Below are 48,001 nucleotides of genomic sequence, written 5' to 3'. Positions count from 1 at the left end.
ATCCCGTCATCCTCCACCATTCATTTTGGAATGGGCCGGTGTAGCTCAATTGGTAGAGCAACTGAATCGTAATCAGTAGGTTGGGGGTTCAAGTCCTCTTGCCGGCACCACGATTTTATGATACAATATAAAAGTTGCTGAAAAAAGACAGATAGCTTTCGAAAAAGTCTTCAGTTTTCATTGCAGTATTGGAGCCATTAGCTCAGTTGGTAGAGCATCTGACTTTTAATCAGAGGGTCGAAGGTTCGAGTCCTTCATGGCTCACCATTTTCATGCGGATGTGGCGGAATTGGCAGACGCGCTAGAATCAGGCTCTAGTGTCTTTTAAAGACGTGGGGGTTCAAGTCCCTTCATCCGCATTGCCAATCTATTTTGCGGAAGTAGTTCAGTGGTAGAACACCACCTTGCCAAGGTGGGGGTCGCGGGTTCGAATCCCGTCTTCCGCTTGATCATCTATGCGCCCGTAGCTCAATTGGATAGAGCGTTTGACTACGGATCAAAAGGTTAGGGGTTCGACTCCTCTCGGGCGCGCCATTATATAACGGGAAGTAGCTCAGCTTGGTAGAGCACATGGTTTGGGACCATGGGGTCGCAGGTTCGAATCCTGTCTTCCCGACCATTATTTGGGGCCTTAGCTCAGCTGGGAGAGCGCCTGCTTTGCACGCAGGAGGTCAGCGGTTCGATCCCGCTAGGCTCCACTTTGTTATCTTTAATATTCACCATGGCGGTGTAGCTCAGCTGGCTAGAGCGTACGGTTCATACCCGTGAGGTCGGGGGTTCGATTCCCTCCGCCGCTATTAAAGGACCTTTAGCTCAGTTGGTTAGAGCAGACGGCTCATAACCGTCCGGTCGTAGGTTCGAGTCCTACAAGGTCCACCATTGTTACGGAGGAATACCCAAGTCTGGCTGAAGGGATCGGTCTTGAAAACCGACAGGGGTGTCAAAGCCCGCGGGGGTTCGAATCCCTCTTCCTCCGCCATATATCTATTATTGTTTTGATCATCGCGGGGTGGAGCAGTTCGGTAGCTCGTCGGGCTCATAACCCGAAGGTCGCAGGTTCAAATCCTGCCCCCGCAACCAAATTTAAATTCATTGCCAAAATGGTCCGGTAGTTCAGTTGGTTAGAATGCCTGCCTGTCACGCAGGAGGTCGCGGGTTCGAGTCCCGTCCGGACCGCCATTTAATAAAGGCTCGGTAGCTCAGTTGGTAGAGCAACGGACTGAAAATCCGTGTGTCGGCGGTTCGATTCCGTCCCGAGCCACCATTTTACAATTTTATATATTGCGGCGGTTGTGGCGAAGTGGTTAACGCACCAGATTGTGGCTCTGGCATTCGTGGGTTCGATTCCCATCAACCGCCCCATGCGAAATGCGGGTGTAGTTTAGTGGTAAAACCTCAGCCTTCCAAGCTGATGTCGTGGGTTCGATTCCCATCACCCGCTCCATTTGCATATCATGGGCCTGTAGCTCAGCTGGTTAGAGCGCACGCCTGATAAGCGTGAGGTCGATGGTTCGAGTCCATTCAGGCCCACCATGATATTCCGCAGTAGCTCAGTGGTAGAGCTATCGGCTGTTAACCGATCGGTCGCAGGTTCGAATCCTGCCTGCGGAGCCATGGAGAAGTACTCAAGTGGCTGAAGAGGCGCCCCTGCTAAGGGTGTAGGTCGCGTAAGCGGCGCGAGGGTTCAAATCCCTCCTTCTCCGCCATTGTTTCAATAAGGCCCGTTGGTCAAGTGGTTAAGACACCGCCCTTTCACGGCGGTAACACGGGTTCGAATCCCGTACGGGTCATCATGTTAAACTCTGCATCATTATGATGCGGAGTTTTTTTATGCCTGTATGACTTCAGTCAATGTTCAAAAAGGATATTGTTGAACTTTGTCAATAAAAAGAAGCGCTTTCATGAAAGGGATCAAGCCATATTATGCGAATAAAAGAGTAATCTTTAAATATAGTGGCAGAAAGGATGAAATCAATGGCTGGTGTGAGTGCCTCGGATATTAAAGCGCATCTCTTTCATGACGGTCGGCTTTATGAATGCTACAGATTTTTCGGCGCTCATCAAATGGAACAGGACGGCCGCCAAGGTTTTCGCTTCTGTGTTTGGGCCCCTCATGCGAAGGAAGTTCGAATCGCCGGAACGTTTAACGGCTGGTCCGGTGCCCGGCATCAAATGGAGCGTCATCAGGAAGGCATATGGGAACTGTTTATCCCCGGCATAGGAGAAGGGGAGCTGTATAAATATGAAATGATCACAGCCGCAAATGAAACAAAATTGAAGGCCGATCCCTATGCTTTTTTTTCTGAAGTCAGGCCGAAAACGGCATCGATCACTTATCAATTGGCCGGATACCCATGGGGCGACCGAAAGTGGCAAAAGAAAAAGAAACAAAAAAACGTATATGAAAAACCGATTTCCATCTACGAGCTTCATGTCGGTTCGTGGAAAAAGAAAGCGGATGGGCGTTTTTTCACATACCGGGAACTGAGCGAAACAGTCATTCCTTACGTTAAAGAACACGGATTCACACATATCGAGCTGATGCCGTTGACAGAGCACCCGTTTGACCGTTCATGGGGCTATCAGACAACGGGGTACTACAGTCCGACGAGCAGATATGGCGAACCGCATGACTTGATGTATTTTATCGATCAGTGCCATCAGCATGAGATCGGCGTTATTATGGATTGGGTTCCCGGCCATTTCTGCAAAGATGACCACGGCTTGTATTTGTTTGACGGTATGCCGCTGTATGAATATTCACATGAGCATGACAGGGAAAATTGGGAATGGGGGACCGCCAATTTTGACCTCGGAAAACGAGAAGTTCGCAGTTTTTTAATCTCGAATGCGTTGTATTGGATCGAGATGTATCATATAGATGGATTTCGAGTCGATGCAGTTGCAAACCTCCTGTATTGGCCAAACCGTCCTCAGCCTGAAGCGAACGGCTTTGCCGTCGAATTTATTCAAACTTTAAATGAACAGGTTTTTGCAAAAGATCCCCACTTTTTAATGATTGCTGAGGACTCCACAGACTGGCCGCTTGTGACGCATCCGACCTATGCAGGCGGTCTCGGGTTTAATTATAAGTGGAATATGGGTTGGATGAACGATGTATTAACCTATATGGAAGCTTCCCCAGAACAAAGAAAACACCTGCATCATCTTGTTTCATTCTCCTTAATGTATGCCTACTCAGAAAATTACATCCTGCCGTTCTCCCATGATGAAGTGGTATACGGCAAAAAGTCTCTGCTTCATAAGATGCCCGGCGATTACTGGCAGAAATTCGCCCAGTACCGCCTGCTGATCAGTTATTTTACGCTGCACCCGGGAAAAAAACTTCTCTTTATGGGCGGTGAGTTTGCTCAATTTGATGAATGGAAAGACGAAGAAGAGCTCGATTGGTTCTTGGACGATTTTGACATGCACTGCAAGGCCCGGATGTTTACAAAGGAGGCTCTTCACCTCTACAAAAAAAGCCGTATTCTGTATGAAAATGATCATCGGCAGCAAGGATTCGAGTGGATTGACGTCAACAATGCGGAACAGTCGATTGTATCGTTTATCCGCTATGGAAAACAGCCCGGTGAAGCGTTGATTATCGTCTGCAATTTTACGCCTTCCGTTTATCACGAATATCAGGTCGGCGTCCCTTTTCAAACCGAATATATCGAAGTGCTTAACAGCGATGATGTAAAATACGGAGGTTCACACCAAATCAACCCGAAACGCCTTCAAGCAAAAGCAGGCGTTCTGCACGGCAAACCATACAGCATCAGCATGACAGTCCCTCCGCTGGGAGCTGCGGTTTTCAGAGCAGTCAAAAAGAGAGGAGCGAAAAAGGGATGAAAGAACAATGTGTGGCTATGCTTTTGGCTGGCGGCAAGGGAAGCAGGCTGAATGCCTTAACGAAAAACCTCGCAAAACCGGCCGTTCCATTTGGCGGCAAGTACAGAATCATCGATTTTGCCCTCAGCAACTGCGCCAACTCGGGAATTCATCATGTCGGTGTGCTGACTCAATACCAACCGCTTTTATTAAACTCATATATCGGCATCGGCGAGCCATGGGATCTTGACCGCAATGACGGCGGGGTCTCCATTTTGTCCCCTTATGCAGAAGCGTCAGAAGTGAAGTGGTACAAAGGAACGGCAAGCGCGATTTATGAAAACCGCCATTTTTTAAAAGAGCTTCAGCCTGAACATGTACTCATCCTATCAGGAGATCATATCTACAAAATGGATTACGGAAAAATGCTCGAATACCACGTGGAGAAACAGGCTGACGCCACCATTGCCGTCATCGAAGTGAGCTGGGCAGAAGCCGGCCGTTTCGGTATTCTTCATACGAATGACAAGATGGAGATTACAAGCTTCGAGGAAAAGCCGAAGTACCCGAAGAGCAACTTGGCATCGATGGGTGTCTACGTTTTCAAATGGAGCGTGCTTGAAGAGGCGCTTGAACGCGATGAAAAAAAATCCGGCTCAAGCCACGATTTCGGTAAAGATATCATACCGGCTCTTCTCGAGGAAAAAAAGAAGCTGAACGCTTATCCGTTTAAAGGGTACTGGAAGGATGTCGGTACGGTCAGAAGTTTATGGGAAGCTAATATGGATCTGCTTGGAGATCATCCTCCACTTGACCTGTTCGAACGGAACTGGCGGATTTATTCCGTCGCTCCGAACCTACCGCCGCAGTTTGTTGCCGAGCAGGCGGACATCAAAGAATCGCTCATTAGCGAAGGGTGCGCCGTATATGGGGCTGTCACCCGTTCGGTTATCTTTCAACGCGTTGCAATCGGCAGACATTCCGCGATCAAACGTTCAGTCGTGATGCATGACGTTTCAATTGGAGAGCATGTTGAGATCGAAAATGCTATTGTATCGGCAGGAATACGAATTCCGGACGGATTTCACGCGAAGGCGGAAGATGGCGAAATCCTGCTGATCACAGAGGAATATGTCAAAAAACATAAGGTTGTTTAAACAACACGGAGAGGCGGATGGTGCCAATGAATAAACAAATGCTGGGGATTATTGATGCAGCTGTCAACCAGCACTCTCTTCAGGATTTAACGGCCGGACGTTCGATCGGAGCCGTTCCGTTTGCAGGAAGGTACCGGCTGATCGATTTTGCGTTGTCAGGCATGGTTCATGCAGGCATTCGGAGTGTCGCTGTATTTTCCAAGTCTCCGTACCGTTCCTTGATGGATCATTTAGGATCGGGAAAAGAGTGGGATTTAAACAGGAAAAGGGACGGTCTTTTCTTTCTTCCGTCTTCGATTCCCCATGATGAGCATGTCGGGCTTGGTTCGTTTCGGCAATTTGCCGAGCATCTCGATTATTTTCAAAGAAGTACTCAGCCATATGCTGCTGTGGCAAACAGCTATACGGTCTGTCACATTCCTTTTCAAGAAGTGCTCAACCAGCACCTTGAATCTGGGTGTGATCTGACTGAAGTTTGTCAAGAAGGAAAACCTTTAGGTTTGTATGTCACGAAAAAAAGTCTGTTGAGGGAGATGGTTGAAGGGCATTGCGCCGGAGGAGCGCAATCTTTTGAGGAAGTCTGCCGGAAAGAGCGTGGTTCGCTATCCGTCAACAGCTATGAGCATTCGGGGTATACCGCCGTGATCGACTCTCCTGAAAGCTACCTTTTTCATAGTTTGAACCTCATCCAGCCTGTGTTTCGGGAGCAAGTCTTTCATATGAGCCAGCCTGTCTACACAAAAATAAAAAACGATCCGCCAGTAAAATACGCTAAAAACAGCAGGGTAAAGCAATCGATTATCGCTAACGGCTGCGTCATCGAAGGCGAGGTTGAAAATTCGGTCTTGTTCAGAGGAGTTCACGTAGGAAAAGGAACGACCATTAAAAACAGCGTGATTATGCAAAAAACAAGGATTGGAGAAAACTGCCGACTGGAGCACGTCATCTGCGACAAGGATGTCAAAGTCGGCCATCATATCGAAATGTCCGGCACTATGAGCCTCCCTTTCATCATAAAAAAAGGAGCCGTACAAGGAGCGCTGATGAACTCTTGAAAGTCTTATTCGCTGTCTCTGAATGTGTGCCGTTTGTTAAATCAGGCGGGCTCGCCGATGTCGCAGGTGCGCTCCCGAAAGAACTCGCCCTTTTAGGAATAGAAACGGCTGTCATGATGCCGAAATACAGCTTGATTGCGGAAGATTTCAGAAGAAGGATGGTTAAAACGGCTGAATGCGAAGTTCGCGTCGGGTGGCGCAGGCAGTTTTGCGGCATTGAACACCTTGAACATGACGGAATTTCTTATTATTTTCTAGATCATGAGTATTATTTTAACCGGGATTCCCTCTACGGCCATTATGATGATGGAGAACGGTTTGCTTTTTTCTCGCGGGCCGTTTTGGAAGCATTATACGCGCTGAATTTTGATGCTGATGTCATCCATACCCATGATTGGCACGCAGGGATGATCAATTATTTATTAAAAGAGGAATATCAAAAAAAACCGTTCTATCAGCGCATGAAAAGCGTATTCACCATTCATAACCTTCAATTTCAGGGGATTTTTCCGAAGGAAGCGGTCCATGACTTGCTCGGCCTTGACATTTCCCACTTCACAACGGAAAAGCTCGAGTTTTATGGACACATCAATTATATGAAAGGCGGCATTATTGCCGCTGACCGGGTGACAACGGTCAGTCCGACGTACAGCAATGAAATTTTGACTCCATACTACGGCGAGCGGCTTGAAGGGGTGCTGGCAGACAAGAAGGATGTGCTGACCGGCATTTTAAACGGGATTGATGATGAGCTGTACGACCCTTTAAATGATCCTCACATCGATTATCATTACGATGCCGTCAACCGTGACGGAAAACGGAAAAATAAAGCTGTGATCCAGAAGACATTCGGTCTGCCGGTGAATGAAGACATTCCGCTCATCAGCATGGTGACAAGGCTGACGAAGCAAAAAGGCATCGATTTGATCAAGCGGGTATTGCACGAACTGTTTCAAGAAGAAGACATGCAGCTGCTCGTTTTAGGAACCGGAGAAGCGGAATATGAAAATTATTTTCGCTATATGGAGCAGGCTTTTCCGGAGCGGTGCAAGGCGTATATCGGTTTTCATGAACCGCTCAGCCACAAGATTTATGCCGGCAGCGATCTTTTCCTGATGCCTTCAAAATTCGAGCCGTGCGGTCTTGGGCAGCTGATTGCCCTTAGATACGGAGCGGTTCCGGTTGTCAGGGAAACAGGCGGGCTTCACGATACAGTGACCGCTTACCAGGAAACAAACGGTGAAGGCAACGGTTTTACGTTCGCCCATTTTAACGCCCATGATATGAAGTATACGATTAAAAGAGCACTGTCTATATATCACCGGAAAGAAGAATGGGGCAGCATCGTTCAAAAAGCCATGACACATGATATCAGCTGGGCTTTGTCAGCCCGTCAGTATCAGCAGTTATACAGCCGGGAGATAAAGGGGGAAGCGCCATGTTCTCGTGTAAAGAAAGCTTTAAACAATGCTTTTTGAAGCGTCTTGAACGGTTGTGCGGAAAAAGCTTTCGGGACTCTTCTACGCTTGACCAGTATCAGACGCTCGGCATCATGGTCAGGGAACATATCAGCGCAAACTGGATCAGGACCAATGAAAGGAGCCGCTCCAACCAAAATAAACAGACCTATTATTTATCGATTGAATTTCTTCTGGGCAGACTGCTCGGCCAAAACCTGCTCAACCTCGGCGTCCGTGAAGTTGTCCAAGAAGGTCTTTCCGAGCTTGGCATTTGTCTTGAAGACATCGAAGAGACCGAAATGGATGCAGGCCTTGGCAATGGCGGATTGGGCAGGCTCGCGGCGTGCTTTTTGGATTCACTGGCTTCGCTCGACCTTCCCGGGCATGGGATGGGGATTCGCTACAAGCATGGCTTTTTCGAACAAAAAATCGTTGACGGTCATCAAGTCGAACTGCCTGAACAATGGCTAAAACATGGGTACGTCTGGGAAATCCGCAACGCCGATCAGGCTGTTTATGTTCGTTTCGGCGGGCGGGTCAAGATGGCGCAGGAAGGAGGGCGCCTCCGCTTTTGGCAGGAAGAAGCGGAAGTGATGACAGCCGTGCCTTACGACATTCCGATCATCGGCTATGAGACCGAGACGGTCAATACCCTCCGGCTGTGGAATGCGGAGCCTTGCTCGCTCCATCATGAACCGAATATTTTGAAGTATAAGCGCGAGACAGAAGCTGTATCTGAATGCCTGTATCCGGATGACACGCATGACGAAGGCAAGATTCTCCGTTTGAAACAGCAATATTTTTTAGTATCGGCAAGCCTGCAAAGCATTGTGAAATGCTATAAGAAAAATCACCCGTCACTCCATGATTTTCATCAAAAAGTTGCGATCCATATCAATGACACCCACCCCGCTCTGGCTGTGCCGGAATTGATGAGAATTTTGCTTGATGAAGAAAAAATGACGTGGGATGAAGCGTGGCATGTTACCGTACATACGATTTCATATACGAATCATACGACGCTTGCCGAAGCGCTGGAAAAATGGAGGATCGATTTAATTCAACCGCTTCTGCCGAGAATTTTTATGATCATTGAGGAGATCAATGAGCGGTTTTGCGGCTGGCTGTGGGAAAAATACCCGGGTGAATGGGGAAGGATCGAAAAGCTAGCCGTCATCGCCCACGGCGAAGTGAAAATGGCCCATCTGGCGATCGTCGGAAGCTACAGTGTTAACGGCGTAGCCAACATTCATTCAACCATATTAAAAGAGCGGGAAATGAACGACTTTTATTCTGTATTCCCTTTTAAATTCAATAATAAAACGAATGGCATCTCACATAGAAGGTGGCTGTTAAAGGCAAATCCGCCGCTGGCGAACCTGATAACTGAAGCGATAGGAGACAGGTGGCTGAAAGAACCGGAAAGCCTCTTGGATCTTCGTCCGTTTGTGCACGATTCCGCGTTTCTTGAAGCATTTCAGCGCATCAAAAGGGAACGAAAGCAGCTTTTGGCAGACATGATGAAAGGCAGCATCGGATTCGCCATTAATCCTGACAGCATCTTCGATGTTCAAGTCAAGCGTCTCCACGCTTATAAGCGCCAGCTTTTAAATGTGCTCCATATCATGTACTTGTACAACAGGCTGAAGGAAGACAAAGGCTTTGCCATTTATCCGCAAACATTTATTTTCGGGGCAAAAGCATCGCCGACTTATCATTATGCCAAAAAGGTCATTAAGCTGATCCATTCAGTCGCAGATAAAATCAATCATGATCCGGATGTCAGACAATCGATCAATGTCATCTTTCTGGAAAATTACCGGGTATCAATCGCCGAGCGTATCTTTCCGGCGTCAGATGTCAGCGAGCAAATATCTGCGGCAAGCAAAGAAGCCTCCGGTACAGGAAACATGAAGTTCATGATCAATGGGGCTTTGACGATCGGCACGCATGACGGCGCCAATATTGAAATGCTTGAGAGGGTGGGGCACGAGTGTATTTACACGTTCGGTTTAAAGGCGGATGAAGTGCTGAACTACACTGAAAAAGGCGGCTATCTGTCAAGGGAATACTATCAGCATGATGCAAGGATCAGACAGACGGCCGATCAGCTGATCAATGGTTTTTTCGAAGGGGAAGCCGGCGAATTTGAGCCGATTTATGACTCGCTGATCGCTTATAATGATGAATACTTTGTTTTAAAAGATTTTGCTTCTTATATTGAAGCGCAGGAACGGATTCAAAAAGACTACTTGAATAAGCGTCTTTGGGCCGAAAAAGCCGTCACAAACATCGCGCATGCCGGATATTTTTCAAGTGACCGCACGATCAGGGAGTATGCGGAAGACATTTGGGAAATTGAGCCGTATCACCGCCGAATTTAAAAACGCTAAGCCCCTGACCCGCGGGGCTTAGTCTTCTTCAGTATAAGGATCCTTTTCATAAGCCGGGAGATCACCGAAAGAGGTCATGATGCCTTCTTCATCAAGAAGGTCTTCATATTTTTCGTGTTCTTTCGTCGGGTAGACGGTTACTTCTTTTCCGGTAATGTCTGTTGCGGCATAGTTTTCGTAATCTTCGACGTATCCGAGCGGCTCTTCATATTCCATGTACATCTGGCTGTATGAAAGCGGCGGAACGGCCAGATCCTGAGGTGTTTCAGAATTGCCGTAGCGTTCGACGTCCTGGTAAGCGTCTTCTGAATCGTATGCGACGTTTTCGTCGTCTTCGTCTTTTTCAAAATGTCCGAACGGGGGGTTCAGCACTTCTTCTTCAATCGGACGGTCTTTTGAAACGGAGACGGTTGACGAATGTTCGCTGCATGTCGTTGCGGTTGGCAGTACGGACAGCCTTTCATACGGGATATCCTTTCCGCATACCTCACAGCGGCCGTATGTTCCTTTTTCGATCAAAGCCAGAGCATGTTCGATATCGTGCAAATGCTCTCTTTCATGTTCAAAAAGAGCAAGATCTTTTTCGCGTTCGTACAGTTCTGTACCTTCATCTCCTGGATGGTTGTCATAAGCCGAAAGATCGCCCGTCGAGTTGAACGGATGCGTCACATCGATGCCAAAATGTCCGTTTTCTTTAAAGCGGCTGACGATCTGTTCTTTCCCGGCTTTCAGTTCATTTTCGAGTTTTATCAACTGTTCTTTTGTTAGCACATGCATCGCCTCGTTTCTTTAAAGTGCTCGCGTTTTTAGTATGAACGAATTCAAACAGAACTTTCTTGTAAATAAAAGCAAAAAAAAAAGAGCCATAAAGGCTCCTTTTTTAAAAAATATACTGAATGAGCAGGGCAATGGCGAGCAAAAGGCCGAAAAAGGTGTTCGTCTGCGCCGTTGATTTCATGGCGACCATCAGATCCGCCGGTTTTTCTTTTTCCTTGAACTCCTGGATGGCTTTAATCGGTTTCGGCAGGCTTAATAGAACAATACAGCTCCATAGAGAAACGATCTCAAAGCCGATGTATATACCGATCAATATATAGGAAACAGCAAAAACCCAGCTCAAAATCTGTACGGCATTTTTTCTTCCAGCCAAAATCGGCAGCGTCTTCCTTCCGTTTTCTTTATCTCCGACCATATCGCGGATATTATTGGAAAGATTGATGCCTCCGACTAAAATCGTAATCGGAAGGGAGATCAGAAAGACGTTCCAAGTCAGCCCGCCAGTCTGAATATAATATGAAATCAGAATGATGACCATTCCCATAAAAACGCCCGACATAATTTCACCGAACGGCGTATAGGAGATTGGAAACGGTCCGCCCGTATAAAGATAGCCGACGGCCATGCATACCAATCCGATCAACGCAAGCCACCAGCTTGAAGAAGCGCAGATGTACAGGCCGAGTAAAACGGCTGCTCCAAACAGTCCGTATGCCAGGTATAATACCGTCTTTGGCTTCATTCCATAGCGGACGATAGCACCGCCGATGCCGACCGAGTTTTCATTATCAAGTCCTCGTACAAAATCAAAATACTCATTGAATAAGTTCGTTCCGATTTGAATTAATATTGATGCGGCCAGCATAGCTAAAAACAGCCAGATATCAATTTTTCCCGATTCAAGGGACATTACGGTCCCGAGCGTTACAGGGACAAAGGCTGCTGTCAGTGTATGGGGTCTTGTTAACATCCACCATACGCGCCATTTTTCCGGCTTTATTTCAGAAACACTCCCTGAAAGTGATTGATGCTGCATATAGTATGACTCCTTTAGTTTTAATACGTACACGTCCATACTAAGTTTAGAAAAAGTTAAAAAAGGTGTCAATATAATGGGTGATATTGTTAGAAAAAAAGCGGCCGTCACGCATTTCGAAAATATTAAATGACCTTGTCTTTTTCAATCGGCCGATTACGTTTATAATAGGTAAGGGCGGTTGTTAATAAAGTGTCGTTTTGTTGACACATACCGTTCACAGGTGTATGGTTATAAAAGCATTTTACGGATTTTGGAGGAATGTATCATGGTGACAACAGTGCAGCGCACTTTCCTAAGGGAAGCGCCTGAAGCATTAAACATCGTCAAAAAAGTCAACCATGCTGTTTTAATAAGTTATTCCAGAAAAATTGAGAGCATAGATGCTCTTTCCTTTTTCATAAATGGGGAAGAACAATTTGCCGGGAAACGGTTCTTCTGGTCTGATCCCGACGGCGGACTGACGCTTGTCGGATTGGGAAAGGAAATTTCGGTTTCCACAGACCTGAAGGATGCCGGACGTTATCAGGCTGTACATGAAAAATGGGAGCGCTTAAAAGAGAAAACCTTTCACTTCCACGAAGATCAATGCACGAGTCAGGCAGCGGTTGGGCCATTGCTGTTTGGCGGTTTTTCATTTGATCCGCTGGAAGATCGCAAGCAGCATTGGAACGGCTACCAGGAAGGCGCTTTTTTTATTCCTACCGCTATGCTGACACAGGACGGAGAGGAAACGTTCATTACGGTCAATAGATGGAAGGCTCCTGAAGAGGATGTGCGCAAAGTACTTGAAGAAATAAAGGGCGCTGCTTCACAGCTGATCAAGGCGGACGCTTCCCGTTATCCCGAAAACGGTCATGCGCGATTTACCGCCAAGGAGGAGCTTGATGTTCCTGAATGGCTTGAAGCGGTCCGGCGGGCGACTGACGACATTAAAAACGGGAAGTACGATAAAGTTGTGCTCGCCAGAGAGATCCTTTTAACGTTCGACCAGCCAGTCGAACTTCACAGAGTATTATTCAATCTGATGTCTGAACAAAAAACGAGCTATATATTCGCTATTGAAGAAAACGGCAAAAGTTTTGTCGGCGCGTCACCTGAACGACTGGTCAAAAAAGACGGAGACAACGTGCTGTCGACCTGCCTTGCCGGTTCAATCAAGAGAGGCGAAAGTGAGCAGGAGGACCGGATGCTCGGTCTTGAGCTGTTAAACGATGAAAAAAACCTTATCGAACACGACATTGTCGTCAATATGATTCATCAGGCGCTATTGTCAAATTGCAGCAATATCAAAAAGCCGGCCAAGCCGGGACTGTACAAAACAAAAAATGTGCAGCATTTGTATACGCCGATTGTCGGCAAAATGAATGCGGAGTCCTCGCTTTTTGATTTAATCGAGAAGCTTCATCCAACTCCTGCACTTGGAGGAGCGCCTCAGCAAAAAGCGATTGAGGTCATCAGAGTGTTGGAGCCGATGTCAAGGGGCTGGTATGCGGCACCGGCGGGCTGGATCGACATGTCCGGCAATGGGGAATTTGCGGTGGCGATCAGGTCAGGACTTATCGATTCAAAAGAGGCCAGAATTTTTGCCGGCTGCGGGGTTGTGGCTGATTCCGATCCTCATATGGAATACGAAGAAACGCAAATTAAGATGAAGCCGATGCTGTCTGCACTTGGAGGCGATATCCGTTGACTGAAAATCCAATTACAAAATATATAGGGAATTTTATTGATGAGCTTTCTCTTGCAGGCGTGACAGAAGCGGTCATCTGCCCGGGATCAAGATCGACGCCCCTTGCGATTTTGGCCGCGAGTCATCCGGACATCAATGTTCATATTCATGTGGATGAAAGATCCGCTGCGTTTTTTGCAATGGGCATGGCAAAAGCTATGCGGAAGCCTATCGCATTGATCTGTACATCCGGAACAGCTGCGGCGAATTTCTACCCGGCTGTGATCGAAGCTCATTATTCAAGAATACCGCTTATCATCTTAACGGCTGATCGGCCGCATGAACTGAGAGAAGTAGGAGCACCTCAGGCGATTGATCAGCAATTCTTATTCGGAAACTTTGTTAAGTTTTTCACAGACTCGGCTTTGCCTGACAGTCATCCCGAAATGCTGGCGTACATCCGTTCTTTGGCAGCACGCGCAGCCGGAGAAGCCAAAAAAGCGCCGCGCGGACCCGTGCATATCAACTTTCCGCTGAGAGAGCCGCTCATGCCGAACCTTGAGGATGACCCGTTTCAAAGGTTGAGAAACGGCAGTCATGTGGCGGTTGAAAGCGGCCGCTTTCGTGCTGACCGGCATCAGCTTGAAGCGCTGAGCGCTCTGATCAAAGAGACGGAAAAAGGCATGATCGTCTGCGGAGAGCTGCAAGATGATAACGCCAAAGCACATATTGTATCTCTCTCTCAGGCAGCGGGGTATCCGATTTTGGCTGACCCGCTTTCAAACTTGAGAAACGGCAGCCATTCAAAAGAAACCATCATCGATGGATACGATTCATTATTGAAAGAAGAACAGCTGAAACGGGAGCTCATGCCTGAGCTAGTCATCCGCTTCGGCGCGATGCCGGTTTCAAAGCCGCTTTTTCAGCTGCTAAAGCAAAATCCGAGCATCAGGCAAATCGTTGTTGACCCAGATGGAGGGTGGCGCGATCCGACTCAGCTCAGTGCACATATGCTGCATTGCGCGGAAGAAGAGATTGCGGCTGCTGTGGCTTCCGCTGTCCATTCAGAAAAAAGATCAGACAGCTGGCTGGAGAAATGGCGGTTTGCCAACAGCCGCTTCCGAGCTCTTTTAAGAAATCTTGAAGCTGAGGATCTTACCTTTGAAGGAAATATCTACCGGAACCTGCAGCATTTGATTCCGGAAAACAGTTCCCTGTTTGTCGGTAACAGCATGCCGATCCGCGATGCGGATACATTTTTTGAAAATCAGGAGCGATCATTTCGGATTTTCGCCAATAGAGGGGCAAACGGGATTGACGGCGTTGTCTCGACTGCGCTGGGCATATATGCCGCAACGAAAGAACCGGTAACTCTTGTCATTGGCGATCTGTCTTTTTATCACGATTTAAACGGCCTTCTTGTCAGCAAAACGCTCGACATTCCGCTGACTGTCGTTCTCGTCAACAATGACGGCGGCGGCATTTTCTCATTTCTTCCCCAATCTGCTGAAGAAAGGTACTTCGAGCTCTTGTTCGGAACGCCGACGGGGCTCGAATTCGAGCATGCCGCCAAGCTGTATGGGGGACGCTATGTATGCCCTGAGTCATCCGCTCATTTTGCCGATGCGTATTTGTCCTCCGTCAACCGCCGCGGCTTGGATATCATTGAGGTGAAAACGAAGCGCGATGATCGTGTAGAGCAGCATCGCCGAATGCTTGATTCCGCAATGTATGAAATAAGAAAAGAGTGGCCGTTTTGAAATTAACACTGAAAGACGGCGTTTCCTATAAAATAGAAGACAATGGCCTGTCTGCGGAAAAAACGGCGGTGTTTTTGCATGGCTTTACAGGAAGTGCGGCAACATGGGACGGGATAGACGGCTATTTTCAGGGGCTGCGTCTGATCAAGCTGAACCTGCTCGGACACGGCGGAACAGACTCGCCGGCAGACAGCAGCCGCTACACAACAGAGAAGCAGGCAGCCGATCTGATCGAGATTTTTGATCAGTTAAATGTGAAACAGGCTTACCTCATCGGTTATTCAATGGGCGGCCGGCTTGCCTTATCAGTGGCGATGATTCATCCGGAGCGTGTGTCCGGTCTTGTGCTGGAAAGCAGTTCTCCGGGGCTTGATTCGCCGGAAGAAAGAAAAATGCGCAGGGAGCAGGACAGCCGGCTCAGCAGACGGATACTTGAAGAAGGAATCGAGTCTTTCGTAGATTATTGGGAAGGCATTCCGCTGTTTGCATCTCAGCTGTCAATGGACCCTTCGAAAAGAAAAAAAGTGCGTGAAGAACGTCTGAACAACAATCCGGTCGGGCTTCGAGGCAGCTTAATCGGAATGGGAACCGGATCACAGCCGTCCTGGTGGAACAGATTGAGCGGAATCGATGATCCGGTGCTTCTCATTGCGGGGAGCCTGGATCGGAAATTTATCGCGATCAATGAAAGCATGGCAAAGCGAATTCCAACCGCCCGCCTCGAGATTGTTGAACATACCGGTCATGCGGTTCATGTGGAAGAGCCCGATTTTTTTGGTAAAATAGTAAGTGAATTTATTTTAAAATAGGAGGTACACATCTATGACTGTAGAATGGAAAAGCGAACGTCAATACGAAGATGTATTATATGAAACATATAACGGCATCGCCAAAATCACGATCAATCGCCCTGAGGTACATAACGCATTTCGTCCAAAAACGGTTTCGGAACTGATCGATGCGTTTGCATATGCGCGGGATGATGCCAATATCGGTGTCATTATCCTTGCAGGGGCCGGCGATAAAGCGTTTTGTTCAGGAGGAGACCAGAAGGTAAGAGGACACGGCGGCTATGTTGGCGAAGACGAGATTCCACGTCTGAACGTTCTTGATCTTCAGCGGCTGATCCGCGTCATTCCGAAGCCTGTTGTTGCGATGGTGTCAGGCTATGCGATCGGCGGCGGCCATGTGCTCCACATCGTATGCGATTTGACGATTGCCGCAGACAACGCAATTTTCGGACAAACAGGGCCGAAAGTCGGCAGCTTTGATGCAGGCTACGGATCAGGCTATCTGGCGCGTATCGTGGGTCATAAAAAAGCGCGTGAAATCTGGTATCTGTGCCGTCAATACAACGCTCAGGAAGCTAAGGAAATGGGCCTTGTCAATACGGTTGTACCGCTTGAAAAGCTTGAAGAAGAAACGATTCAATGGTGTGAAGAAATGCTTGAGAAAAGCCCGACAGCACTCAGATTTCTTAAAGCGGCCTTTAATGCCGACACGGACGGGCTTGCAGGCATCCAGCAGTTTGCCGGAGATGCGACACTGCTTTATTACACAACAGATGAAGCGAAAGAAGGCCGCGATGCGTTTAAAGAAAAACGCCGTCCAGATTTCGGACAGTTCCCGCGTTTTCCTTAAAAGACGGAAGAGAGAAACAGCTTAGTGCGACTGAGCTGTTTCTTTTATCATTCAAGATATTTTTTGGAGATGATGATATGCTGATGGACCATCCGAATTGGCTTAAACAGCGAGCAGAGCTGACTCCTGACAGGATGGCTGTGATTCAGGGGGATCACAAGCTGACTTTTAATCAATTATTTCATGAAGCAAAAAAAACGGCCGGGCAGCTGAAGAGCTTTGGTCTGAGGAAAGGGGATACAGCGGCTGTACTTCTCACCAACCGGCTGGAGATGGTTATCGCCGTCCATGCCTGTTTTATTCTCGGAGTTCGCATCGTTTTGCTGAATACGAAGCTGTCAATGGCCGAACGAACATATCAAATTGAACACTCGGAAGCAAAGCTATTGCTTACAGAACAGCCTTTCCTGGAAGAGCATAGAGAGGGCAAGCCGGCCCGCGCTGTTGACATTGAAGACGTTCAAAACGCCGCCGGCCCTCCGGTTACGGAAATCGAGAGCATTCATTTGGACGATGCGGCCACAATTATGTATACGTCCGGAACGACAGGACGGCCGAAAGGGGTTATGCAGACATTTGCCAACCATTATTTCAGCGCGGTTTCATCCGCTTTGAATTTGGGGCTCCAAGAACACGATCGCTGGCTGATCGCCTTGCCGCTTTTCCACATCAGCGGCTTATCGGCTCTTTTTAAATCGGTCATTTACGGAATGACAGTTGTTTTACATCAAAGGTTTGACGCGGAAGAAGTTCTCTGTTCGATCAAAGACAATCAAGTAACGATTGCATCGGTCGTTCAGACGATGCTGTCAAGGCTTGCGGCAAAAGTCGACAGCTGCCCCGAATCATTAAGGTGCCTGTTACTGGGCGGAGGGCCTGCCCCGCTTTCTCTCCTTGAGGAATGCAAAAGAAAGAGGCTGCCTGTCGTACAGTCATACGGGATGACTGAAACGTGCTCACAGATTGCCACCCTCGCCCCAGAATACTCGATTGAAAAGCTCGGTTCAGCCGGCAAGCCGCTGTTTGCATCAAGCATTAAAATCGAAAAGAACGGCACGGAATGCCAACCCGGAGAACATGGAGAAATAACCGTAAAAGGGCCGACCGTTATGAAGGGCTACTTAAAAAATGAGGCGGCAGACAAAGCCTCATTCAATGACGGCTGGTTTAAAACCGGTGATATCGGGTATCTTGACGTTGACGGATTTTTATACGTGCTGGACAGGCGTTCAGACTTAATCATATCAGGGGGAGAAAACATCTATCCGGCTGAAGTCGAGGCCGTTCTTCTGTCACACCCCAAAGTTGCGGAAGCGGGGGTAAAAGGGGTCGATGACAAAACTTGGGGAAAGGTTCCCCACGCCTATCTTGTCGCCGCCAGCCCTGTTGATGAAGAGGAGCTGAGCGACTTTTGCAAAGAACGGCTTGCTTCCTATAAAGTGCCTAAAGCCTTTCATTTTGTCGGCAAGCTGCCGAGAAATGCTTCGAATAAACTGATGAGACATCAATTGTAGAAGGAGAGCGCCATGATTCAAATCAAACAGCTGACATTGTACCATCTCAGCATGCGGCTGAAAAAGCCTTTTAAATCAAGCTTGGAAACCTTTCAGGATCGCAAGTTTATCATCATAGAAGCTGCTGACCGGGAAGGGGTGACAGGCTGGGGGGAAGTATCCGCTTTTTCATCTCCGTGGTACACAGAAGAAACAACGGAGACATGTTACCACATGCTAAAAGATTTTTTGATTCCGGCTGTGCTGCGCGAATCATTCACACACCCTTCAGAAGTGCCCGAGAGCATTCGCGGATTCAAAGGCAACAGAATGGCAAAGGCCGGCCTTGAAGCCGCCTTTTGGGACATTTACGCCAGGAAAAAAGGGATCTCTTTAAGAGAGGCGCTGGGCGGAGTAAAAACAGAAGTTCCTGCCGGGGTCGTCGTCGGTCTTGCTCCATTGGATGATATGCTTGAGGAAATTGAACAATATGTAAAAGAAGGTTATCAAAGAATAAAAATCAAAATTCAGCCGGGGCAGGATATAGAGCTTTTAAAGGAAATACGCCGGCATTTTCCGAAGGTGCCGCTGATGGCGGATGCCAACTCTTCTTATGAATTAAAAGACATCAGCCGGATCAAAGAGCTTGACGCATTTAAATTAATGATGATCGAACAGCCTTTGGCGGATGATGATATCGTAGACCACCGCCATCTGCAAAAACATATCAAAACATCAATTTGTCTTGACGAAAGCATCCGTTCTGCTGATGATGCGCGAAAGGCAATCGAGCTTGGCAGCTGCAAAATTATCAATATTAAGCCGTCCCGAGTCGGCGGTTTGACAGAAGCTCTGAAAATCCATGACATCTGCAAAGAACATCAAATGCCTGTCTGGTGCGGCGGCATGTTTGAAACCGGTATTTCAAGAGCACACAATCTTGCGCTGAGTTCTCTTCCGCAGTTTTTGATTCCCGGGGATCTTTCTTCATCCTCAAGGTATTGGGAAGAGGATATCGTAAAACCGGAAATTCGCATCGAAGGCGGCTATATTCAGGTTCCAAGCCGACCGGGAATGGGCTTTGAAGTGGATACTCATGTTTTAAGAAAGAATTCATCTAAAATAGATGTTTTCAAACAGTAAAGGCTGTTTTAAACGCTGATTTCCAGATTTTCAAGCTTTGTTAAATGGACGGCCTCTCATGTATAGTAAAGCTGTACATTATTCCCTTCTCGTTTGGACCGGCTTTCAAGCCGGTTTTTTTAAAAATATGAAAAGAGCTGCCTTTATGACAGCCCTTTCCTTTAATCGCCCAAAAGCAAATCTTCGTGTACGATCTGTCCGATCAGCCGGTCCGCTTGATCCGGCAGCCCGTCCAGACATCCGTATTCATAATCCCATAAGTTCATGAAGGAGCAGGCGGCTTTTTGAAATGCGGTTTCGTCCGCCCCGTGGATTTCCTGATAAAAAGCCTGTAGCAGCGACTCTTTATTCATGACTGTCCCTCCTTCATTCATCCGCTTTAATGATGTTCAGGTTTAAATGTTTTACAATCCGTTTCTTTGCTATTAGAAGCTTTTTCACCTTCAGCATGGCTGACGACATAAATGGCGTCGGCTGTACACTTGTTTCCCTGGCCCCAATAGGTGCAGTTGCTGACTTCACACAGTATTTTTTGTTCCATATCATTTTGGCCCCCTTTAAAAGTTGTACACATTTAGCTTAACCTTATTCATGCTGTTTGATGTACCTCTTGTCCTTCATGAACAATTTCCAGAAATAATAAAAGCCGGGGAATAAAATAATAAAACCGACGATATAGGAGATGAACAGCGCCCTGAATGTCTCCGGCGCGGTGAAGCCTGATTGAATCGTGACATCAGGATAGACCATGTAAGGAAGGTGCGCTCTCCCGTAAACATAGCTCGCCGTAAAATACTGCAGCGTAATGGCGATGACGGCGAGGCGAGGCTTTCCCTGCCGGTCGCTGTTATGTCTGTTTGGCAGAAACAAAGCCGCAAATGCGACGAGAAACAGCAAAAACGATAAAATCAGCCACGGAAGCCCGTCCATCATTTTTGTATAAAGCCAGCGGGCTTCCGTCCTCATGGTCATCATGATGCTGAATGACATAAGCAAAGCGAGCGGGCCGGTGATTAAAGCGTTTCGGCGGTAGACCTGATACGCGTCTTTTTCTCCGGCTACATTTGAAAAATCAGCCAGCAGCAATGAAGACAGAAACAGCGTGCTGAAAATGGCAAAGCCCATAAAAGAATAGGCATGAGGGCTTAAAAACAAATTAATAAAATCCAATTGGTGGTTTCCGTCTACCTGATATACGAAGTTGCCGTGTGTCACGGGCAAGACAAGGATTAAAACAGCCGGAATGATAAAGCCGCTGATCCCTGAAACGTAAGTCAACGCCCTTTCATAATCTTTTGCAGCGTGCGAAAAGACCAAAAATCCGCTTCGAATCGCCAAAAGCAATAAAATAATGCTGCCGGGAAGCAAAAGCACCGTTCCCAGCACAAAAGTGCCGCCCGGGAAAAAGCTGAAAAGGGCCACGACGATTCCGACGATGAAAACATTGGTCACTTCCCAGGTCGGGGAAAGGTAGCGGTTTGCAATATTGGTTGCTTTCAGCTGTTTTTTATTCATATAGATCATCGACCAAAATCCCGCTCCAAAATCCATTGACGCCATCACAGCGTAGATAAATATAAATCCCCAGACGATCGAAATAGCCAGCAGGGCATCTGTTGTTCCATCCAGTTGCATCATATGACTTCCCTTCTGTTTTTTTGTGCATTCAGCTGCTTTTTAAATCTTCTTCGACAGGGTGGCGTTTAAAGTAATATTGCAATACGAACACCACCGCTGCTCCTAAAATGATGTAGACGATAAAGAACAAAAGAAACAATATGCCGATCGAGCCGGAGGATGTCACTACTTCGGACGTTTTCTGCATATGGTAAATGACCCAAGGCTGCCTTCCGGTGCAAGCGAACACCCAGCCCAATTCGATTGCAAGCAAAGCGAGCGGGCCGCCGGTTATAAACACGGCCAGCATCCAGCGGGGAAAGCGGTCTTTTTTCATGACTTTTCTCCAAATAAAACCGACAGCGGCATAAACAATCAAAAGGCTGCCGATAAAAACCATGCCGTTGAACAAAGTATGAATGAACAGAGGAGGCCACTCATCCCTTGGAAAGTCATTCAGTCCTTTTACAACGGTGTCAAAGCGGTTGTCGGCCAAAAAGCTTAAAGCCCAAGGAATCTCAATCGCCCATTTGACCGATTGCGTCTTTTCATCAGTAAATCCGCCGATCGCAAGTGGAGCGTGGGACTGAGTTTCAAAAAGCCCTTCTGCGCCCGCCAGTTTTTCAGGCTGGTAGCGGTGAAGAAGCTGTGCGGATTCGTGACCGCTCAGAGCCGTGACCAGAGAAAACGCTCCTCCGACAATCAGCCCGAGCAGCAGCGCTTTTCTATGAAGGGCGTAGACTTTTTCATCACCGCGGTTTCGGAGCATTTTGTAAGCGGCTATCGTCGCAATAATAAACGCGCCCGTCATAAAAGCGGAGACGACAACGTGTCCTGCTGTAGCCACAAAGCTTTTGTTGAAGAACGCCGTCCACGGCTGAACATCTGTAATTTCGCCGTTCACGATTTTGAAGCCTTCAGGCGTTCCCTGGAAAGCGTGCACATTTGTAATTAAGATGGCTGATGCGGCTGCTCCGATAACGATAAAAATGACAGCTGTAATTCTCATAAGAGGAGTCAGCCGATCGGCTGCGTAAACATAAATGGACATAAATAAAGCCTCAATAAAAAAAGCGTAGATTTCAATTTGAAATGGGAGGGACATGACTTTCCCGATCACTTCCATGAATCCCGGCCAAAGCAAGGCGAGCTGCGTTCCGGCAATGGTTCCGGTCGGTATGGCGACCCCGAGCAACACGGCCTGTGCCTTCGTCCATCTTTTTGCCATAATGGCGTAGTGGGGATCTTTCGTTCTTTGATAGATCAGCTCGGCCAGCAAAATCATTAAAGGAATTCCGACACCGAGCGAGGCGAAAATAATATGGAACCCCATCGTTGTTCCGAAAAGGCTTCTTGCAAAAATCAAGTCATTCATCCGGAAAACCACCTTTCATTTACACCATTTTGCTTTTTATTGTTTACCGCCTTTTTTAGATTATTCTTCCTGTGAGCGGTTAAAATGGATAAGGTGATCAAAACATGGCAAATGAACATTCATTTTTGACACAAACATATGAAAGGTATATAATAAAACGTAATTATTACGTTTTGTTAGGAGGAATGGCATATGAAACCAAATATTCATCCGAAAACTTATCAAGTGATCTTTCAGGATGTAAACAGCGGGTACCGTTTTTTAAGCCGCTCAACTAAAACTTCCGATGAGACGGCCGAGTGGGAAGACGGCAAGACGTATCCCGTTATAAAAGTTGAAGTAAGCTCAGACACCCATCCGTTTTATACCGGAAGACAGAAATTCAACGAAAGAGGCGGAAGGGTCGAACAGTTCAAGAAAAGATTTAATATGGATTAAATGAAAAAGACCGGATGTTTCCGGTCTTTTTTCGTCCATATAAAAAAAACAAGCGCATGAGGTCTCATGCGCTTGATCTTTGTTATTTGTTTGATAAAGCTTTTTTCAAGACGGTCAGGTTTTCTTTCATGATGGTAGTATAATCTTTGCCGCTTTCAATGTCTTCTTTTGTTACAGATTCAAGGTTTTTCATCGTCAGACTTTCGGCTCCGATTTCTTTTTTGATGATCTCGGAGATTTTGCTGCTGACATTGCTTTCAAAAATGACGTATTTAATATTATGTTCTTTCGCTGTTTTAACAATGTTTTCAAGCTGCTTTTGTGAAGGTTCCTCAGTAGGCGAAAGGCCGAGAACGCTTATTTGTTTAATGCCGTAGCGTTTTTCCCAGTAGCCGTAGGCGGCATGTGAGACGAGAATTTCTTTTTTATCAGCTTTGTCAACGGTTTGTTTAAAGTCTTTGTCAAGCTGCTCCAAATCTTTTTTTAGAGACTCATAGTTTTTCGTAAACGTTTTTTCGTGTTCCGGATCTAATTTTACGAGTTGGTCTTTAATGTTTTCGGCCATTTTTTCAGCAAGGACAGGATCAAGCCATACGTGCGGGTCATGATCTCCATGGTCGTGATGATGATCATGGCCTTCGGCTTCTCCGTGTTCATGTTCTTCTTCGTGAGCATGCTCATCGTGGTCACCATGTTCTTCTTCATGTGCATGGTCATCGTGTTCGCCTTCTTCTTCACGTGACAGAAGGTCAATGCCCTCTCCGGCTTTGACGATTTTGACGTTGCTGTTTTTTAATGTGTTTACAGCTTTGTCTGCGAATCCTTCTACACCGACTCCAGAGTATATAAAGGCATCCGAGTCGGAAATTTCCGCCATCGTTTTTGAGCTTGGCTCGTAAGTGTGCGCTTCAACGTTTGGCGGGTAAACACTTTTGACGTTCACATATTCTCCGCCGACCTTTTTGGCGAAGTCTTCAAGCGGATAAATGGTTGTATAGATATCCAGCGTGTCTTTATTTTCTTTTTGTTCACTGGAAGTGCCGTTGCTTGAACAACCGGCTGCTAATCCGGCAGCAAGAATGAATGCAGATGCTAATCCGAATGTTTTTTTCATGGTATTTCTCCTCTCAATGTAAAACTGTAATGGTTCCGATTTAATGGTCCTGTATCATTGTATCGTAATAATTACGATTTGAAAAGAGGAAATGATAGTTAAATATACTCAGGCAGTGAATCATGGAAGGCCGACCAGTCTGAATTCATTTCTTTATCTGTAAGAAGGGTCTGATCCAGGGAGCGGATCACGTCTTCCTGATTCATGTCAATGCCGATAAAAACGATTTCCGTTTTCCGGTCTCCGTATGTTTCATCCCAGTCCGTTTTTAAATGGGGATCCTCTTCAAACGCGAGCTTTTGTTCTTCCTCGGGAGACGCTGCAATCCAGGGGCCTGCGCTTTGGATCATCAGAGAAGAGCCTGCCTGGGACAGAAGGCCTGCTGTGTCATTTCGAGAAGCAAGCCAGAAGAAGCCTTTTGCTCTGATAATATGAGGCGGCCAGTTTTCAAGCCAGCGCTTCAGTCTTTCAGGATGGAAAGGCCTTTGTTTTTGATAGACGAAGGAAGAAATTCCGAATTCCTCTGTTTCAGGTGTGTGCTCTTCATTCAGTTCTTTGATCCACCCCGCTGATTGACTCGATTTTTCAAAATCGAACGATTTCGTATTCATGATGGCCGAAATCGGCACTTTTGCGAATGTCGAGGAAATGATTCTGCAGTCCGGATTCAGTTTTCTCAGAGACCAGAAAAGCTTTTCTTGCTCTTTTTTATTGAGTAAATCAGTTTTATTCAAAATGAGGACATCGGCAAATTCGATTTGCTCAATTAAAAGATCGGCCACTTCACGGCTGTCTGTTTCATCTGCCGCCTGTTTCCGTTCCAAAAGGCTTTCCCCCGAAGCGAAGTCCTCAAAAAAACGGCTGCCGTCGACGACGGTGACCATTGTATCAAGCCTGCAATATTTGCTTAAATCAATATCCAGCTCCTCATCTTTGTAAGTAAAGGTTTGGGCAACGGGAATCGGCTCGCTGATACCGGAAGATTCGATGAGAATATAATCGATTCCGCCGTTCTCCGCCAGCTTTTGGACTTCGATGAGCAGATCGTCTCTCAGCGTACAGCAAATGCAGCCGTTCTGCATTTCGACAAGCTTTTCATCCGTGCGGATAAGATCCCCTTTTTTCACGAGGGAGCCGTCGATATTAATTTCACTCATGTCATTGACGATCACGGCGATTTTCATGCCGTGCGCTTCATGCAGGACATGCTGCAGCAGCGTCGTTTTCCCGGACCCGAGATAGCCGCTTAAAACAGTGACAGGAATCAGGTTTTGCGTCATGTTTTCACTTCCTTTAAAACGTAATTATTTCGATTTGCACAATGGAAATCTTACTTGACTTATGAAAAAAATACAAGAAATATGTTATATTTAGATATAAAAAGCGTTTAGAAAGGAAATGAGCCATGAAACTTTTGGAGAACATTCTACAGTTCAATCAACAGTTTGTTGAGCGGCAGGACTATCAAAAATACCAAACAAGCAAGTTTCCCGATAAGAGAATGGTGATTCTGTCTTGCATGGACACAAGGCTTGTCGAGCTGCTTCCTCATGCCATGAATATGCGGAACGGGGACGTGAAGATCGTTAAGAGCGCGGGTGCACTCGTGGCTCATCCTTTCGGGAGTATTATGCGGAGCATTCTCGTTGCGGTATACGAACTGAACGCTGATGAAGTATGCGTGATCGGCCACCATGACTGCGGAATGAGCAAGCTGAGCTGCGACAGCTTTTTGGATAAAGTCGTTAAGCGAGGCATTCCAAAAGAACGGATTGAGACGCTTGAGTACTCCGGCGTCGATTTTGAACAATGGCTGAAAAGCTTTGATTCTGTAGAGGACAGCGTCAGGGATAGTGTAAGCGTGATTCGAAACCATCCGCTGATGCCGGAGGAAGTACCTGTTCACGGACTTGTCATCAATCCGGAAACAGGCAGACTGGATCTTATTGTCAACGGATATCCGGAAGAACGTTAATCCTTTTGCTTTTTTTCCGGAACGGGATCTATCCCGCCGGGATGGAACGGATGGCATTTCAGAATCCGCTTAATGGTGAGCCATCCGCCTTTAAATGCGCCGTGCTTTTCGATCGCTTCACGGCCGTAATTGGAGCATGTCGGATAAAAACGGCATGTCGGCGGAAGAGCCGGTGATATCCATTTTTGATAAAAGCGGATGAGCAGCAGGAATAAGGTTTTCATGTTTTTCGCACCTTTTTTATTTTGACCTTATTATAATATAAGCAAAAAACTCATAAAAAGGAAAAGCATTGACCTGAAAACTTATCGGTAAAGTATGATATAATACAAAAAGACCGATTAGAGGGGAGAGAGGAACCATGCCTTCAGTTGAAAGTTTTGAACTTGACCATAATGCAGTAAAAGCGCCTTACGTCAGACACTGCGGCGTCCATAAAGTGGGATCGGACGGCGTCGTCAACAAGTTTGATATCCGTTTTTGCCAGCCGAATAAGCAGGCGATGAAACCTGATACAATTCATACTTTGGAGCATCTTCTTGCATTTACGATCCGCACGTATGCGGAAAAATATGACCACTTTGATATTATCGACATTTCGCCGATGGGCTGCCAAACAGGCTATTACCTGGTGGTGAGCGGTGAACCGAAAGTGGAAGAAATCGTTGATTTGCTTGAGGATACGTTCAAAGAAGCCGTTGAAGTGACTGAAATTCCGGCGGCTAACGAAAAACAGTGCGGCCAGGCAAAGCTTCACGATCTAGAGGGCGCAAAGCGCATGATGCGTTTTTGGCTTTCGCAAAATAAAGAAGATCTGCTCAAAGTGTTTGGATAAAACGTTTGAAAAAAACCGGCTCAGAAAAGAGCCGGTTTTCATTTTTTGTTCACAAAGAAAATAATGCCATATATCCCTGAACTTTGCTACACTTTATATTGTAATACATATCATAGAAAAAGGGTGATAGGATGCGTTTGGGAAAATGGTTTATTCTCTTATGTTTAGCAGTCGGTCTTTCAGCCTGCAGCCAGGGGGACAAGCAGGCGGCATCGGATGAGGAGCCCAAAGTGCTGACGGCAAAACTGGCGGCTCCAGAAGCGGCGGCCAAAAATGAAAAGGCTGTCATAAAAGCGACCGTGAGCTATGGGGACGAGCCTGTTGCAGATGCCGATGATGTGGAGTTTGAATGCTGGAAGGCCGGGAGCAAGGAAGATAGCGAGCTAATCAAAGCGAAGAATGAAGGAAAAGGCGTATACAGCATTGAAAAAGCGTTTCCTGAAGATGGCCATTACAAAGTTCAAGTCCATGTCACGGCGAAAAAACAGCATACAATGCCGGTTGCAGACATTAAGGTAGGGAAAGCAACGGATGTGACTGAAGAAGATGAAAAAGAAGAAGCCCACCATCACTGATGAGGCTGTTCTTCTTCCCGCGACGGAAGGGGATCGACTTCATGCTTGTAGTCATAAGCTTTTGATGTTGTGACAAGCGATACGGCCAGAACGGCGCCTGTAATCAGAATTCCTACAATAATCCAAAAGAGGATCATCACTTACCTCCGAATAGCTTTTTCCAACAGTTTACCATATCAGGCAAAGAAAATCATGATAAAGAGTAAAAGAAATGTTTCCTGCACAAGCTAAACGGGTAAATCAAAAGTAAACGAAAAGGAGGACGACCTTATGTCTGAAAAATTGAAAGCAACCGTCAACAAACAAGTCGCAAACTGGACCGTTCTATATGTAAAGCTACATAATTATCATTGGTATGTGAAAGGGAAAGATTTCTTTACGCTGCATGAAAAATTTGAGGAACTTTACACAGAAGCTGCAGAGCATATCGATGATTTGGCTGAACGCCTTTTGGCTATACAGGGCTCCCCGGTCGGAACGATGAAGGAATGCCTGGAAATGTCCGCGATTAAAGAAGCGGACGGAAGCGAGTCTGCTGAACAAATGGTGCAAAATATTTATAATGACTTTTTAACGGTGGCTGAGGAGCTGAAAAGCGGAATGGAGCTTGCCGATGAAGTCAATGATGAAACGACGGGAGACATGCTGCTCGCGATTCATCAATCGATCGAAAAACACAACTGGATGCTGAAAGCCTACTTAGGGTAAGAATAGCTCGGGCAATGCCTGAGCTTTTTTTATTTTCGTTCTTTTTAAAGCCTTTTTTAAAAATTGTCAAACAATTCATCCAAGCCTTTCAAAGTCTTTTTTCATAGGATAAGCTATGAAAAGTCTTTTTTGAAAGGATGTTGAAGCATATGTTTAAGGACTTAAGCATCTTTTCGCTCTTTACAATCGGTTTATCAGCCATCGGATTTTTGTTTGGCCGAATCGAATATTTATTTATGATCTTAATAACGCTCATGGGAATTGAATTTGTCAGCAAAAGCTTGAACGAATGTGTGGAAGATCGCTTTACAATGAAGAGGCTGTTTACAAGGCTGGCGAAAAAATTGGTGACGCTCTTTCTTATATCCGTTGCCCACCTTTTTGATCAGATGCTGCAAACAGGCAGTTCGATCCGCGATTTTTCTATTATGTTTTATATTTTATATGAAGCGTTTCAAATCATAAGCACGGCTCATTCGTTAGGAATCCCCGTGCCGCAGATGTTATTGGATATTTTAAATACCATAAAGGAAAAACTCCGGGGAAAGCCGTAACATTTTAACATAACTGGTCATACTAACACGAAAAAGGATGATTGGCCTTGGAAAAAAGGACATACTATGTTTCGGTGCAAGATGGAATGATTTCACAGAGCTCAGACGCTTCCCCGTGGGAATTTCAAATTTCAGCGACAGATGATGACATCATTATATTAAGGGAATATTTTGATCAGCTGTATTCAGAAGACTGGATAAACTTTTTCAGAGCTCACGTGCCGGCAGTCGAATACCATTATGACAGTGCAAATGACAAAATGGACGAACTGCGCAAAGACATTTACTCGATGCTTTACCGTCTGGGCAATGAAGAAACCAAGTCGTTTATCAGTGAAAACGGCCTTGCCGAACTCAATTCAGCAGATTAAACGAAGCACCATCAAGCACGGAGTTACCCAGCCTTGCCGCCTTCTCACTCAGAAATGGACACTGAAGTTCCCGAGGGAACGATAAAATTACTGAGCTGAACTGGACAAAAACTCTACCGAAAGAACCAATATATGATATGATGAGTGGAAGAAGCAAGGAAACGGATAAGAGGGATTAGGATGTACGAATTTAAAGATTTTTACCGTAATACGGTTCAGCTTTCTTTTGAAAAGGAACCTTTTTCAAAAGAACCAAAGCATGTATGGGTGATCTGCCGTTACGAAGATCAATGGCTGTTGACAAATCATAAAGACAGGGGCCGTGAATTCCCAGGCGGCAAAGTCGAACCAAGCGAAAATGCTGAGGAAGCGGCTTTGCGGGAAGTAAAGGAAGAAACAGGCGCTGTCGTAAGAAAGCTGACCTATCTCGGACAATATAAAGTTCTTGGCAGAGAGAAAGTGATCGTCAAAAATATTTATTTTGCCGATATCGAAAAGATCGAAAAACAGCAGACATACTATGAGACAAATGGCCCTGTTTTGCTGAAGAGCCTCCCGAAAGATATCGCTAAAAACAGAAATTACAGTTTTATAATGAAAGATTCCGTCCTGACGATCAGTCTTGAAAAGCTGAAAAAGGTCGGCATCATCAAATAAAAAGCCCTGCATTTGCAGGGTTTTTTCATGTTATACTCTGCCTTTCATCCACTTTCTTTCCAACAGCTCGACACCCTGATACATCAATGTTGCAAAGACGGCGATGATCAGGAGGCTCAGCATGACGAGGTTGAAATTAAAGACTTGAAAGCCGTAGATGATCATATAGCCGAGGCCTTGAGCAGACACTAAAAATTCTCCTACGATGACGCCGACCCAGCTTAAGCCGACATTGACCTTCAGTGTAGATATGATTGTCGGAATGGAAGCGGGCAGAATGACTTCTTTGAAAATCTCGCGTTTCGTTGCACCGAATGTTTTCATGACTTTTAAATAGTTTTCATCGATTTCTTGAAAGGACGTGTAGACGACGATTGTCGTAATGATAACGCTGATGATGGCGCCCATTGCAATAATACTCGTCAAGCTGGGGCCGATCGCCACGATGAGAATGGGGCCTAGCGCCACTTTCGGCATCGCATTTAAGACGACAAGATACGGATCCAATATTTTGGAGAGCCTCGGGAACCACCATAGGAGGGCGGCCAGAAAAGTTCCAAGCAATGTTCCGGCCAGAAAGCCGAGGATGGTTTCAAATACGGTGACACCGATATGCCCCGGCAATGATCCGTCTCCCATCTTTTCGAGGAAAAGCGCCCAGACGGCTGAAGGAGAGCTGAAGATCAGCGGATCGATCCACGCCAGACGGCTTGCGGTTTCCCACAGTGAAAAGAAAACGATGAAAATCACGATTTGATAAAAGCGGACCCGCCTTTTTTCGGCTTGCTGCTCCTTTAAAAAATCCTCATGAAGGAAGTCAATTTTTGATTTCAGATGTTTGTTATTCAAGGTCATTGAGCTCCTTCCATATGTTCTGAAAGAGGGGCTGAAATTCCGGTTCCTGTCTCGCTTCAAACGGTGTCAGCTTCCTGATCGCTTCAGGAACGGCAAATGTTTTATGGATGGTGCCCGGCTGCTTTGAAAATAGCAATATCCGATCGCTCATCGCGATCGCTTCACCGATATCATGAGTCACGAGCACCGCTGTTTTTTGATACGTCTTTAACGTGTTGAACACCAAATCTTCGAGGTTTAGTTTTGTCTGATAGTCAAGGGCTGAAAAAGGTTCATCAAGCAGGAGGATATCGGGGTCGACAGCGAGTGTGCGGGCAAGCGCCGCCCTTTGTCTCATACCGCCTGAGAGCTCTTTTGGATACTTTTTTTCAACCTCGTAAAGCCCGAATTTTTTCAGCAGGCCGAGAGCGGTCTCCTTTGTTTCCGGTCCGAATTTTTTGGAAATATGCAAACCGATTAAGACGTTTTCCTCAATGGTTTTCCAGGGAAATAAATAATCCTGCTGGAGCATATAACCGATGTGCCGATCCTCTTCGTCAGGCGTGCGCCCTTCCACCAAGATGCGTCCTTCCGTGGGGGAAACGATGCCGGCGATGATCGATAAAAGTGTTGTTTTGCCGCATCCGCTTGGGCCGAGAAACGAAACAAATTCGCCCTTTTCGACTTCAATGCTGACGTTTTCCAGCGCTGCTGTTTTTTCCTTTAATGAAAAGTAAGTATGTGTGACATCCTGAACTTGCAAAAAAGACACTGCGGCCACCTCCTAGTGATTTTTTGTGACCTTTTCGGCGATCTTTGTATTGACCAGCTCTTGATGAGGGGTGCGCTTCGGCAGCTCGCCGGCTTCATCCATGATGGTTTGAAGCTGGTTCCATTCTTTTTCAGCCAAAACAGGCTCAAGGGCAAAAGACCGTTGTTGTTTATACCGTTCGATTGAAGATTCAATGATTGAAAGCTCGGTATCTTTAAAATAATCTTGAATGCTTTCGGCAGCTTCTTTTGCAGAGTGCGTCTCTACCCACTGCTGCGCTTTGTAAACCGCGCGGGTGAACTTTTCGACCGCTTCTTCGTTTTTTGTTAAGTAGCTTTGTTTAGCCATGAATGTCGTATATGGAATTCGGCCCGATTCTTTTCCGAAGGAGGCGACAATGCGGCCGATGCCTTCTCTTTCAAAAATGGAGGCCTGGGGTTCAAATAATTGAACATAATCGCCTGTACCAGATGCAAAGCTGTTTGCGATATTCGCGAAATCAATCGTTTGGATCAGGTCCACATCCTTTTTGGGATCAATGCCTTTCTGTTTCAGGACAAATTCGCCCGCCATCTGCGGCATTCCGCCTTTGCGCTGGCCAAGGAACGTTTTGTTTTTCAAATCATCCCAGCTGAAATGCCCCGCATCGTTCCTGGCGACGAGGAATGTTCCGTCCGTCTGGGTAAGCTGTGCAAAATTAATCACCGGATCGCTTGCGCCCTGGGCATTCACGTATATTGACGTTTCCGAGCCGACAAGCGCAATATCGGCACCGTTTGACAGAAGGGCAGTCATCGTTTTATCTCCACCCCATGTCGTTTTCAGTTCAACATCAAGGCCTTCTTCTTTAAACAAACCTTCAGACAAGGCGATATATAAAGGCGTATAGAAAACGGAACGGGTCACTTCCGCGAGACGGATCTTTTCGGGCTTTTGACCGCCGCATGAAGCGAGGATAAACAGCATCATAATGAAGGATAATATGGTAAAAAAGAAACGCTTCAAACCGATTTCCCTCCTTTGATTTCGGTTATTTTCGGCATAAAATAGTTTATGTTATATACTAAACAGGTGTGAGGGGCAGCTGCGGATTAAAAAAGAGGTGACGTGACGAATGTGGTTAGAAAAAAGAAGGTTTCCATCGCCGAACAAAAAGGTGCGTCTGTTTTCCGTCACATACCTTTCACAAGGACTCAAGGTTAAGGGGCTCTTGGCGGAACCGGCCGCTCCCGGACATTATGACGGATTTTTGTATTTGCGCGGCGGAATTAAAAACGTCGGGATGGTCAGACCGGGCCGAATCGTCCAGTTCGCTTCACAGGGCTTTGTCGTTCTTGCTCCGTTTTACAGAGGCAATCAAGGAGGAGAAGGCGATGAAGACTTTGCGGGTGATGACCGGGAAGATGCTTTTGCCGCTTTTCGTCTTCTGCAGAAGCATGACCTGGTAAAAGATGGACGCGTACACATTTTTGGCTTTTCCCGCGGCGGGATCATGGGTATCTTAACGGCAATCGAAATGAAAGAAGCTGCAGCTTCGTTTGTGTCTTGGGGCGGTGTCAGCGATATGGTTATGACCTATCGCGAACGCAAAGATTTGCGGCGGATGATGAAGCGGGTCATCGGCGGGACGCCTGAAAAGGTTCCTGAAGCGTACGAATGGAGGACGCCTTTTGACGAGCTGGAGAAGATCGAAGCGCCCGTGCTTTTGATCCACGGAGCAAACGATGAAAATGTCTCCATCGAGCATGCGCGGCGTCTAGAACGCGAACTTCTGCAAAGAAACAAGTCTGTGGATACGTGGTATTTCAGTCGATATACCCACTATTTTCCTCCGCGGGAAAATAGGCGGATTGTAAGAGAATTGTCTCAATGGATGAAAAGCCGGCCTTGGACAAGTTATGGTAAACTAAAAGAAAAGAGAAAAGGAGGGGGACTTTAGGTGGGAATGCCAGTTGAATTTAATACAATGATTGTGACAAAAGGAAAAGAAACACGGGTTGAGGAAAATGTGTTTACACTTGAAAAAGAAGGTTATCGGGTTTACCCTCTTCATGTGCCGCTTGAAGTCAGAAAGACTAAGCGGGGCGACATTACCGGCACCGCGCAGGCGGAGCGCCTTGAATGGTCAGACGGACGGACTCATTTAACATACAGGCTCGTATCATTAAATTCGACGAATTAAAAAAAGCCAAGGCGCGGATAGCGTCCTTGGCTTTTCTGTATTATGCAGGCACATCTTCCTCTTTTCCGATTCCTTTTTTGGAAGTCAGCCTGTGAATCAGCATGGTGAGAGCGCCGTCTCCTGTCACGTTCGTTGCTGTACCCAAGCTGTCCTGAGCAAGGTAAAGTGCGATCATCAATGATACGCTGGTTTCATTAAAGCCGAGCATCGACTGCAGCAGTCCGGCCGCGGCCATAACGGCACCCCCCGGGGCACCGGGCGCTGCGACCATTGTGACGCCAAGCATTAAAATGAACGGCATCATGATCGAAAAAGTCGGTGTTTGACCGTTTAGAATCATTACGCCCATTGCACAGCTCGTCAGTGTAATCGTGCTACCTGACAAATGAATATTGGCCAGGAGCGGAACGGCGAAGTCAGCCACTTTTTGGCTTGCTCCCGTTTTTCTGACTTGTCTCAACGTGACGGGAATCGTTGCCGCTGACGATTGTGTGCCGAGCGCAGTGAAGTATGCCGGCGCCACGATTTTCAACAGCGACAGCGGATTTCTGCCGTTTGCAGCGCCCGCAACGGAGTACTGAATCAAAAGTATGACGAGGTGAAGCACGATAATCATCACGAAAACTTTAGCAAATACGGATAAGATTGTCTGCACCTGACCGCCGAACGTCATATTGGTGAAAATACCGAAAATATGAACAGGCAGTAACGGAATAATAATATATGATATCAGCTTTTCAACGATCGTTTGAAATTCATCGAATGCGTTTTTTAATGTTTTTCCGGGCAGATAAGCAATTCCGATTCCCATGATGAAAGCAAAAATCAGTGCGCTCATCACGCTCATAAACGGCGTCATTTCAATGGTGAAAAATCCTGCTTGCAAAACTTCTTCCGGATTTTTAAATTCCTGCAGCTGATGGCCGGAAATGATCGCGGGGAGAAGATTTGATCCGACAAGGTACGCCAGGAGGCCGGCAAAAATGGTTGACGTGTAGGCGATACCTGCTGTAATGCCAAGGATTTTTCCGGCGCCGCGGCCGATTTGTCCGATGCCGGGAATAATAAAAGCGATAATAATAAAAGGAATGACGAATTTAATGAAGTTTCCAAAAATATCATTGAAAGTAGCGGCTGTTTTGACAAACCAAAGCGGAGCAAAGCTTCCGACGATAACACCAAGAACAATTGCCGTCATAATTCTCGGCAGTAATCCAAATTTCATAGATGTGTCCTCCTGATATATACAAATGTTTTTATCATATTATCATATGAAAGATTTCTTTTGTTAAAAATAAAAAAAGTCTGTATTTTCAAATAATAACAGCCGCGAATTGGAAGCGTTTTATCACAGGCCGTGCTTGATTGTCGTTTTAATCATTGTCCAGAAAATGGCATCGGCCGCTGACAGGCGAAGCGGATTTTTAATAAACTGCAGCAGCGCAGAATACCTGCGCTGCTGCAAGCGGGTTGAGTTATACGAGCGGTCCTCCGGCTTTTTCAATGTTTTCGGTATTAGAGAATTTTTTGAAATTCTTTTTGAATGCATTCGCCAAGTGGATCGCTTTTTCCTCGTATTCGTTTTCATCTGTCCAAGTTTTAGCCGGGTCAAGCACTTGATCAGGCACACCCGGAACATGGACCGGTGAATGAAGTCCGAAAATGCGGTCAGTCTTCATTTCGGCGTTATCCAGTTCTCCTTCTATCGCAGCCTGAACCATCGCTCTCGTATAAGCGAGGCTCATTCTTTCCCCTGTTCCGTATCCGCCGCCGGTCCAGCCTGTATTGACGAGAAAGACGCTGACGCCGTGTTCATCGATTTTTCTTCCGAGCATTTCAGCGTACACATGTGCAGGGAGCGGAAGGAACGGGGAACCGAAGCAGGTCGAGAATGTGGCTTCAGGAGCGGTGATCCCGCGTTCGGTGCCGGCGAGCTTGCTTGTATATCCGCTCAGGAAATGATACATGGCTTGTTCTTTCGTTAACTTGCTGATCGGAGGAAGCACGCCGAAAGCATCTGCCGTCAGAAATACAATGGTCTGCGGGTGTGCTGCGATGCTCGGCTTGACGATGTTGTCAATCGCATCAATCGGGTAAGCCGCTCTCGTGTTTTCCGTATAGAATGCGTCGGAATAGTCCGGCTCCCCGGTTTTGCCGTCAACCACGACATTTTCAAGAACGGAACCGAAGCGGATCGCATTGTAAATCTGCGGTTCTTTTTCTTTGCTTAAGTTAATGCACTTGGCGTAGCAGCCTCCTTCAATGTTGAAAACGCCTGTGCTGGACCAGCCGTGTTCGTCGTCACCGATCAGCTTCCGTTTCGGATCGGCGGAAAGCGTCGTTTTGCCTGTGCCTGACAATCCGAAGAAGAGAGCTGTTCCGCCTTCCTCGCCAATGTTTGCCGAACAGTGCATCGGTAAAATGTTTTGTTCAGGAAGAAGATAATTCATAATAGAAAAAATCGATTTTTTCATCTCGCCGGCATATTCGGTGCCTCCGATTAAAATCGTACGCTTTTCAAACGACACGATGATAAATGTTTCAGATCTGGTCCCGTCAATGAGCGGATCGGCTTTGAAATGCGGAGCGGAAAGAATCGTAAACGGCTGTTCTTCAGGTTTTTTATCATGTTCTTCAGGTCTGATGAACAACTGTCTTGCAAACAGGTTGTGCCAGGCGAACTCGTTGACAACTGTAATCGGAAGCCGGTATTTTTCGTCTGCTCCTGCAAACCCTTCAAATACATACAATTCATCGCGTTCCTTTAAATAGCTGAGCACTTTTGTGTACAGCCGGTCAAAGGCGGCTTCTGAAATCGGCTGGTTTACTGCGCCCCAATCGATTTTGTCCTTTGTGCTCGCTTCTTCCACAATGAATTTGTCTTTTGGCGAGCGGCCGGTGTATGTACCGGTTGTAGCCCGCACGGCTCCGGAAGATGTTAAGACTCCTTCTTTGCGTTCAAGGACTTTTTCAACCAAAAGGGGAACGGACAAGTTCAGCTGAACGTTTTCGCCCATTAATAACGTTTGTAAGTCAGTTGTTAAATCTACAGAATTCATAAAAAACCTTCCTTTGCGTGTTTTTTAATGTGTATAACATTAATGTAGAATTAGTATAACACATTTACTCTTATAGTCTATACCGTTTCTTCATTTTTCGTTCGGGTTTTTTCTCGAAAGACAAGTTTAAATTTATTGCGGCCGATATTGACATAACAAGCCATTTTAAGATAAGATATTTCATTGAGCGGATACTCTTATCCCGAGCTGGTGGAGGGACAGGCCCAATGAAACCCAGCAACCGGTTTCTCTTATTAATGGAAAAAAACAGTTTCTGAGACAACTACGGTGCTAACCTGATGCAAGGTGTTCAATACCTTGAGCGATAAGAGTGAAAGGCACGCAATACCAGACCCTTTCCTCAGCGAATAGGAAAAGGTTTTTTTATTGCATAAATCGAGATCCAAAAATTGCTAAAAAAACTGCCTTCAGGAGGAAGGTACTCGGCGTTTTTCACAGGACGTGAAAGGTTTTAGCCGAGTATCAAGCAGGAGGAAGGTACTGGGCGTTTTTCACAGGACGTGAAAGGTCTAGCCGGGCAGCCAGTCAGGAAAAATTCTATTAAGAGGAATTTTGACTTAGAATCTCGTCAAGAATAGCATATGGAAATTGTTTCAAAACGAGAGCGTATGAAGCCCGAGTATCGTCATATAATCAAGAGGGACGAGATCCGTATCATACTTAAGATCACGGCTGATCTTCATATACAGGAGGAAACATAAATGAGCAAAAACCGTCGGTTATTTACATCAGAGTCAGTTACGGAGGGACATCCGGACAAAATTTGCGACCAGATTTCGGATAGTATATTAGACGAAATTTTAAAGAAAGATCCGAATGCCCGCGTTGCCTGTGAAACATCTGTGACAACCGGATTGGTGCTGGTAAGCGGTGAAATCACGACGTCCACTTACGTCGATATTCCGAAAACAGTCCGCGAAACGATTAAAGAAATTGGCTACACACGTGCAAAATACGGTTTTGATGCCGAAACTTGCGCGGTCTTAACGTCTATAGATGAACAGTCGCCAGATATTGCAATGGGAGTCGACCAGGCGCTTGAAGCGCGTGAAGGAGCAATGAGCGACGCTGAAATTGAAGCGATCGGAGCCGGAGACCAAGGTTTAATGTTCGGTTTTGCCTGCAACGAAACAAAGGAACTTATGCCTCTGCCGATTTCGCTTGCTCATAAATTGTCTCGCCGTTTGACAGAAGTCCGCAAAGAGGAAATTCTGCCGTATCTTCGTCCGGACGGAAAGACACAGGTAACTGTTGAGTATGATGAGAACAACAAGCCGATTCGCATCGATACAATTGTCATTTCGACTCAGCATCACCCTGAGATTTCGCTTGAACAAATTCAGCGCAATCTGAAAGAGCACGTCATCAACCCGGTAGTGCCAAAAGAGCTGATCGATGAAAACACGAAGTACTTCATTAATCCTACGGGCCGTTTTGTTATCGGAGGACCGCAGGGGGATGCCGGTTTAACAGGACGCAAAATCATCGTTGACACCTATGGCGGATATGCCCGTCACGGCGGCGGAGCGTTTTCCGGTAAGGATGCGACAAAGGTTGATAGATCTGCAGCTTATGCTGCGAGATATGTAGCGAAAAATATCGTCGCCGCAGGCCTTGCTGATTCCTGTGAAGTGCAGCTTGCCTACGCGATCGGTGTCGCACAGCCGGTATCCATTTCAATCGATACATTCGGTACAGGCAAAGCCAGTGAAGAAACATTGATCGAAGTGGTTCGCAAAAACTTTGATCTAAGACCTGCCGGCATTATTAAAATGCTCGATCTTCGCCGTCCGATTTACAAACAAACGGCAGCTTACGGACATTTCGGCCGCCTCGACCTCGATCTGCCTTGGGAGCGCACAGACAAAGCAGATCAGCTGAAGAAAGATGCATTAGGAGAATAACAACCGCATAGCCGCTTTCATAAGCGGCTTTGTTTTTCGATGGCAAAAAGCGGGCGGATGTGAAACGTTTTTCTTTAAACACTTGTCTAATCAAGAAGCAGACTTTGATTTCTGCACGAAATTTAAAAAATCGGAGGCAATACTATGTGTGGATTTGTAGGGGTATTCAATCATCGCCCATCATCCGAGACAGCAGCCCAGGAAGAACTGATTAAACAAATGAATGAAATGATTGTACACCGCGGTCCGGACGATGATGGGTACTATCATGATGAGCATGTAGGCTTCGGATTTAGAAGGCTCAGCATCATCGATGTGGAAAACGGAGGACAGCCTCTGTCTTATGAAGATGATTCCTATTGGATTATTTTTAATGGAGAAATCTATAACTATATAGAACTGAAAGACGAACTTATTTCAAAAGGATACGAGTTCAAAACCGATTCAGATACGGAAGTTTTGCTTGCGACTTACCGCCACTACAAACAGGAAGCTGCTTCCAAGCTGCGCGGAATGTTTGCTTTTTTAATCTGGGATAAAAAAGAACAGCTCCTATACGGAGCGCGCGATCCGTTCGGCATTAAGCCGCTCTATTTTACGAAAACGGACGGCCATGTTTATTTTGCGTCAGAAAGAAAGAGCCTGATGGCTGTTGATGCCGATTTGGAATTGAATGAAAAAGCGCTTCAGCAGTATACGTCATTCCAATTTGTACCAGAGCCTGAGACGCTTGACAAAAAGGTGCAAAAAGTAGAACCGGGCCATCAGTTTACTGTCCGCCCGGGCGAGGATATTCAATTTAAAACATACTGGAAAGTTCAATTCAAGCCTGTTCAGACCGAAGAAGACAAGCTTGTTCAGGAAGTAAGAGACGCGATCTTTGATTCCGTAAAAGTCCATATGCGAAGCGATGTACCTGTAGGTTCCTTCCTTTCCGGAGGCATCGACTCTTCTTTTATCGTGTCGGTAGCAAAGCAATTTCATCCCAACTTAAAAACGTTCTCTGTCGGCTTTGAACATGAAGGCTTCAGCGAAGTTGATGTTGCGAAAGAAACCGCTGATAGGGTCGGCGTGGAGAACTTCAGCGCGATCATTTCCCCTGAAGAATATATGAACGAGCTTCCAAAGATCGTCTGGCATCTGGATGATCCGTTGGCAGACCCTGCTGCAATTCCTTTGTATTTTGTCGCGAAGGAAGCGAAGAAGCAAGTTACGGTTGTTTTGTCCGGAGAAGGAGCAGATGAGTTGTTCGGCGGTTACAATATTTACCGGGAGCCGCTTTCATTAAAGCCGTTTGAACGAATTCCGTCCCCGCTGAAAAAGATGCTTCTGCACGTAGCTTCAGCGATGCCGGAAGGAATGAAAGGGAAAAGCTTTTTAATGAGGGGCTGTACACCTCTTGAAGAGAGATATATCGGCAACGCAAAGATTTTTGAAGAAGGCATGAAATCAAAACTTCTTCGCCAGTATGACAGCAACCTCTCTTACTGTGACGTGACAAAGCCATATTTTGAAGAAAGCAAGTCCTACAGCGAAATTAACAAAATGCAGTATGTCGATATCCACACATGGATGCGCGGTGACATTTTGCTGAAAGCCGACAAAATGACGATGGCCAATTCACTGGAACTCCGCGTTCCGTTTTTGGACAAAGTCGTATTTGAAGCGGCTTCCAAAATTCCGGAAGAGCTGAAAACGAAAAACGGCACGACAAAATATCTGCTTAGAAAAGCGGCGGAAGGCATCGTTCCAGATCATGTCTTAAACCGCAAAAAGCTAGGGTTCCCTGTGCCGATCCGCCACTGGCTGAAAAACGAAATGCATGACTGGGCCGTGAACATCATTAAAGAGAGCGAGACAGACGCATATATCCATAAAGATTACGTGCTTCAGCTTCTTGAAGACCACTGCGCCAACAAAGCGGATAACAGCCGCAAAATCTGGACGGTTCTCATCTTTATGATCTGGCACAGCATTTTCGTTGAAAAGCGCTTTGTACCGGAAGAACTGAACCATCAGCCAAAAGAAGTCATTATCGTTTAAGTCAAAAAAGAAGGTTTTCGTTAATCGAAAACCTTCTTTTTTTATGCCGGTTTTTCAGCTGATAAATCTGCTAGCACACGTTCACATTCGGAGAAGAGATTGTCAAAAATCACTTCCCACGACTGGGTAAGGGCATAGCTTCTCGCATCGTATGACATCCGTTTTTTTAACGGCACATTGGAGAGGACGCGCAATATATTTTCGGTGAATGCATCCGGATTTCCAGGTTCGGAAAGAAAACCGTTTCTTCCGTTTTGTATAAAGTCTTTCAGGCCGCCGGAATCTGCCCCGATAACAGGCGTCCCGCAGGCGAGCGCTTCAAGCGCGGAATTTCCGAAGGTTTCCGTCGGAGAAGGAAAGACGAACAAATCTGAGCTTGCATAAATGCTTGCCAGCTCTTCTCCTTTGACATAGCCGGCAAAAGTCATATTGAGGGGAGCCCGCTTCTCAAGCTCTTTTTTTAACGGGCCGTCTCCCGCGATCAGCCAGTGGACGCCATCTTTCAAATTGGGGTGACTTGCGATCTTGAGCAGCGTCTCCAAATCTTTCTCAGGTGCAAGCCTTCCGACATAGCTGAGGATATAGGTTTCCTTTATGCCGTATCGCTTGCGGATGTGTTCGGTTTGATGCGCCGGACTGAACAGCGAGCAGTCCACGCCGCGCTTCCAGATGGAGAGGTTCCTGAATTGTTTGGCTTTGAGCTGCATAAACGTTTCGCGCGAAGGGACAAAAATTTTTCGAAAATCTTTATGAAACCAGTGCATATATTTCCATAATAGTTTGGAAAACATTTGAAGATCATAATATGAAAGGTACTGGTCAAAATCGGTATGGTAAGAGCCTACGACAGGGATGTTCCATTTCTTCGCAAGCTTGAGCCCTGCCAGGCCGATATTAAAAGGAGTCGCGATGTGAATGAGATCGGGATTGAATTCGCGGAGTTCTGATTTCATTTTGATGAGATTAGGAAGAGCGATTCTGCACTCGGGGTATAAGAAGAACGGCATGCTCGTAAAACGGCGGATGCGGCTCGAAAATTGTGTTTCATGCGTGCTTTCCGGCGCAAATACTTTATAGGACATCCCGTTTTTTTCAAGATAATCCGTATACCTTTTCAGCGTTCTGGCGCATCCGTTCACATCCGGTGTAAAAGTGTCCGTAAATATCGCAATTTTCATCGTTTCCCCTCCTGTTTGTGATGTGAAAAATCAGTGACGCTTTGGAAGAAACGGCCGGCTTAGAAAACCATCGCCGACAAAGTTCCGACTGATATCCCGAGGGCCGTCCCTGCCAGAACATCCGAAGGATAATGAAGACCGAGATAAATTCTGGAGAGTCCCACACTGATGCCTACCGGAATTAATAAAAGCGCGAGTATCGGAAAGAATATCATTAGCGGTGTAATGACGGAAAATGCCGCGGTCGTATGGCCGGATGGAAAAGAATGATCCTTGAGCGGATTTTGCAAAACCTGTGTTTCCTTTAGCGTTAAATACGGCCGCTTTCTTGGATACAGCTTTTTGATCAGCATGACTTGAAGGTGGCTGACCAAAAGTGCAATGGCGCTGGCGATCCCCGCTGTACGAACACTTCCGGATCCGAACAGCAAGAGAGACAGGCAAGCGGAAATCGTGCAGAATGCCCCTCCCAGATGTGTTGAGGAACGAAAGTAACGGTTTAGTGCTTTTTGGTGAAATAAGCTGTTCATACCGAGGAAGACCCGGCATTCAAAGTTGTAGATGCCGACCATCAGTTTATTCAAATGTCATAACCCCCTTTACATGAATGGCTGCTTCATGTTTATTGTAAAAAATGAATGTTTAGCAAATGATAAGTATTTGTAAAGATTTCGGAAAAGAAAAAAGCCGCAGACGCGTGCGGCCGAAAAGGTTATTGCTTAAATTATCGGTGGAAAAATGGTAAAGTTGTAGCAAAGCTAATCTTTTTTTTGCAAGGATTTGTAGTATTGTCCTTTTTCAATATATTCTTTGCGAATTCTTTCCATTTCCTGTTTATCCTTGTCGGTTAACGGGCGGATGACTTTAGCGGGCCTGCCGAATGCGAGGTGCCCGGCCGGGATCTTTTTGCCAGGCGGGACAAGACTGCCTGCCCCGATAAAAGCGCCTTCCCCGACTTCCGCTTCGTCAAGAATAACCGACCCCATTCCGATAAGGGCATGCTTTCGTATCACGGAGCTGTGCAGTGTAACCTGATGGCCTACCGTCACACCGTCTTCAATCACAAGAGGGCGCTCAGGGCTTTGGTGCAGGCAGGAAAGGTCTTGAATGTTCACGCCTTTTCCGATCCTGACCGGGGCGACATCGCCGCGGATAACCGAAGAGAACCAGATGCTTGATTGCTCTCCGATTGTTACATCTCCGGTGATGACCGCGTTGTCGGCGATAAACGCCGTTTCATGAATAACAGGTTCCGTTTTTTTATAAGGGTAGATCATTGGTTTCATCCTTTCATTTATAAAATTGTGTGAGGTGGTCAGCATGTGGTGCATGGAAGCGGAAAGACCTGTTGCTTCAATCGTCATCATTCACGGTGCATGTGAGCATCACGGGCGGTATAAATGGCTGTCCGAAATGTGGCGTTCATCCGGGTTTAATGTCGTCATGGGGGATTTGCCCGGACAGGGAACTTCGACAAGAGAAAGAGGACATATACGCTCGTTTCAAGAATATATTGATGAAGTGGACAAATGGGTCGCCAGGGCGAAAGCATTTGAACTGCCTGTATTTATGCTCGGGCACAGCATGGGCGGCCTGATCGCGATCGAGTGGTTTAAGCAGCAGCAAAGCGGCATTGCCGGTCTCATTTTATCATCCCCTTGTCTCGGGCTGCAATTAAAGCCGAACAAATTTTTGGACTGGATTTCCAAAGGGCTCAACGTTTTGGCTCCGTCCATGCGGTTTGAATCCGGGATCACGCCTGATAAAGCGACGAGAAACAAAGAAGTCATCGAAATGGACATCAACGATTCATTATATATCACAAAAGTTTCTGTCAGATGGTATCAAGAAATGTTAAAAGCGTTGAAAAGCGCGATGGAGCCGACGGACGCCTTTCTCAACATCCCGCTCTTTGTCATGCAGGCGGGCACAGACTGGCTTGTCGACAAAAAAATGGTCGTCAAGTGGTTTAACGAGCTTGCTTCTCACAATAAGACGTACAGGGAATGGGAGGGCTTATACCACGAAATTTTTAATGAGCCTGAGCGGGAAGACGTTTTTAAAGCGGCCACAGCGTTTGTGGAACAGTATATGACATAATGGAGGTGCATTCTTTGGCAGTACCGGAGCATCCTTTTGGATTAATGGCTAAAGTATACAGAGAAGTTTTTCCCCTTGTTCATCAGGAGTTGGACAAGTGGAAACGAAAAGCTGAAACGATTCAAAATCCCGAGCTGAAAACGCAGGCGAAAGCCAGCATCAGGGATAAAACCTTTCACTGTGAAGGCGGCGGCATTATGGCCCTCCTTTCAGGCGATAAAATCGAGCAGTCGATCCGGTTTATTACGGCGTATCAGACGATAAGCGACTATCTCGACAATCTATGCGACCGGAGCACCTCGCTTGACCCGGATGATTTTTCCATGCTTCATCAGTCAATGAAAGACGCGCTGACCGTCGGGGCTGAATTGAAGAACTATTACCGGTTCAGGGAAGACCAGGATGATCAAGGCTATTTGCACGACTTAGTGAAAACGTGCCAAGACGTGCTTGCGGAAATTGAGAACTATGATCTGATCAAGCAGCACCTGCTTGAGCTTTGCAGCTATTACTGCGATCTGCAAGTTCATAAACACGTTGTGGAGCATGAGCGTGTCCCCCGGCTCGAAGCGTGGTTTGAGAATTATAGATCGGCCTTGCCGAAAATGGAATGGTACGAGTTCTCAGCCTGTGCGGGTTCAACGCTCGGCATCTTCTGCCTCGTATCGTATTCCGTCCGTTCCGATTTTACTGAATCGATGGCCGGAAAGATCCGCGACAGCTATTTTCCGTACATACAGGGACTGCACATCCTGCTCGATTATTTAATTGACCAGGAGGAAGACTTAATCGGCGGAGATTTGAATTTCTGCACGTATTACCCATCACATTCAGATATGATGGAAAGGCTCGAATATTTCATCGAAATGGCGGATGAACATTTGCGCGGGATTCCGCACGAAAACTTTCACCGTTTGATCAACAGAGGTCTTCTGGGTGTTTATTTATCAGACGATAAGGTCGCGGGTCAAAAGGAAATCGGCCGGCTGGCGAAGCGCCTTATTAAAGCGAGCGGAAAAACTTCCTACTTCTTCTATATCAACGGAAGGGCCTACCGCAAAATTCAAAAAATGCCGTGGATGAAAAGCTCGTAAAGAAAAGCTCAAACCGTTCATCGGCTTGAGCTTTTGCTGTTTACAAGCTTTCCATCCGGTATTGTTTTTCAAGTACAAAACGCTTATTATACCGGAAGCTTTTTTCCCATTTTGAAACAACGATGCAGGCGACAGCATGACCCGGCACGTTCACGCCTGTTCGCGCCATGTCCATCACGCGGTCCACTCCCGCGATAATCGCGACTCCTTCAGCGGGAAGGCCGACTGCGTTGGCGGTAGCCAGAAGGACGACGAGCGAGCCAGATGGAACGGCGGCGATCCCTTTGCTTGTCATCACTAGCACGAGCATCATGAGCAATTGCTGTGAAATGCTCATGTCTATATTGAAAGCCTGCGCCAAAAAGATACAAGCGACAGATAAATATAGGCTGGAGCCGTCACAATTCAGCGATAAGCCTGAAGGAACCACAAAGGAAACGACCCGTTTTGGGCAGCCGTATTTCTCCATGCGGTCCATCAGCTGCGGCAAGACTGTTTCTGTGCTCGTAGTGGAGAACGCGATCAGAAACAAATCCCAAATCATTTTCAGGACTTCGAAGTATTTAATTTTAAAAATAAGACCGACAATCGGAAATAAAACAAAAAGAACGAGAAACAGTCCGAGAAAAACAGTGCCGACTAATTTTAACATAGGAAGCAGGAGTTCGATGCCGTATTGCCCGACGGATGCGGCCATAAGAGCAAGCACGCCGATAGGGGCTGTAACCATAACCATCTGCGTCAGTTTGAACATGATATTGGCAACAGACTCAAAAAATTTCATGACAGGCTCTGAGGCTTTGCCGATCCCGGCAGCTGCGACGCCGAACAATATCGCAAAGAAGATCACGGCAAGCAAATCATTTCTGGCCATGACGTCAACGATGTTGGTAGGAATAATATCGAGGATCATTTGTTTAAGATCGACCACTTTTTCCGTGTAGCCTGAGAGCTCGCCGATATCTTTTTTGGCCAAATGGGAGAGGTCAAGGCCGACGCCGGGCTTTAGCACATTAGCCAAAAGCAGCCCGAGTCCGAGCACGAACGTCGTAATCACTTCAAACCAAATAATCGTCTTGATGCCGAGACTGCCCATTTTTTTCATGCTTCCGCTTCCGGCCGCTCCGATGACGATTGTAGAAAAAACGATCGGAACGACGATCATTTTAATCAAGCGGATAAATCCGTCTCCGACGGGGCGCAGCGCCATTCCGAAATCAGGGAAAAAGTGTCCGATCACTGCTCCAATGGCGAGTGCGATCAAAATTTGATAAGCGATAAATTTTTTCAAAGCGAAATCCCTCCGTATTTTACATGAGTTTTCAATAATTTCGTGACAAAGAGTGAAACACCTTTTCTTTTTAGAAAATTGCGAAAAATTTCTTATATTTTATTTTGATATCGCTTACATTATGTTTGGATGAAAAAAATCCTCCTAATGGAGGATTTTCAAGATATCATTTTTGAGCCGCTATTTTCTTTTCAATCGCAATGATAAAAGGCGGATCGTTTCGCTGGTTTAAATATTGGTAACAGAGGGCGCGGGCAGTATCTTGGTCGAGTGATGTGCAAAATTCGAGCAGGGCGTCCTTTTCCCGCTTTCCTTCGGGATGGCCATGGTAGACGACCAGAACGATCAGCCCCTCATTTTTCAGGATTTTGAGAAGCTGCTTGATGCTGGCGATGGTTGAATCGCTTTTTGTCGTCACCGATTTGTCGCTTCCCGGAAGATACCCGAGGTTAAACACAGCTGCTGCCACCTTGCCTGAGATGTCGTCAGGAAGCGAAGTGATGAGCTCATCATGGCTTTTTTGAATCAATGTCACCCGGTCTTTGTACTCGTTTCCAAGTCTTTCGGCAGTATTCATAAGAGCTGTTTCTTGAATATCAAAGGCATAGACATGTCCGTTTTCACCGACAAGTTCTGCTAAAAAATACGTATCATGTCCGTTTCCCATTGTCGCATCAATGACGATGTCTCCTTCGCCTGCGGCTGTTTTCAGCAGTTCTTTCGCATACGGGAGGATCTTCTTGAGCTTCATGTGGCGATGCCTTCTTTCTCTTTGTTGAACCATTTCCCCTGATAGCTGCCGCGCCTTTCCAGTTCTCCATTGATGGCATTTAAGACTTCCCATTTATTGACGCTCCACATCGGTCCGACCATCAATTCGATCGGTCCGTCACCCGTAATCCGGTGAATGATCATTTCCGGCGGAAGAATTTCAAGCTGATCGCAAACAAGCTGGACATAATCATCTTGCGAAAGGAACGTTAATTTTCCTTTTTCATACTGCTTCACCATTGGCGTTCCCTTTAACAGGTGAAGCAGATGGATTTTAATCCCCTGCACATCCAAATCGGCGACCGCTTTTGCGGTTTCCATCATCATGCCGCGGTCTTCGAGAGGCAGCCCGTTAATGATGTGAGAGCAGACGCGGATACCGTGTTTCCTCAGCTTGTTCACGCCTTCTACATAGCAGTCGAAATCATGGGCACGGTTGATCAAATCAGCCGTCCGTTCATGAACGGTTTGAAGGCCGAGTTCCACCCAGAGGTATGTTCGTTCATTAAGCTCGGCAAGATATTCGACAACATCGTCAGGAAGACAGTCCGGCCGGGTTGCGATTGAAAGGCCGACTACGCCGTCGAGGCCGAGGACCGTTTCGTATTTTTCGCGAAGAACGCTGACAGGAGCGTGCGTATTCGTAAATGCTTGAAAGTACGCCATGTATTTGCCGTCTTTCCATTTTTCATGCATTCTGTCGCGGACTTCATTAAATTGGGTCAGCAGATCGTCGGCTCGGTTTCCCGCAAAGTCTCCGCTCCCTGCGGCGCTGCAAAATGTGCATCCGCCGTGTGCGACCGTGCCGTCGCGATTCGGGCAGTCAAAGCCTCCGTCAAGGGCGACTTTAAACACTTTATGACCGAAATGATTTCGTAAATGATAATTCCATGTATGATATCGTTTTTCACTGTTCGTATATGGAAAAGGGTTGTTTTGATGCAAACAAAAGGACCTCCTTTTAGTATTACGCATCCTAAAATTGTAGCAAATAAACACGATAAGAACAAACCGATTCCCAATTATTTTCTTCAATGATCACGGCTGTGATGGTCAAACTAATCACGATGGATTTTTCCATTAAGGAGGGGTTTTCTTTGGCTACAAGACAA

General features: G+C 46.4%; 47 protein-coding genes, 20 tRNA genes and 1 riboswitch (2 of these 68 running past the window's edge). Of the genes, 46 read left to right on the top strand and 21 right to left on the bottom strand.

Going from position 1 to position 48,001, the window contains the following annotated elements; genetic code table 11:
* The 25 genes from M1D59_RS16855 to M1D59_RS16735 all read left to right on the top strand — a co-directional run.
* Positions 1-19, top strand: a tRNA-Val gene (locus M1D59_RS16855) (it extends 57 nt beyond the left edge of the window).
* A gap of 15 nt (positions 20-34) precedes the next feature.
* Positions 35-110, top strand: a tRNA-Thr gene (locus tag M1D59_RS16850).
* An 81-nt stretch (positions 111-191) separates the two neighbouring features.
* Positions 192-267 (top strand) — tRNA-Lys (locus M1D59_RS16845).
* A gap of 7 nt (positions 268-274) precedes the next feature.
* Positions 275-359 (top strand) — tRNA-Leu (locus M1D59_RS16840).
* A 15-nt stretch (positions 360-374) separates the two neighbouring features.
* Positions 375-446: transfer RNA gene (locus tag M1D59_RS16835), tRNA-Gly, on the top strand.
* An 11-nt stretch (positions 447-457) separates the two neighbouring features.
* Positions 458-534 (top strand) — tRNA-Arg (locus M1D59_RS16830).
* 8 nt (positions 535-542) lie between these two features.
* A tRNA-Pro gene (locus M1D59_RS16825) sits at positions 543-619 on the top strand.
* 6 nt (positions 620-625) lie between these two features.
* Positions 626-698 (top strand) — tRNA-Ala (locus tag M1D59_RS16820).
* A gap of 25 nt (positions 699-723) precedes the next feature.
* Positions 724-797: transfer RNA gene (locus M1D59_RS16815), tRNA-Met, on the top strand.
* A 5-nt stretch (positions 798-802) separates the two neighbouring features.
* Positions 803-879: transfer RNA gene (locus M1D59_RS16810), tRNA-Ile, on the top strand.
* Between the two features lie 7 nt (positions 880-886).
* Positions 887-979 (top strand) — tRNA-Ser (locus tag M1D59_RS16805).
* A 24-nt stretch (positions 980-1,003) separates the two neighbouring features.
* A tRNA-Met gene (locus tag M1D59_RS16800) sits at positions 1,004-1,080 on the top strand.
* A 22-nt stretch (positions 1,081-1,102) separates the two neighbouring features.
* A tRNA-Asp gene (locus M1D59_RS16795) sits at positions 1,103-1,179 on the top strand.
* 9 nt (positions 1,180-1,188) lie between these two features.
* A tRNA-Phe gene (locus M1D59_RS16790) sits at positions 1,189-1,264 on the top strand.
* A 22-nt stretch (positions 1,265-1,286) separates the two neighbouring features.
* A tRNA-His gene (locus M1D59_RS16785) sits at positions 1,287-1,362 on the top strand.
* An 8-nt stretch (positions 1,363-1,370) separates the two neighbouring features.
* Positions 1,371-1,444, top strand: a tRNA-Gly gene (locus M1D59_RS16780).
* 12 nt (positions 1,445-1,456) lie between these two features.
* A tRNA-Ile gene (locus M1D59_RS16775) sits at positions 1,457-1,533 on the top strand.
* 6 nt (positions 1,534-1,539) lie between these two features.
* Positions 1,540-1,614: transfer RNA gene (locus tag M1D59_RS16770), tRNA-Asn, on the top strand.
* 1 nt (position 1,615) lies between these two features.
* Positions 1,616-1,706, top strand: a tRNA-Ser gene (locus M1D59_RS16765).
* A 12-nt stretch (positions 1,707-1,718) separates the two neighbouring features.
* A tRNA-Glu gene (locus tag M1D59_RS16760) sits at positions 1,719-1,790 on the top strand.
* A gap of 184 nt (positions 1,791-1,974) precedes the next feature.
* Entirely contained in the window at positions 1,975-3,855 is a 1,881-nt protein-coding gene (gene glgB, locus M1D59_RS16755) for a 1,4-alpha-glucan branching enzyme (RefSeq protein ID WP_145930100.1), read from the top strand.
* Positions 3,852-4,991 (top strand): glucose-1-phosphate adenylyltransferase, encoded by a 1,140-nt coding sequence (locus tag M1D59_RS16750; protein ID WP_216919712.1) that lies wholly within the window; start codon positions 3,852-3,854, stop codon positions 4,989-4,991. Before glgB ends, M1D59_RS16750 begins: the two co-directional genes overlap by 4 nt.
* 26 nt (positions 4,992-5,017) lie before the next feature.
* Positions 5,018-6,046 carry a GlgC family sugar phosphate nucleotidyltransferase gene (locus M1D59_RS16745; RefSeq protein ID WP_023855807.1) on the top strand — a complete coding sequence of 343 codons (1,029 nt, stop codon included), beginning with the start codon at positions 5,018-5,020 and terminating at the stop codon, positions 6,044-6,046.
* Entirely contained in the window at positions 6,043-7,524 is a 1,482-nt protein-coding gene (gene glgA / locus M1D59_RS16740; protein ID WP_224066687.1) for a glycogen synthase GlgA, read from the top strand. The genes M1D59_RS16745 and glgA overlap by 4 nt, the downstream gene beginning before the upstream one ends.
* Entirely contained in the window at positions 7,485-9,890 is a 2,406-nt protein-coding gene (locus M1D59_RS16735) for a glycogen/starch/alpha-glucan phosphorylase (protein WP_458117543.1), read from the top strand. The genes glgA and M1D59_RS16735 overlap by 40 nt, the downstream gene beginning before the upstream one ends.
* Before the next feature lie 27 nt (positions 9,891-9,917).
* Here the strand turns inward: M1D59_RS16735 and M1D59_RS16730 are convergent, their stop codons facing one another.
* Together M1D59_RS16730 and M1D59_RS16725 are read right to left on the bottom strand one after the other, a co-directional pair.
* Positions 9,918-10,670, bottom strand: a complete 753-nt coding sequence (locus M1D59_RS16730) for a TraR/DksA C4-type zinc finger protein (protein ID WP_458117542.1) — start codon at positions 10,668-10,670, stop codon at positions 9,918-9,920.
* Positions 10,671-10,779: 109 nt separating this feature from the next.
* Entirely contained in the window at positions 10,780-11,712 is a 933-nt protein-coding gene (locus M1D59_RS16725; protein WP_020452697.1) for a 1,4-dihydroxy-2-naphthoate polyprenyltransferase, read from the bottom strand.
* Between the two features lie 268 nt (positions 11,713-11,980).
* On the opposite strand from M1D59_RS16725, the gene M1D59_RS16720 reads away from it, so the two are divergent.
* From M1D59_RS16720 to menC, 6 genes are all read left to right on the top strand, one after another.
* The gene (locus tag M1D59_RS16720; protein ID WP_023855811.1) at positions 11,981-13,405 is read left to right on the top strand and encodes an isochorismate synthase; all 1,425 of its coding nucleotides are present in this window, start codon (positions 11,981-11,983) and stop codon (positions 13,403-13,405) included.
* A complete protein-coding gene (gene menD, locus M1D59_RS16715; protein WP_212791729.1) occupies positions 13,402-15,144 on the top strand; it encodes a 2-succinyl-5-enolpyruvyl-6-hydroxy-3-cyclohexene-1-carboxylic-acid synthase in 1,743 nt (580 codons plus the stop codon). Before M1D59_RS16720 ends, menD begins: the two co-directional genes overlap by 4 nt.
* Positions 15,132-15,953 carry a 2-succinyl-6-hydroxy-2,4-cyclohexadiene-1-carboxylate synthase gene (menH, locus tag M1D59_RS16710; protein WP_025810960.1) on the top strand — a complete coding sequence of 274 codons (822 nt, stop codon included), beginning with the start codon at positions 15,132-15,134 and terminating at the stop codon, positions 15,951-15,953. Before menD ends, menH begins: the two co-directional genes overlap by 13 nt.
* Positions 15,954-15,966: 13 nt before the next feature.
* Positions 15,967-16,785, top strand: a complete 819-nt coding sequence (gene menB, locus M1D59_RS16705; RefSeq protein ID WP_020452693.1) for a 1,4-dihydroxy-2-naphthoyl-CoA synthase — start codon at positions 15,967-15,969, stop codon at positions 16,783-16,785.
* Between the two features lie 77 nt (positions 16,786-16,862).
* Positions 16,863-18,299, top strand: coding sequence for an o-succinylbenzoate--CoA ligase (locus M1D59_RS16700; RefSeq protein WP_023855814.1), 1,437 nt, complete (start codon positions 16,863-16,865; stop codon positions 18,297-18,299).
* A 12-nt stretch (positions 18,300-18,311) separates the two neighbouring features.
* A complete protein-coding gene (gene menC, locus M1D59_RS16695) occupies positions 18,312-19,421 on the top strand; it encodes an o-succinylbenzoate synthase (RefSeq protein WP_458117541.1) in 1,110 nt (369 codons plus the stop codon).
* Positions 19,422-19,582: 161 nt separating this feature from the next.
* Here menC and M1D59_RS16690 read toward each other — a convergent pair whose 3' ends face one another.
* The 4 genes from M1D59_RS16690 to M1D59_RS16675 are packed head-to-tail and all read right to left on the bottom strand — an operon-like array spanning position 19,583 to position 22,413.
* Complete coding sequence (locus M1D59_RS16690) at positions 19,583-19,774, bottom strand: hypothetical protein (RefSeq protein ID WP_020452690.1); 192 nt, start codon at positions 19,772-19,774, stop codon at positions 19,583-19,585.
* A gap of 26 nt (positions 19,775-19,800) precedes the next feature.
* Positions 19,801-19,962: a DUF1540 domain-containing protein gene (locus M1D59_RS16685; protein ID WP_075212789.1), complete on the bottom strand. Its 162-nt coding sequence runs from the start codon at positions 19,960-19,962 to the stop codon at positions 19,801-19,803.
* A 44-nt stretch (positions 19,963-20,006) separates the two neighbouring features.
* Positions 20,007-21,050 (bottom strand): cytochrome d ubiquinol oxidase subunit II, encoded by a 1,044-nt coding sequence (locus M1D59_RS16680; RefSeq protein WP_025810962.1) that lies wholly within the window; start codon positions 21,048-21,050, stop codon positions 20,007-20,009.
* A 37-nt stretch (positions 21,051-21,087) separates the two neighbouring features.
* Entirely contained in the window at positions 21,088-22,413 is a 1,326-nt protein-coding gene (locus M1D59_RS16675; RefSeq protein ID WP_023855818.1) for a cytochrome ubiquinol oxidase subunit I, read from the bottom strand.
* 192 nt (positions 22,414-22,605) lie between these two features.
* Between M1D59_RS16675 and M1D59_RS16670 the strand changes: the two genes are divergently transcribed.
* Positions 22,606-22,851 (top strand): type B 50S ribosomal protein L31, encoded by a 246-nt coding sequence (locus M1D59_RS16670; RefSeq protein ID WP_003184624.1) that lies wholly within the window; start codon positions 22,606-22,608, stop codon positions 22,849-22,851.
* Positions 22,852-22,933: 82 nt separating this feature from the next.
* Here the strand turns inward: M1D59_RS16670 and M1D59_RS16665 are convergent, their stop codons facing one another.
* Together M1D59_RS16665 and M1D59_RS16660 are read right to left on the bottom strand one after the other, a co-directional pair.
* The gene (locus M1D59_RS16665) at positions 22,934-23,965 is read right to left on the bottom strand and encodes a metal ABC transporter substrate-binding protein (RefSeq protein WP_065643695.1); all 1,032 of its coding nucleotides are present in this window, start codon (positions 23,963-23,965) and stop codon (positions 22,934-22,936) included.
* Positions 23,966-24,063: 98 nt separating this feature from the next.
* Complete coding sequence (locus M1D59_RS16660) at positions 24,064-25,245, bottom strand: GTP-binding protein (RefSeq protein ID WP_026579027.1); 1,182 nt, start codon at positions 25,243-25,245, stop codon at positions 24,064-24,066.
* A gap of 125 nt (positions 25,246-25,370) precedes the next feature.
* Here M1D59_RS16660 and M1D59_RS16655 point away from each other — a divergent pair, with 125 nt between their 5' ends.
* Positions 25,371-25,940, top strand: a complete 570-nt coding sequence (locus tag M1D59_RS16655; RefSeq protein ID WP_020452684.1) for a beta-class carbonic anhydrase — start codon at positions 25,371-25,373, stop codon at positions 25,938-25,940.
* Here the strand turns inward: M1D59_RS16655 and yidD are convergent.
* On the bottom strand, positions 25,937-26,164 hold the full coding sequence (gene yidD, locus M1D59_RS16650) for a membrane protein insertion efficiency factor YidD (protein ID WP_075751863.1): 228 nt from the start codon (positions 26,162-26,164) through the stop codon (positions 25,937-25,939). The genes M1D59_RS16655 and yidD overlap by 4 nt on opposite strands.
* Positions 26,165-26,301: 137 nt before the next feature.
* On the opposite strand from yidD, the gene M1D59_RS16645 reads away from it, so the two are divergent.
* Both M1D59_RS16645 and M1D59_RS16640 read left to right on the top strand, forming a co-directional pair.
* Positions 26,302-26,775 carry an S-ribosylhomocysteine lyase gene (locus tag M1D59_RS16645; RefSeq protein ID WP_020452682.1) on the top strand — a complete coding sequence of 158 codons (474 nt, stop codon included), beginning with the start codon at positions 26,302-26,304 and terminating at the stop codon, positions 26,773-26,775.
* Positions 26,776-26,906: 131 nt separating this feature from the next.
* The gene (locus tag M1D59_RS16640; protein ID WP_026579028.1) at positions 26,907-27,350 is read left to right on the top strand and encodes a FixH family protein; all 444 of its coding nucleotides are present in this window, start codon (positions 26,907-26,909) and stop codon (positions 27,348-27,350) included.
* Here M1D59_RS16640 and ytzI read toward each other — a convergent pair.
* On the bottom strand, positions 27,344-27,487 hold the full coding sequence (ytzI, locus tag M1D59_RS16635; protein ID WP_020452680.1) for a YtzI protein: 144 nt from the start codon (positions 27,485-27,487) through the stop codon (positions 27,344-27,346). The genes M1D59_RS16640 and ytzI overlap by 7 nt on opposite strands.
* A 133-nt stretch (positions 27,488-27,620) precedes the next feature.
* Between ytzI and M1D59_RS16630 the strand changes: the two genes are divergently transcribed.
* The 4 genes from M1D59_RS16630 (at position 27,621) to ytkD (ending at position 29,640) form a co-directional block, all read left to right on the top strand.
* On the top strand, positions 27,621-28,058 hold the full coding sequence (locus tag M1D59_RS16630; protein WP_003184609.1) for a Dps family protein: 438 nt from the start codon (positions 27,621-27,623) through the stop codon (positions 28,056-28,058).
* A gap of 149 nt (positions 28,059-28,207) precedes the next feature.
* On the top strand, positions 28,208-28,612 hold the full coding sequence (locus M1D59_RS16625; protein ID WP_020452679.1) for a phage holin family protein: 405 nt from the start codon (positions 28,208-28,210) through the stop codon (positions 28,610-28,612).
* A gap of 47 nt (positions 28,613-28,659) precedes the next feature.
* Positions 28,660-28,983 (top strand): hypothetical protein, encoded by a 324-nt coding sequence (locus M1D59_RS16620; RefSeq protein WP_020452678.1) that lies wholly within the window; start codon positions 28,660-28,662, stop codon positions 28,981-28,983.
* A 180-nt stretch (positions 28,984-29,163) separates the two neighbouring features.
* Positions 29,164-29,640, top strand: a complete 477-nt coding sequence (gene ytkD, locus M1D59_RS16615; protein ID WP_458117540.1) for an RNA deprotection pyrophosphohydrolase — start codon at positions 29,164-29,166, stop codon at positions 29,638-29,640.
* 30 nt (positions 29,641-29,670) lie between these two features.
* On the opposite strand, the gene M1D59_RS16610 is transcribed toward ytkD, so the two are convergent.
* From M1D59_RS16610 to M1D59_RS16600, 3 genes are read right to left on the bottom strand one after another with little or no spacing between them, the layout of a single operon-like run.
* Complete coding sequence (locus M1D59_RS16610) at positions 29,671-30,495, bottom strand: ABC transporter permease (protein WP_031304951.1); 825 nt, start codon at positions 30,493-30,495, stop codon at positions 29,671-29,673.
* A complete protein-coding gene (locus M1D59_RS16605; RefSeq protein ID WP_020452675.1) occupies positions 30,482-31,246 on the bottom strand; it encodes an ABC transporter ATP-binding protein in 765 nt (254 codons plus the stop codon). The genes M1D59_RS16610 and M1D59_RS16605 overlap by 14 nt, the downstream gene beginning before the upstream one ends.
* A 12-nt stretch (positions 31,247-31,258) precedes the next feature.
* Positions 31,259-32,215, bottom strand: a complete 957-nt coding sequence (locus tag M1D59_RS16600) for an ABC transporter substrate-binding protein (protein WP_229029934.1) — start codon at positions 32,213-32,215, stop codon at positions 31,259-31,261.
* Positions 32,216-32,360: 145 nt separating this feature from the next.
* Between M1D59_RS16600 and M1D59_RS16595 the strand changes: the two genes are divergently transcribed.
* Positions 32,361-33,185, top strand: a complete 825-nt coding sequence (locus M1D59_RS16595; protein ID WP_020452673.1) for an alpha/beta hydrolase family protein — start codon at positions 32,361-32,363, stop codon at positions 33,183-33,185.
* Positions 33,186-33,428, top strand: coding sequence for a DUF2584 domain-containing protein (locus M1D59_RS16590; protein WP_009329422.1), 243 nt, complete (start codon positions 33,186-33,188; stop codon positions 33,426-33,428).
* A 40-nt stretch (positions 33,429-33,468) separates the two neighbouring features.
* Here the strand turns inward: M1D59_RS16590 and M1D59_RS16585 are convergent, their stop codons facing one another.
* Together M1D59_RS16585 and pckA are read right to left on the bottom strand one after the other, a co-directional pair.
* Positions 33,469-34,653, bottom strand: coding sequence for a dicarboxylate/amino acid:cation symporter (locus M1D59_RS16585; protein ID WP_020452671.1), 1,185 nt, complete (start codon positions 34,651-34,653; stop codon positions 33,469-33,471).
* A gap of 250 nt (positions 34,654-34,903) precedes the next feature.
* On the bottom strand, positions 34,904-36,487 hold the full coding sequence (pckA, locus tag M1D59_RS16580; RefSeq protein WP_025810968.1) for a phosphoenolpyruvate carboxykinase (ATP): 1,584 nt from the start codon (positions 36,485-36,487) through the stop codon (positions 34,904-34,906).
* Positions 36,488-36,681: 194 nt separating this feature from the next.
* Positions 36,682-36,819: riboswitch (SAM riboswitch) on the top strand.
* A gap of 390 nt (positions 36,820-37,209) precedes the next feature.
* Here pckA and metK point away from each other — a divergent pair.
* Both metK and asnB read left to right on the top strand, forming a co-directional pair.
* Positions 37,210-38,412, top strand: a complete 1,203-nt coding sequence (gene metK, locus M1D59_RS16575) for a methionine adenosyltransferase (protein WP_003184586.1) — start codon at positions 37,210-37,212, stop codon at positions 38,410-38,412.
* 144 nt (positions 38,413-38,556) lie between these two features.
* Entirely contained in the window at positions 38,557-40,455 is a 1,899-nt protein-coding gene (gene asnB, locus M1D59_RS16570) for an asparagine synthase (glutamine-hydrolyzing) (RefSeq protein WP_023855828.1), read from the top strand.
* A 41-nt stretch (positions 40,456-40,496) separates the two neighbouring features.
* Here asnB and M1D59_RS16565 read toward each other — a convergent pair whose 3' ends face one another.
* From M1D59_RS16565 to M1D59_RS16555, 3 genes are all read right to left on the bottom strand, one after another.
* On the bottom strand, positions 40,497-41,633 hold the full coding sequence (locus M1D59_RS16565; protein WP_023855829.1) for a glycosyltransferase family 4 protein: 1,137 nt from the start codon (positions 41,631-41,633) through the stop codon (positions 40,497-40,499).
* 59 nt (positions 41,634-41,692) lie between these two features.
* Positions 41,693-42,217, bottom strand: coding sequence for a phosphatase PAP2 family protein (locus M1D59_RS16560; protein ID WP_043054442.1), 525 nt, complete (start codon positions 42,215-42,217; stop codon positions 41,693-41,695).
* A gap of 174 nt (positions 42,218-42,391) precedes the next feature.
* Entirely contained in the window at positions 42,392-42,910 is a 519-nt protein-coding gene (locus M1D59_RS16555; RefSeq protein WP_020452666.1) for a gamma carbonic anhydrase, read from the bottom strand.
* Between the two features lie 43 nt (positions 42,911-42,953).
* On the opposite strand from M1D59_RS16555, the gene M1D59_RS16550 reads away from it, so the two are divergent.
* Both M1D59_RS16550 and M1D59_RS16545 read left to right on the top strand, forming a co-directional pair.
* Positions 42,954-43,733, top strand: a complete 780-nt coding sequence (locus M1D59_RS16550; protein ID WP_458117539.1) for an alpha/beta hydrolase — start codon at positions 42,954-42,956, stop codon at positions 43,731-43,733.
* 14 nt (positions 43,734-43,747) lie between these two features.
* Positions 43,748-44,827: a tetraprenyl-beta-curcumene synthase family protein gene (locus M1D59_RS16545; protein WP_020452664.1), complete on the top strand. Its 1,080-nt coding sequence runs from the start codon at positions 43,748-43,750 to the stop codon at positions 44,825-44,827.
* A gap of 40 nt (positions 44,828-44,867) precedes the next feature.
* Here M1D59_RS16545 and gltP read toward each other — a convergent pair whose 3' ends face one another.
* The 3 genes from gltP to M1D59_RS16530 form a co-directional block, all read right to left on the bottom strand.
* A complete protein-coding gene (gene gltP, locus M1D59_RS16540; protein ID WP_023855832.1) occupies positions 44,868-46,118 on the bottom strand; it encodes a glutamate-aspartate/proton symporter GltP in 1,251 nt (416 codons plus the stop codon).
* 166 nt (positions 46,119-46,284) lie between these two features.
* Positions 46,285-46,869, bottom strand: coding sequence for a class I SAM-dependent methyltransferase (locus tag M1D59_RS16535; RefSeq protein WP_043054441.1), 585 nt, complete (start codon positions 46,867-46,869; stop codon positions 46,285-46,287).
* On the bottom strand, positions 46,866-47,834 hold the full coding sequence (locus M1D59_RS16530; protein ID WP_075212784.1) for a TIGR01212 family radical SAM protein: 969 nt from the start codon (positions 47,832-47,834) through the stop codon (positions 46,866-46,868). Before M1D59_RS16530 ends, M1D59_RS16535 begins: the two co-directional genes overlap by 4 nt.
* A gap of 152 nt (positions 47,835-47,986) precedes the next feature.
* Between M1D59_RS16530 and M1D59_RS16525 the strand changes: the two genes are divergently transcribed.
* Positions 47,987-48,001, top strand: partial view of a YtzC family protein gene (locus M1D59_RS16525; protein ID WP_003184568.1) — the beginning only. 258 nt of this gene lie beyond the right edge of the window; 15 of the gene's 273 nt are visible here — the first part of the coding sequence; it begins with the start codon at positions 47,987-47,989; its stop codon lies beyond the right edge, outside the window.

This window comes from Bacillus sp. PK6-026, from assembly GCF_054161455.1.
The sequence above is the reverse complement of the archived record's forward strand: the minus strand, read 5'-3'. Positions and strand labels throughout refer to the sequence as shown.

Bases quoted from the DNA above. Each gene is read 5' to 3' on its own strand.
- M1D59_RS16725 (WP_020452697.1), bottom strand. From the start codon at position 11,712: ATGCAGCATCAATCACTTTCAGGGAGTGTTTCTGAAATAAAGCCGGAA.
- M1D59_RS16670 (WP_003184624.1), top strand. From the start codon at position 22,606: ATGAAACCAAATATTCATCCGAAAACTTATCAAGTGATCTTTCAGGAT.
- M1D59_RS16595 (WP_020452673.1), top strand. From the start codon at position 32,361: ATGTGGTTAGAAAAAAGAAGGTTTCCATCGCCGAACAAAAAGGTGCGT.
- M1D59_RS16550 (WP_458117539.1), top strand. From the start codon at position 42,954: ATGTGGTGCATGGAAGCGGAAAGACCTGTTGCTTCAATCGTCATCATT.
- M1D59_RS16675 (WP_023855818.1), bottom strand. From the start codon at position 22,413: ATGAATGACTTGATTTTTGCAAGAAGCCTTTTCGGAACAACGATGGGG.
- M1D59_RS16750 (WP_216919712.1), top strand. From the start codon at position 3,852: ATGAAAGAACAATGTGTGGCTATGCTTTTGGCTGGCGGCAAGGGAAGC.
- menB (WP_020452693.1), top strand. From the start codon at position 15,967: ATGACTGTAGAATGGAAAAGCGAACGTCAATACGAAGATGTATTATAT.
- glgB (WP_145930100.1), top strand. From the start codon at position 1,975: ATGGCTGGTGTGAGTGCCTCGGATATTAAAGCGCATCTCTTTCATGAC.
- M1D59_RS16660 (WP_026579027.1), bottom strand. From the start codon at position 25,245: ATGACGCAAAACCTGATTCCTGTCACTGTTTTAAGCGGCTATCTCGGG.
- M1D59_RS16745 (WP_023855807.1), top strand. From the start codon at position 5,018: ATGAATAAACAAATGCTGGGGATTATTGATGCAGCTGTCAACCAGCAC.
- asnB (WP_023855828.1), top strand. From the start codon at position 38,557: ATGTGTGGATTTGTAGGGGTATTCAATCATCGCCCATCATCCGAGACA.
- M1D59_RS16700 (WP_023855814.1), top strand. From the start codon at position 16,863: ATGCTGATGGACCATCCGAATTGGCTTAAACAGCGAGCAGAGCTGACT.
- M1D59_RS16535 (WP_043054441.1), bottom strand. From the start codon at position 46,869: ATGAAGCTCAAGAAGATCCTCCCGTATGCGAAAGAACTGCTGAAAACA.
- M1D59_RS16655 (WP_020452684.1), top strand. From the start codon at position 25,371: ATGAAACTTTTGGAGAACATTCTACAGTTCAATCAACAGTTTGTTGAG.
- M1D59_RS16640 (WP_026579028.1), top strand. From the start codon at position 26,907: ATGCGTTTGGGAAAATGGTTTATTCTCTTATGTTTAGCAGTCGGTCTT.
- M1D59_RS16690 (WP_020452690.1), bottom strand. From the start codon at position 19,774: ATGAATAAAGAGTCGCTGCTACAGGCTTTTTATCAGGAAATCCACGGG.
- M1D59_RS16665 (WP_065643695.1), bottom strand. From the start codon at position 23,965: ATGAAAAAAACATTCGGATTAGCATCTGCATTCATTCTTGCTGCCGGA.
- M1D59_RS16555 (WP_020452666.1), bottom strand. From the start codon at position 42,910: ATGATCTACCCTTATAAAAAAACGGAACCTGTTATTCATGAAACGGCG.
- ytzI (WP_020452680.1), bottom strand. From the start codon at position 27,487: ATGATCCTCTTTTGGATTATTGTAGGAATTCTGATTACAGGCGCCGTT.
- M1D59_RS16645 (WP_020452682.1), top strand. From the start codon at position 26,302: ATGCCTTCAGTTGAAAGTTTTGAACTTGACCATAATGCAGTAAAAGCG.
- ytkD (WP_458117540.1), top strand. From the start codon at position 29,164: ATGTACGAATTTAAAGATTTTTACCGTAATACGGTTCAGCTTTCTTTT.
- M1D59_RS16630 (WP_003184609.1), top strand. From the start codon at position 27,621: ATGTCTGAAAAATTGAAAGCAACCGTCAACAAACAAGTCGCAAACTGG.
- M1D59_RS16735 (WP_458117543.1), top strand. From the start codon at position 7,485: ATGTTCTCGTGTAAAGAAAGCTTTAAACAATGCTTTTTGAAGCGTCTT.
- M1D59_RS16600 (WP_229029934.1), bottom strand. From the start codon at position 32,215: ATGATGCTGTTTATCCTCGCTTCATGCGGCGGTCAAAAGCCCGAAAAG.
- M1D59_RS16625 (WP_020452679.1), top strand. From the start codon at position 28,208: ATGTTTAAGGACTTAAGCATCTTTTCGCTCTTTACAATCGGTTTATCA.
- metK (WP_003184586.1), top strand. From the start codon at position 37,210: ATGAGCAAAAACCGTCGGTTATTTACATCAGAGTCAGTTACGGAGGGA.
- pckA (WP_025810968.1), bottom strand. From the start codon at position 36,487: ATGAATTCTGTAGATTTAACAACTGACTTACAAACGTTATTAATGGGC.
- M1D59_RS16720 (WP_023855811.1), top strand. From the start codon at position 11,981: ATGGTGACAACAGTGCAGCGCACTTTCCTAAGGGAAGCGCCTGAAGCA.
- menC (WP_458117541.1), top strand. From the start codon at position 18,312: ATGATTCAAATCAAACAGCTGACATTGTACCATCTCAGCATGCGGCTG.
- M1D59_RS16585 (WP_020452671.1), bottom strand. From the start codon at position 34,653: ATGAAATTTGGATTACTGCCGAGAATTATGACGGCAATTGTTCTTGGT.
- M1D59_RS16565 (WP_023855829.1), bottom strand. From the start codon at position 41,633: ATGAAAATTGCGATATTTACGGACACTTTTACACCGGATGTGAACGGA.
- yidD (WP_075751863.1), bottom strand. From the start codon at position 26,164: ATGAAAACCTTATTCCTGCTGCTCATCCGCTTTTATCAAAAATGGATA.
- M1D59_RS16610 (WP_031304951.1), bottom strand. From the start codon at position 30,495: ATGACCTTGAATAACAAACATCTGAAATCAAAAATTGACTTCCTTCAT.
- M1D59_RS16685 (WP_075212789.1), bottom strand. From the start codon at position 19,962: ATGGAACAAAAAATACTGTGTGAAGTCAGCAACTGCACCTATTGGGGC.